The organism is Capnocytophaga gingivalis, from assembly GCF_002302415.1.
GTDB classification, from domain to species: Bacteria; Bacteroidota; Bacteroidia; order Flavobacteriales; family Flavobacteriaceae; genus Capnocytophaga; species Capnocytophaga gingivalis.
Window position 1 is genome coordinate 2382501 of the sequence record NZ_CP022386.1, and the last position, 57671, is coordinate 2440171.

The 57671-nt window shown below is 40.3% G+C and carries 36 protein-coding genes, 4 tRNA genes and 2 pseudogenes (2 of these 42 cut by a window edge); 22 read left to right on the top strand and 20 right to left on the bottom strand.

What is annotated here, in order from left to right; translation table 11 throughout:
• From gldI to hisS, 9 genes are all read left to right on the top strand, one after another.
• A protein-coding gene (gene gldI / locus CGC50_RS11365) for a gliding motility-associated peptidyl-prolyl isomerase GldI (RefSeq protein WP_095910905.1) crosses the window boundary here: on the top strand, nt 1–586 show its 3' portion. The gene continues 5 nt to the left of window position 1, outside the view; the window shows 586 of its 591 coding nt (coding positions 6–591); its start codon lies off the left edge, out of view; the stop codon is at nt 584–586.
• 8 nt (nt 587–594) lie between these two features.
• Complete coding sequence (locus CGC50_RS11370) at nt 595–945, top strand: hypothetical protein (protein WP_095910906.1); 351 nt, start codon at nt 595–597, stop codon at nt 943–945.
• Between the two features lie 38 nt (nt 946–983).
• Complete coding sequence (locus CGC50_RS11375; RefSeq protein WP_002667121.1) at nt 984–2138, top strand: peptidylprolyl isomerase; 1155 nt, start codon at nt 984–986, stop codon at nt 2136–2138.
• 76 nt (nt 2139–2214) lie between these two features.
• Nucleotides 2215–2595, top strand: coding sequence for a VanZ family protein (locus tag CGC50_RS11380; protein ID WP_095910907.1), 381 nt, complete (start codon nt 2215–2217; stop codon nt 2593–2595).
• Between the two features lie 404 nt (nt 2596–2999).
• Nucleotides 3000–11786, top strand: coding sequence for a T9SS type B sorting domain-containing protein (locus tag CGC50_RS11385; protein WP_157909458.1), 8787 nt, complete (start codon nt 3000–3002; stop codon nt 11784–11786).
• Nucleotides 11787–11983: 197 nt separating this feature from the next.
• Nucleotides 11984–23353, top strand: coding sequence for a T9SS type B sorting domain-containing protein (locus CGC50_RS11390; protein WP_095910909.1), 11370 nt, complete (start codon nt 11984–11986; stop codon nt 23351–23353).
• A gap of 224 nt (nt 23354–23577) precedes the next feature.
• A complete protein-coding gene (locus CGC50_RS11395) occupies nt 23578–29832 on the top strand; it encodes a T9SS type B sorting domain-containing protein (protein ID WP_095910910.1) in 6255 nt (2084 codons plus the stop codon).
• Nucleotides 29833–30223: 391 nt separating this feature from the next.
• Nucleotides 30224–32131 carry a cell division protein FtsZ gene (ftsZ, locus tag CGC50_RS11400; protein WP_095910911.1) on the top strand — a complete coding sequence of 636 codons (1908 nt, stop codon included), beginning with the start codon at nt 30224–30226 and terminating at the stop codon, nt 32129–32131.
• Nucleotides 32132–32205: 74 nt separating this feature from the next.
• Nucleotides 32206–33585 carry a histidine--tRNA ligase gene (gene hisS, locus CGC50_RS11405; protein ID WP_198541669.1) on the top strand — a complete coding sequence of 460 codons (1380 nt, stop codon included), beginning with the start codon at nt 32206–32208 and terminating at the stop codon, nt 33583–33585.
• Between the two features lie 163 nt (nt 33586–33748).
• Here the strand turns inward: hisS and CGC50_RS11410 are convergent, their stop codons facing one another.
• Together CGC50_RS11410 and CGC50_RS11415 are read right to left on the bottom strand one after the other, a co-directional pair.
• The gene (locus CGC50_RS11410) at nt 33749–34798 is read right to left on the bottom strand and encodes an NAD(P)/FAD-dependent oxidoreductase (protein WP_095910913.1); all 1050 of its coding nucleotides are present in this window, start codon (nt 34796–34798) and stop codon (nt 33749–33751) included.
• A 171-nt stretch (nt 34799–34969) separates the two neighbouring features.
• Nucleotides 34970–35701 (bottom strand): biotin--[acetyl-CoA-carboxylase] ligase, encoded by a 732-nt coding sequence (locus tag CGC50_RS11415; protein WP_095910914.1) that lies wholly within the window; start codon nt 35699–35701, stop codon nt 34970–34972.
• Between the two features lie 47 nt (nt 35702–35748).
• Between CGC50_RS11415 and rsfS the strand changes: the two genes are divergently transcribed.
• The 3 genes from rsfS to CGC50_RS11430 all read left to right on the top strand — a co-directional run bounded on the left by rsfS (nt 35749) and on the right by CGC50_RS11430 (nt 38791).
• Nucleotides 35749–36105 carry a ribosome silencing factor gene (rsfS, locus tag CGC50_RS11420; RefSeq protein ID WP_002669518.1) on the top strand — a complete coding sequence of 119 codons (357 nt, stop codon included), beginning with the start codon at nt 35749–35751 and terminating at the stop codon, nt 36103–36105.
• Between the two features lie 2 nt (nt 36106–36107).
• Nucleotides 36108–38027 (top strand): ATP-dependent zinc metalloprotease FtsH, encoded by a 1920-nt coding sequence (gene ftsH / locus CGC50_RS11425; RefSeq protein ID WP_002669450.1) that lies wholly within the window; start codon nt 36108–36110, stop codon nt 38025–38027.
• Between the two features lie 239 nt (nt 38028–38266).
• On the top strand, nt 38267–38791 hold the full coding sequence (locus tag CGC50_RS11430) for an outer membrane beta-barrel protein (RefSeq protein ID WP_002669437.1): 525 nt from the start codon (nt 38267–38269) through the stop codon (nt 38789–38791).
• Nucleotides 38792–38868: 77 nt separating this feature from the next.
• On the opposite strand, the gene CGC50_RS11435 is transcribed toward CGC50_RS11430, so the two are convergent.
• A complete protein-coding gene (locus tag CGC50_RS11435; RefSeq protein WP_002669414.1) occupies nt 38869–39780 on the bottom strand; it encodes a DUF3078 domain-containing protein in 912 nt (303 codons plus the stop codon).
• Between the two features lie 296 nt (nt 39781–40076).
• Here CGC50_RS11435 and CGC50_RS13805 point away from each other — a divergent pair, with 296 nt between their 5' ends.
• Complete coding sequence (locus CGC50_RS13805) at nt 40077–40241, top strand: hypothetical protein (RefSeq protein WP_157909459.1); 165 nt, start codon at nt 40077–40079, stop codon at nt 40239–40241.
• Between the two features lie 45 nt (nt 40242–40286).
• On the opposite strand, the pseudogene CGC50_RS14180 reads toward CGC50_RS13805, so the two are convergent.
• Nucleotides 40287–40621 (bottom strand): annotated as a pseudogene (locus tag CGC50_RS14180) (IS982 family transposase); the annotation flags it as partial.
• A gap of 8 nt (nt 40622–40629) precedes the next feature.
• Nucleotides 40630–40862: pseudogene (locus CGC50_RS14390) on the bottom strand (IS982 family transposase); the annotation flags it as partial.
• Between CGC50_RS14390 and CGC50_RS11450 the strand changes: the two are divergent.
• Together CGC50_RS11450 and CGC50_RS11455 are read left to right on the top strand one after the other, a co-directional pair.
• A complete protein-coding gene (locus tag CGC50_RS11450) occupies nt 40846–41163 on the top strand; it encodes a hypothetical protein (RefSeq protein WP_198541607.1) in 318 nt (105 codons plus the stop codon). The pseudogene CGC50_RS14390 and the gene CGC50_RS11450 overlap by 17 nt on opposite strands.
• 112 nt (nt 41164–41275) lie before the next feature.
• Complete coding sequence (locus CGC50_RS11455) at nt 41276–42235, top strand: hypothetical protein (RefSeq protein WP_157909461.1); 960 nt, start codon at nt 41276–41278, stop codon at nt 42233–42235.
• 115 nt (nt 42236–42350) lie between these two features.
• On the opposite strand, the gene CGC50_RS11460 is transcribed toward CGC50_RS11455, so the two are convergent.
• The 9 genes from CGC50_RS11460 to bioA form a co-directional block, all read right to left on the bottom strand.
• Nucleotides 42351–43673 (bottom strand): NAD(P)/FAD-dependent oxidoreductase, encoded by a 1323-nt coding sequence (locus tag CGC50_RS11460; protein WP_095910918.1) that lies wholly within the window; start codon nt 43671–43673, stop codon nt 42351–42353.
• Between the two features lie 96 nt (nt 43674–43769).
• The gene (locus tag CGC50_RS11465; protein ID WP_095910919.1) at nt 43770–44126 is read right to left on the bottom strand and encodes an arsenate reductase family protein; all 357 of its coding nucleotides are present in this window, start codon (nt 44124–44126) and stop codon (nt 43770–43772) included.
• Nucleotides 44126–44893, bottom strand: coding sequence for a DUF3298 and DUF4163 domain-containing protein (locus CGC50_RS11470; protein WP_095910920.1), 768 nt, complete (start codon nt 44891–44893; stop codon nt 44126–44128). The genes CGC50_RS11465 and CGC50_RS11470 overlap by 1 nt, the downstream gene beginning before the upstream one ends.
• Nucleotides 44894–44955: 62 nt before the next feature.
• Nucleotides 44956–45612, bottom strand: coding sequence for a metal-dependent transcriptional regulator (locus tag CGC50_RS11475; RefSeq protein ID WP_095910921.1), 657 nt, complete (start codon nt 45610–45612; stop codon nt 44956–44958).
• Complete coding sequence (pyrF, locus tag CGC50_RS11480) at nt 45609–46448, bottom strand: orotidine-5'-phosphate decarboxylase (protein ID WP_095910922.1); 840 nt, start codon at nt 46446–46448, stop codon at nt 45609–45611. Before pyrF ends, CGC50_RS11475 begins: the two co-directional genes overlap by 4 nt.
• A gap of 18 nt (nt 46449–46466) precedes the next feature.
• Complete coding sequence (locus CGC50_RS11485; protein ID WP_095910923.1) at nt 46467–47036, bottom strand: GDYXXLXY domain-containing protein; 570 nt, start codon at nt 47034–47036, stop codon at nt 46467–46469.
• Complete coding sequence (locus CGC50_RS11490; protein ID WP_095910924.1) at nt 47029–48258, bottom strand: DUF2157 domain-containing protein; 1230 nt, start codon at nt 48256–48258, stop codon at nt 47029–47031. The genes CGC50_RS11485 and CGC50_RS11490 overlap by 8 nt, the downstream gene beginning before the upstream one ends.
• A 4-nt stretch (nt 48259–48262) precedes the next feature.
• The gene (locus tag CGC50_RS11495) at nt 48263–48979 is read right to left on the bottom strand and encodes an SMUG2 DNA glycosylase family protein (RefSeq protein WP_002669473.1); all 717 of its coding nucleotides are present in this window, start codon (nt 48977–48979) and stop codon (nt 48263–48265) included.
• 6 nt (nt 48980–48985) lie between these two features.
• Complete coding sequence (gene bioA, locus CGC50_RS11500) at nt 48986–50275, bottom strand: adenosylmethionine--8-amino-7-oxononanoate transaminase (protein WP_095910925.1); 1290 nt, start codon at nt 50273–50275, stop codon at nt 48986–48988.
• A gap of 346 nt (nt 50276–50621) precedes the next feature.
• On the opposite strand from bioA, the gene pyrH reads away from it, so the two are divergent.
• Both pyrH and CGC50_RS11510 read left to right on the top strand, forming a co-directional pair.
• Nucleotides 50622–51326: a UMP kinase gene (gene pyrH / locus CGC50_RS11505; protein WP_095910926.1), complete on the top strand. Its 705-nt coding sequence runs from the start codon at nt 50622–50624 to the stop codon at nt 51324–51326.
• 93 nt (nt 51327–51419) lie between these two features.
• Nucleotides 51420–52364, top strand: coding sequence for a cation diffusion facilitator family transporter (locus CGC50_RS11510; RefSeq protein WP_002669391.1), 945 nt, complete (start codon nt 51420–51422; stop codon nt 52362–52364).
• A 175-nt stretch (nt 52365–52539) separates the two neighbouring features.
• Here CGC50_RS11510 and tpx read toward each other — a convergent pair whose 3' ends face one another.
• The 4 genes from tpx to CGC50_RS11530 all read right to left on the bottom strand — a co-directional run bounded on the left by tpx (nt 52540) and on the right by CGC50_RS11530 (nt 55269).
• On the bottom strand, nt 52540–53037 hold the full coding sequence (tpx, locus tag CGC50_RS11515) for a thiol peroxidase (RefSeq protein WP_095910927.1): 498 nt from the start codon (nt 53035–53037) through the stop codon (nt 52540–52542).
• Nucleotides 53038–53129: 92 nt separating this feature from the next.
• The gene (locus CGC50_RS11520; RefSeq protein ID WP_198541608.1) at nt 53130–53624 is read right to left on the bottom strand and encodes a thioredoxin family protein; all 495 of its coding nucleotides are present in this window, start codon (nt 53622–53624) and stop codon (nt 53130–53132) included.
• 3 nt (nt 53625–53627) lie between these two features.
• The gene (gene queA, locus CGC50_RS11525; protein ID WP_002669509.1) at nt 53628–54677 is read right to left on the bottom strand and encodes a tRNA preQ1(34) S-adenosylmethionine ribosyltransferase-isomerase QueA; all 1050 of its coding nucleotides are present in this window, start codon (nt 54675–54677) and stop codon (nt 53628–53630) included.
• Nucleotides 54678–54747: 70 nt separating this feature from the next.
• On the bottom strand, nt 54748–55269 hold the full coding sequence (locus CGC50_RS11530; RefSeq protein ID WP_095910929.1) for a shikimate kinase: 522 nt from the start codon (nt 55267–55269) through the stop codon (nt 54748–54750).
• A 134-nt stretch (nt 55270–55403) separates the two neighbouring features.
• On the opposite strand from CGC50_RS11530, the gene CGC50_RS11535 reads away from it, so the two are divergent.
• The 5 genes from CGC50_RS11535 (at nt 55404) to CGC50_RS11555 (ending at nt 56465) form a co-directional block, all read left to right on the top strand.
• Nucleotides 55404–55476, top strand: a tRNA-Lys gene (locus tag CGC50_RS11535).
• A 38-nt stretch (nt 55477–55514) separates the two neighbouring features.
• Nucleotides 55515–55587, top strand: a tRNA-Lys gene (locus CGC50_RS11540).
• 15 nt (nt 55588–55602) lie between these two features.
• Nucleotides 55603–55675: transfer RNA gene (locus CGC50_RS11545), tRNA-Lys, on the top strand.
• Nucleotides 55676–55721: 46 nt separating this feature from the next.
• Nucleotides 55722–55805: transfer RNA gene (locus CGC50_RS11550), tRNA-Leu, on the top strand.
• A gap of 63 nt (nt 55806–55868) precedes the next feature.
• Nucleotides 55869–56465 (top strand): phosphatase PAP2 family protein, encoded by a 597-nt coding sequence (locus tag CGC50_RS11555; protein ID WP_095911364.1) that lies wholly within the window; start codon nt 55869–55871, stop codon nt 56463–56465.
• Here CGC50_RS11555 and CGC50_RS11560 read toward each other — a convergent pair.
• Nucleotides 56416–57204 carry an endonuclease I family protein gene (locus CGC50_RS11560; RefSeq protein WP_232781125.1) on the bottom strand — a complete coding sequence of 263 codons (789 nt, stop codon included), beginning with the start codon at nt 57202–57204 and terminating at the stop codon, nt 56416–56418. The genes CGC50_RS11555 and CGC50_RS11560 overlap by 50 nt on opposite strands.
• A gap of 36 nt (nt 57205–57240) precedes the next feature.
• A protein-coding gene (locus CGC50_RS11565; protein ID WP_095910930.1) for an endonuclease I family protein crosses the window boundary here: on the bottom strand, nt 57241–57671 show its final stretch. It continues 472 nt past the right edge of the window; 431 of the gene's 903 nt are visible here — the last part of the coding sequence; its start codon lies off the right edge, out of view; its stop codon occupies nt 57241–57243.

Consider the following 57671-nt stretch of genomic DNA (forward strand, 5'->3'; position numbering starts at 1 on the left):
AATTATTATTACCTTATTATTTTTAGTTTTGCTCTCCTCTTGTGCCAAGAAGGAAGCTCGTCGTCCTGTGATGGTCAAAACAGATACTTTCCTCAAGGAATCGGCCAAAAAGAATAGAGCACTTTTGGAAGATCAGGAGGCAGTGATGGACTCTATTATTGCTAAGGATACGCTACATACTTATCTGAAGTCTGAGGATGGATTTAAGTATTATTATGTTGCTGAGAATAAGGAAGCTACTTACAAACCTGCTTTCGGAGATATAGTCGATTTCACCTACAGTCTTTCAGATATTTATGGAAAAGAGATCTATTCCAAGGAGGATACCAAGGTAATTACCTATTATGTGGATAAGCAAGAACTTTTTCAGGGACTTCGGCAAGCTATTAAGCTCTTGAAAGAGAATGAGGAAGCAGTTTTTTTCTTCCCTTCTGAAATTGCCTTTGGCTATCATGGAGATAAAGAAAAAATAGGTGTCAATAAGCCCATACGTGCTCAGGTGCATATTCTGAAGATAACCCCAGCTCCTCCACCACCACCTTCTACTTCTGAGTCTGTAGGGCTTATTAAGTGTGATTTTGAGTAAGAAGTATAATGAAAAAAGTGAATACCAATAAATATACAAAGGTAACACTCTCTTTGGAAAGGATTAATGATATCATTAAAGCATTTGTTTCTAATGGGCATCGTTTTCTTGTTCTGTATGATAGTGATCCAGATAAGAGGGATTATGTGCAGACCACTTTGGAGGATGATACTTTACAAGATCGTAGTCCTTATCTGATAGAAGCACGTGTATATCATATCAAAGATACTTTTACTCATTATCGTAAGATATATGCTAAGGTAGTGGATGTATTGCCTTTTTTTGAAGCTTTTTACCAGAATACTCCTTTATCTTATGAAAATTGGGAGGATGTGACTAAAGAATTTTTAGAAAATTAATTTGTTAGTGTAATTTCGTTCATTAAATATAGAATTTTATGAAAAAAGTCAAATTTTGGGCATTGTTATTGCCTTTGTTGTTTGTAGCTTGCAAATCAGCTAAATATCCAGATCTAAAGGATGGCTTGTATGCAGATATTCAAACCAATCACGGTGATATGCTCGTGGAACTTTTCTACAAAGCGACCCCTGGTACTGTAGCCAATTTTGTTTCTTTGGCCGAAGGTACTAATACTTATGTAGCGGATTCTCTTAAGGGAAAACGCTATTATGATGGCACCAAGTCACACCGTGTGATTAAGAACTTTATGCTACAAGCAGGAGATCGTACCGCAACAGGTGAGGGAAGCCCTGGCTATCAGTTTGCTGATGAGTTTGTAGATTCTCTTAAGTTCACTAAGAAGGGGCAGCTTGCTATGGCCAACTCTGGTCCTGCTACCAATGGCAGTCAATTCTTCATTACTGAAGTAGCTACCGACTGGCTTACTTTCCGCCACACTATCTTCGGACAAGTGGTTAAGGGAGAAGAGGTCATCAGTAAGATTACCGATGAACAAACCAGTAAGGAGGATAGCCGTCCTAAAAACCCTGTGATTATTAAAAAAATAGAAATTATCCGTGTAGGAAAGGACGCTCAGAAATGGGATGCACCTAAGGCATTTGATGCTTTTATGAAGGAACAAGATGCCTTAGCTAAAAAACGTGAAGAGGAAGCACAAGAAGCTACCAAGATAAGAATGGAGCAAGCACAGAGAAACCTCTCTTTGATCTCTGAACAAGAAAAACAAGCCAAAGCGCTCCCTTCTGGAATTAAGATACTTTCTCTTAATGAAGGGAAAGGAGTAAAACCTCAGGATGGACAAAAGGTATTAGTCAATTATGCCGGCTATATCCGTGATACAGGGATGCTTTTTGATTCTAATATTAAGGAAGTGGCTCAAGAGAATGGAGTATTTGATCCTCAGCGTGCTCAGGATCCTCAGTATGGATATATGCCTTACCCTTGGGAGTATAGCCAAAAAGTAAGTCTTATAGCTGGTTTCAAGGAAGCCTTACTTTCTATGAAAGTAGGGGACAAGCTACGTGTATTCATTCCTGCAGCCTTGGCCTATGGCGAACAAGGTATTCAGGGACTTATCCCTCCTAACTCTGATTTGGTATTCCAAATAGAAATAGTGGATATAGCTAAGTAATACTACTTATTTTTCTACCTATGAGGCTGTCTCTACTGGGACAGCCTCATAATTATATTTTATATTTTCTTCTTTTATGCCTCTTACTAACAAAAAGATACACAATCTATTACAGATTACCCTATTTTTCTATACACTACTGCTTACCTATATGCTCCTGCGCCCTGCCGATAGTCTTCCCAAGGATATTCATTGGTTTGAGGGGGCTGATAAGGTCGTGCATTTTGGTATCTTTGGTGTATTAGGATTTTTGTTTGAGGCCACTTATCCTCGACAGGATTTTTATAAATATCTGGCTATTTTACTCTTATATGCTATTTTCACAGAGATAGCCCAACAGCTTATGGACAATGGTCGAAGTGGAGATGTCATGGATTTATTGGCAGATACTTTAGGAATTATCATCGCTTATATTGTATTCCGGTATGTAGAGAAATGGCTGAAAAACAAGAAATAAAGATAACCTTTCTTTTTTCTTTCTTCTATACGGCAAATGTATATTTTATTTAAAATATATTTTTTGTCAAAAAAACAGCAGTTTCCAAAAGCTTTTTTTCTTGTATCTTTTCATTTTAGATAATTGTCAAATTCTTTTAAATGATATAGGATGAAAAATGAGAAAAAAAGATATTAAATTTTTATATTTTTTAAAAATCTGAATATCAGTATTTTGAAGAATACTTTTTCTTTTTTTGAGAGGTAAATATCATTGTTTTTGCATGTAGAAATAATAAATGTTGAAAACTTTTGATAAAAAAAAGTAAATATTTGTTGGTGATATTAAAAAATGACCTACCTTTGCGCCCAAACAGTTAATGATATAGTAAAATGACAAAAAGCGTAAAAAAATCAAAGAAGAGAATGAACATATTATTCTTTTTTCTTTCTTTGTTTACTCTTGGAGCCGTTCAGGGACAAACAACCATTATTAGTGGTGCTGTAGCAGAAACTCCGGTTGAGTTTGCCAATAAGGATTACCAGGCGGGCTCATTGGAGGTTTCTATCAATATGCCTTCTGGGAAAACTGCAGTAGATGTGGAAATTACACTCCCTCAAGGGTTTGAATATGTAACAGGTTCTGTGACTAAAAAGTCAGGAGCTCTTTCTATTACTCACGAGGCTTCTTCTCCATTGAACAAACCTGTTTTTAAGATTACTGGAACAGGTACCATTACTTTTTCTATTCAGAAAAAAGTAACCAAGGCTGCTTTGCAACAGTTGAAGAATCAGGGACAAGGGCTCAAGGATACTGTAAAAGCAACAGCAACGAGCTTGACAGATTCTAAAGAATCTAATGTTTATAGCTTGCCTATACCTATTATAACCCCTCAGCTTGCAGAGCCTGTACATAACAATGCTTCTGGTACTAGTGTTAAAAAATTTGTATTGCGTAATACTGGGGATGGGGCGACTAAGGAAATCTTCTTTATAGTAAAATATCCTACAGGGATTACAAGCAATGAAATAAGTTACAATGGTACTGTACTTACTCCTGCAGCTACTTTGCCTTCAGGAGATAAGGTGTATAAGGTTACAGCTTCTACAGTGGCAGGATTCAAAAAAAATGATTTTGCTGAGATTACTGAGAAATATACTGTAAGCTCTTGCGGTAATATGTCTATTGTCTATAAAGGATATTGGGGAGAGAATGCCTCTACACTTTATGAAAGTAATGAAGCAACAAGAGCTGTCAATGTAACCACTGGTACTCCTAAAATTGTATTGGATGAGGATAGTAATCACACTTATTTTGAATGGGGTGATGGGCTTTGTGGTAATAAATTAGGTACATTTACAGTTCAATATATCAATAGTGGTTCAGGAAATGCAACTGCTTATGATATACAAGTAAATATCACCCCTTATCTTGCAGGTAAGAAATTTAGAAATCACAAACCTGCTAATTTCCGTATTGTAGCTACTGATGGGACTGAAATACCTATCAGTTCAATGACCCCTAATGGTAACGAAATAGATGAAAGACAAGTGCCTTTAAAAGATTTAGCAGCTTTGTCTAATACTACTTTAGGAACTAAAGATATAGGACTTAAAGATATAGATAATGATGGTTTTAGAGATGACTTGCCTAAAGATGCTAAACTCAAGATACGCTTTGATATGGTTAAAAATCAAGGAGTAAAGTGTTTGCAAGAAGATGATAGAGCTTTTAGTGTCTCTCCTCATAGTAATATTCAGTATAAGGATGCTTGTGGTGCTGATAAAAAATCAGATGTACATGTAATTACTAATTATACTTTCAGACGTCTGATATTGTCAGTAGTAGATGCTGCCAAATTTCCTGTAGAGCTTCCCAAAGATACTCCAAGATTTGGGTATATCATCTTCGGAAATCATAGTTATATAACATTAGAAAGACTAAAAGGTCAATCATATACAAATAATGATAAGCGCTTTAAGTATGAAATAAAACTTCCTGCAGGAGTAAGTATGCAGAATGTTAAGTTTTATAAAGGGAACGATTATGGATCTGCTACAACTCCTCCTATAGATTTGCCTAATGTAACAGCAGGAGGAACTTTCTCTTATACAACTACAAATACAGAAAAAGGATATGTTACTTTTGATCTGCTTTTAACAAATCCTTGTGTCTCAGGCAATGTAGAAGTAGAATATAAGATTTCTCATTTGGATAAAAATGGTAATGGTTCTTATTGTGAAATACCATTACTATGTAACAAAAAACAGATTAATGCTATTTGTCCAGGGACTTGTAGTAATAATGGACCAAGAATGCTCAACACAAAAACTGAACGTGCTGAAAATTCTTATGGTTGGACAGATTACTTGATGACTACACGAGTAACACGTTCACAAGTTTCAGAGACTGAACGCCAGAGAGCATTATATCTCGATGATATAGAAGTAACTGCAGAAGGGCAACAAGGAAGTTTGCCTAGTGGCAATTTATACTATCATGCAGCTGTAATTAAAGAGGCTCAGCTTCTACCTAAAAAAATTGAAGTGAAAGTAGGTTCAAATCCAGCAGTAACACTTCAAGCCACAGATTCTGGGGTACTGACAAAAGTTTCAGATAGCCAAGGAAATTATTTCCGTTGGAATCTTTCTTCTGCCTTACCATCAGGAACAATTGCTGCTAATGAGAAATTTACGGTAATAGCTACCTATCAAGTAGATAATAGCAATACTGCCAATAATAGGGATAGGGTCAAAGATATACAATCAGCAGGAGAATCTTTCTTCTATATGCTCGCTAATCCCAATGATACTAATGTCAATGGCAAAGGATATCATACTAATGAATTGCATTGTGGGGCTAAACAAACACCTACTTTTTATATAGCAGAAACTTATACTCTTATAGGAACCAATGCTTATACTATAAAATCATGTAATATAATTCCTATAGGAAGTAATATAGCTTATTTGGCAAGACGTTTTAATACTTCTGGTAATTATTTTATGAACGAGTTTCGTCCTGCACGTCTTATAAAAACTGTGAAGTTTAGAATACCTTCTGCTTATAATATAGTAAGAGATGTAGAATATGAGTACAGAAGAAAATATATAAATTGGGCAGAGGGATCCAATAATGTGAAAATGTTGTTGAGTAACTTTACAGTTACAGATGATGGTACTTATAAAACCTATACATATGTGAACCCTTCTAAAGGAAGTCCAGGGTATTTGCACCCAGGAGAACTTTCAGTAGAAAATGGTTATGAAGCAACTATGAGAGCCTTTGTACAAGCTACTTGTGCTTCCAAACCATTCGTAACAGAAACTCAGGCGGGAACAGATAATCAATTAGTATTTGTAGATGTAGAATTTGAAGATTTCTATTATCATTATGCAGCTAATGGAGGTAATAAAATAGCTTCTGAATCTCATTATGAACCTATCAGATATTCAGATAAACCTGCTATCAACCTCGTTACACAAACTCCTGTAAATATTATAGCTAATAAAAAGGAGCAAACGCTTGATTTCAAGCTTACCAATACCAGTGTCTCTGATGCACCTTATGGTTGGGTATCAGTGCCTGATGTGGCAGGAATCACAGTGACAGGACTTCAAGAGATGGATGCTACAGGGACTAATGTCTTGAGAACGATAGCCCCAGAAGCTTCTCTTACAGGAGAAAAGATGTTCTTCCTAAACCAAGGAGGAGGTGATGGAGTGATTGCTAAGAATACTGAAAGACGTTTTCGTTTGAAATACAAGATAACCAACTGTACACAAGCAACCTTGAATTTTGACTTGTATGCAGGTTGGAACTGTAATAGTAATCCTACTCAAGGGTATACTAAGACGTGTAATGATAATAAACTTACCTATACAGTCAAGATTGCCAAGAGCTTAAAACAGATTCAGCCTGATCCTACTAACCCTGGAGAAAATCATCCTGATAAAATAGGTACTATTGAAATGTGTAAAAAGACAAAATACCAATACACAATCAATAGTGGTGACCAAGGGGATCTCTTCGATCTGAAGTTGATCATGATGAAGGGTAATGGTCTTACTTACTCCGATGTAGAGGTGGAATATCCTTTGAATAGTGGGCGAAAATATACAACAACTAGCTCTCCTAAAATTCATGCTACGGAGACTTCAGATAAATATATTTTTGATCTGACAGATATATTGCCTGGAGGTAGCTTGCCAGGGTCTATTACAGAAAACTCTGATGTGAATAAGCGTAATTTTAAGATTAGCTTCAATATACAACCAGGTTGTGACTTTACAGCAGGTTCAGCTTTTGATATAGATATAGAAGCCAATAACCTTTGCGGTACGCCAGCCGATGGGGATAAAACTAAGGTTATCATTGCAGGTATCCAAGGGGTAGATGCTAATAAGTATAAGGTAAACAACTCCTTGACTTTAGTAGGGGGTAATGCCAGTGCTTGTGCTGCCTCTCCTGCAGAGTATAAGGGCAGACATGTGATTATAGACCAAAGCACTCCTAAGAACTTTGTAACGGGGACTAATGGACGTGTAGTAGTGCGTATTCCTGCTGGATTCGAGTATGTAGCAGGTTCTTTTTCTGCGGGAGCTAAGAGTCAGACAACCTTCGCAGACCCTTCTTTGGCAGGAGGTACTAATCCTAAACCTGTAGCAGGGGGCGATACAGAACTGAGTATCCAGATCCCTTCTGGTATGCGTGATAATGATTTCTTTGAATATACTATTAAGGTAAAACAAAAGGCTAATACTCCTATACCTCAGTGTAGTACAGAAAAGAAAATTAAGTATTATACTACCGATTCGGTAACTGGAGTTGCTTGTCCTTCAGGTCCTTTGACTCCTTGTCCTGCTATTACGATAGAGACAACCGCTAACCGTGGGGAAGTGACCATACCTGTGGTGACGGCTGCACTCTCCATAGAGGATGTACAACTTTCTTCCCTTATCCAAAATAATAAGGAGAAGGTGACTGTTTCCTATAAAATAAAGAATGCTGCTACCTCTACCCTTACTTATACAGGAGATGTGAAGGTAGGACTCTTTAATGATACAGACAATAATCATTTGATTGATGAAGCTACTGATGAGAAATTGACTGATTTTACAGATACAATTACATCATTAGCTCCAGGAGCTTCACAAACAGTTACTCATACAATTGAGCTTACTCAGGATAAGCTATGTCGCTTGCTCCTTTCTATCAGAAGTAGCCAAAACCCTTGTTTGTGTAGCGATGCTGTGGTAGTAGTCTCTGCTCCAACCTCTCTTACAGGCTTAGTACAAAATGCTACGGTATGTGAGGGAGAAGAGAAAGTGCTTACTTATAATACACAAGCACCTGCTTATGAGGGGTATACATGGACTGCGGTGACCACAGGAGCCTTGGCTCATTTGTCAGATGCCAATATTGCCGCACCTACCTTTAAGTATGTAGGTACTAAGCTTACAGCAGAACAAGAGTTTACCTACAAACTTACTATAAGACGTGCCAATGGTTGTGAGGCTTCTCAAGAGGTGAAGATTAAGGTAACTCCTGCTACAGCAGCAGGCACAGCACAGCAATTGCTTTTCTGTGGGGCTGATACTGATAAAGTAAGCACTCTTGAGGCTAAGCTTAGAACGGCCTTGTCAGCACCTACCACTACGGTAATTAAGATATATGATTCCGCAACGGCTACTATGGCCAAAGCGGCTACAGATACTATTACTTTTGGTACTACTTATTATTATACACTTACACAAGCAGCTACTTGTGAGAGTCAGAAGGCTACAGTAGTGGCCAAGGGTATCAAGACTCCTACTGTTGCAGAGAAGACAGCAGCTACTTGTACTGATATAAGTGTAGCACAGATTACTAACTATGACAGTAGTTTAACCTATACATTTACGAAAAATGGAACAGCTCAAACAGGTGTTCAGATAGATACTGATGGTACTATCAAAAACTTACCTGTGGGAACTTATAAGGTAACAGCTAGTAGCACTTCTCCAAGTTGTAGCTCCTTGCCATCGCAGGAGTTCCAGATAAAAGATAAGTTGACTTCCGCTAAGCCCATTGTGACAGTAGCTCCTGCTACTTGTGCAGAGGGTAGCAAAGCGAAGATAACGAACTATACAGTAGGTTATACTTACTGGGAAGGAACAAGTCAGCTTACTGTGAATGCAAGTGGTGAGATTACAACACCTCTTACAGCAGGTAACCATACTATTGTAGCTAAGAACGGAACTTGTGAATCCTTAGCTTCAGATCCTTTCACAATGACGGATCAAAAAGCTACACCATCGTCTCCTACAGTAACCACAGTTACAGAGTGTCCTACTTTAGTAAGTACTCAGTTTGATATGGCTACTTTGGTAACAGCTTCTGCTGGTCATACGCTCAAGTGGTACGATGCTGCCAGTGGAGGAACAGCTTTGGCAGCTTCTCCGAAGGTAGAGCGCCAAGTAACTGCGAAAACAGTTACGACTAAGTATGTAAGCCAAGAGAAGGATGGCTGTGAGAGTGCTCGTGTAGCGGTAACCTATACAATAGATGATACTGTGGCTCCATCACTTACTGCGAATGATATAGTACTGGATTGTACAGCGGCCAACTTTGATACTTTGGTAACTACTTGGCTTACAACAACAGCTGCGACAGCTATAGATGCATGTACAACCCCAGTGGTAACGAACAACTATAGCAAGCCTGCATACTTGTGTGGAGCAGGGGAGATAGAGGTGACCTTTACGGCTAAGGATAGCTTTGGCAATCAAACACAGAAGAAAGCAAAAATCCGCTTTATTGTGGCCAAGGATGATGACTATACAGCAACTCCAGTGACACCAAGCGCTACAGAACAAGTAGTGAAAGATGGTAGTGGTACTCCATACAATGTATTGAGTAATGATAAGTTGTATGGTAATGGAGCTACTACAAGCAATGTAACGATAAGTGAGGTTACACCTAATGCGAATGTGAAGATAGATACTACAACTGGTCAGGTGAAAGTACAACCTAATACTCCAGCAGGTACTTATACAGTAACTTATCGTATTTGTGATAAGAATACTCCAACAGCTTGTTCTAATGTAGCGACAGTAACGGTGAAAGTTACTTCAAGCATAGATGCTGTTAATGATCCAGATCAGACGATACCTACAACAGGTGGAACAGTGGATATCTTAAGTAATGATAAGCTCAATGGCAATCCTGTTACTAAGGATCAGGTGAATATCTCTATTGATAGCAATGGAGGTCTTACAGGAGTAGCTATAGATTCTACAACAGGGAAATTAGTAGTTCCTAATGGTACTACTCCAGGCACTTATACAGTAACCTATAAGATTTGTGATAAGGTAAATCCAACGGTTTGTGATACAGCAACTGTTAAGATTACAGTACCTGCAATTACCCCAAGTATTATTGCTAATGATGATCCAGATCAGACGATACCTACAACAGGTGGAACAGTGGATATCTTGAGTAATGATAAGCTCAATGGCAATCCAGTTACTAAGGATCAGGTGAATATCTCTATTGATAGCGATGGAGGTCTTACAGGAGTAGCTATAGATCCTACAACAGGGAAATTAGTAGTTCCTAATGGTACTACTCCAGGCACTTATACAGTAACCTATAAGATTTGTGATAAGGCAAATCCAACGGTTTGTGATACAGCAACTGTTAAGATTACAGTACCTGCTACTCCAACTATCAAGGCAAATGATGATCCAGATACAAATATACCTCGTACAGGAGGAAGTATAGATATCTTAAGTAATGATAAGCTCAATGGAGGGCAAGCGACTAAGGATAATGTCCATATTACAATTGAAGATAATGGAGGACTTACCACAGTTATGATTGATCCTACTACGGGCAAGTTGGTTGTGCCGAACAACTCAACCCCAGGCACTTATACGGTAACCTATAAGATTTGTGACAAGGCAAATCCAATGGTTTGTGATACCGCTAAGGTGAAGATTATCATAGCCCCAGGAACAATTCATAATATAGAAGCGGTGGATGATGGAGTATGGGAAGTAGGTACTCAGGGCGAGTTCCTTACCCCAAGTGTTCTGAACAACGACCGTATAGGTAGCAAAACAGGCTTGAATGCTTCAGATGTACTTATCGAAAGGACACAAGGTCAGCCAGCACCGGATAGCCACTTGGTAATGAATGATGATGGTCGTATTACAGTAAAATCAGGAATAGCAATAGGTACTTATATCTATTACTATACGATTATCGACAGGGCAAATAATAACCAGACTTCGAGTGCGAAGGCGATTATCAAAGTGGTAAGCTTTGTAGCACAACAGGACGAATATAGTCTGACCAATACCAAGGATAGGGAGCAGAAGACTCCAAGTGTGATCACCAATGATGAGATGGATGGTAAGAAGCCACCGGTGATAGGTACGGATGTTACCTTGACTCCAGGAACTCCAAGTCACCCTAACTTGCATATGAATCCTGATGGAACGATAACCATTTCGCCTAATACACCGGATGGGGTTTATACCTATGATTATACGATATGTAGGGTAAGCAATCCAACAGATTGTAAGACAACCCAAGCGATTATCAACCTACATCCTTCATTGGTAGCCAATGACGATGATTATACTGCCCATCCTGTCAATGTGATACATGATGCAGCTGTGGTTGGCAATGTATTGGAGAATGATACACTGGGAGGAGCATCTATCACGGATCCTACTCAGGTGACCATTACTTTGGTGGATAACGGCGGTCTTGTAGGAGTATCCTTTGCACCTAATGGGGAAGTTACAGTACCACAAGGAGCCCCAGCGGGTACTTATAAGGTAAGGTATAACCTATGTATGTCACAACAATCCTCTGTATGTGATGATGCAGTAGTGACTATAGTGGTATCCAAGGAAGATCCTATCGAGATATACAATGGAATCTCTACCAATGGCGATGGTAAGAATGATGGCTTTAGGATAGAAGGTATTGAGAATTATCGAAAGAATACCTTGAAGATATTCAACCGATGGGGAGTTTTGGTATACCAGAAGGAAGGCTATACCAATGCGGATCCATTCACAGGTTATTCTAACGGACGCTCTACGATAGAGAGTGGTAAGAAGCTACCACAAGGTACTTACTACTATATCTTAGAGTACGAAAACAGCAATAACCAGACTCAGACTAAGAGTGGTTGGTTGTATCTCAAAAGAGACTAAAAACTAAATCAAAACTCAATAGAAGAGAGGTATTCCTAAGAAGGGGATGCCTCTCTTTTTTATTAAAAAAGAGCTTTTTTAGGATAAATAAATGTAAATTGTTAATAACTTTTAAGGGTGAAAAAAAGGTAGAAAATTGTGAGAGTGAAAAAAATGTAATACTTTTGCCACCGAATTATTCTATAAAAAACTAAAGAATGATAAGAGGACTTAAAAAAGCACAAAAAGGATTTTTCTTTTTGTGGATTCTTGTATTGTTTTTTTCCATAGGGAAGCTTCAGGCGCAGAGTTGCGATCCGAATATTCTCAAAGCTTTGGAGCAAACACGCATTACGACCTTTGAGCAAGTAACCCAAGGGGAAGTGGGCGAATTTGTTGTGCGCTATCCTTTGGCAGGCACAACCTATACCCTTACTGATCAGTCAGGGGCTGTGTATAGTAAAACCTATACAGGAACGCCACCAGAGATTACTTTACATATTTCTGTAGGGAATGTGACTACTCCACGTAGTTTTTCTCTCAAGGCTCAGAATGGTGCATGTTCTTATTCCACTGGATTTAACTATACTATTACTCCTCAGACAACTCCCGCTATATCCGTACGTGTGGAGCATGAGTGGTGTAATGATGCTGGGGGTATTTATTTTGAAATGATAGGAGCCAATACGAATGATTATGACTTCTATATGAAAAAAAGTACAGAGGCAAGCTATGATTTTTCGGCAATTAAGCGCTTGGCATATTCAGGGGCACAAACCTTGAAGGCTGGTACTTACGATCTCGTGGCTGTCCTTAAAACAGATCATAATCAAAAGATAGAACGCAGAAATATAAAAGTAGAAAAGCAGGTAGAACCTATTGTTTTCACGGCTCAATACATACCTTCTCTATGTCCTACAGTACTTCCTAAGGTAAAAGTAAATGTCACCAGCGGGAAATATCCTCTTTATTTCAGTCTTTATGACAAGACATTCCATCATGTTATAAAGCCAAAACAGACTTCTAATATTTTTACAGATGTACCCCCAGGTGAATATCGTGTATTGGTAGAAAACTTTTGTGCTGTAGGAGGTGGAGCGCAGACTCCTCAGCCTGTTGTGGTAGAAAATTATCTTTTTTCGCTGCAAGCAATACAACGTTTTTTCCCATTTGAACATTCTTGTAATTATGCTTCTTTTAGGGAAATTGAATTTACATCTGATAATATACAACATATATGGGAAATGGATGCTTTTCCTTATCCTTTTACCATAAAATTGAATTTTACTTCTCCTGCTTCTCGTACATATACAGTATCCAAAACTATTTCTAATCGTACAGATTTAGAAAATGCTTTTTATATATCCAATGGAGCAGGTAATAAAACACTTTATTGGAAAGAAAGTATTTATCAGAATATTCCATTAGAGTACGGAAATTGGACAATGCAGGCTCAGCTTATAGCTTGTGGTACTACAAAGACACTTCCTATAGTGACCAAGCCTCTCTTAGATCCTATGGAAAATGTAGTGACACAATTGAGTACTGAGGCTACTTGTAACCCCAATAAGATATTAGTGGGGATGAGAAACATTGGAGAAAGTAGAGATTATCCAGTATATATGGTGCTTGAAGAGTATCCTAATACTTTCAATCCTGATGCAGCAGGTTTTTATAAAATAGCTACTACCAATCCTAAGTTGGCTAATAAGTATGTTAAAAAATTCGACACCTTAGTAAATCACTACGAATTGGTACCTGCAGGCAACCTAAGAGCAGGAGACAAATTCCGTTTTAGAGCAGTTTCTGTAGATTGTAGCAAGGACAGACTCTTGGATGAACTTACTATTCCAACCTCTGCTATCTTAACTTCTGAAACCTATTTTTGGCAAACAGCCAGTTGTAAGTCTACTCCTACAGGAAGTAGATTCGCTAATATTATTATTGCTAACAAACAGTATACTAATAATATTAAAGAAGTCAAACTTACTGCTTTTAGTGGAGATAACACACTATTACCCGTTACCTTACCTTATATTTTTACTAATAGAAATACCTCAGGAATCCAACAGGAATGGCAAGTAAATGACATGCCTGTAGGCACCTATACATATCAGTATACCGATATATGTGGTAATACCTATACCGCTACAGGAGAACTTATTGAGGATAAGTATACAATCACTTGGGAAGAAGGGTGTACTCCCAAAGTGAAAGGAACCCTACAGTCCACTCCTAAGTATAGAACATTCTATCAGGTAGAACGCTTTAATGAAGCCACAGGACAATGGGTGACAGCTGCTTCTAATGGTAATCCTTTACCTATCTTAGGAAATCATGGCGCTTCTGAAGCAGTCGTAACGACCAACACCCAAGGGAAGTTTAGAGTAATTCGCAAAATAGTGAATGCAAATGGCTTAGCAGATTGTATTCAAGTCATTTCAGAAAAGGAATACAAAGGAAACTTACAACAACCTAAAATAGTAAATTTCCGTTGTGTAGGTAACAAATACCATGTAGCGCTTGTGCCTAAGGGAGGTACTCCTCCTTATATCTATACGTTGGTATCTCAACAAAAAACAGGAGAAACCAATCCAACGATTCTCAATAGACCTGGAGATGATGAAAACTTCTTCTTGGATATAGATGGAGCCGATACCAATACCCGTTATGTATTCAAAGTAACAGACGCATGTAATAGAGCTGAAACAGTTGACTGGATTGTCTCTAATTACCAACCTCTACAGATAGAAGCCGACAAGACTTCTTATTGTAATGGTCAGAAAGCAACACTCTCTGTTCCTTATTTAGGATCTAAGATTGTTGTCAAGTGGTATCGTGCAGATAATCCAACGGCGCTTTTGCATACAGGAACATCCTATACCATAAATAGCTTAACAAATGACGATTTTGATAACAAATACATTGTAAAATTAGAATCAACTCATTCCGCAAATGTAAACACTTGTATTTCAGCTAATCCTATCGAATACACCTTTGTACGTCCAGCAAATGTACCTGCTCCTGTAGCGATACAAAAACATGATATAGAAAAATGTATTTCAGCAGATCCTATTGACAATACATCCTATACTACAGTGTTTGATTTGAATGACTTATTTACAGATACTAACTCTAATCCTTTGTATATAAAGAAAATAGAGGATAAAAATGGAGTTATTCCAGTACCTGCTAATGGAAAAGTAAATATCAATACCAGCACCTTTGTAGGTAAGACAAATACTTTTGTATATTCTATATTGTCCTCTTGTGGAGAGGTGCTAACAAAAGTAGAAGCAACCTTGAAGGTGAAGAAGCCTTTATTACTTCAGGGGGTTGTAACAAATATCAATCTTTGTCAGCCAACAGCAACTTATCAGGATATAGAAAATTTAATGTTCAGTGCATATGGAAATGGCTATAACCAAATAAGAAATAGTGGAGCTACTTTCGCCTGGTATGAAACTCTTGCCAATGCAGAGGCTCAAACTAATAAAAAGATCAATACAGCTTCTATAGGAACGATTGCAGAAGGAAGTAGCAAGAACTTGTATCTGCGCCTTACAAAAGAGGGCTATTGTCCAAGTAGTGTGTATACTATCAAGGTAAATAAAGTAGCTACAGCCGCTCCTGCTGCTAAAACATTAGGAAATATTTGTGCCCTTACAGTAGGAGAGCTTAAGAGACTTATTGATTCCGCTAATCCTTCTCAGATAATAATAAAACAAGGGGGACAAGCCTTGGATGATCGTCATAATATCTTGAGCACTACAGGTATTACTTATAGTAAGCGATTGGGAGAATGTGAAACAGCCCAAGCTCCTGTGACTTTTACTCTTAGTGGTGGGCAGACACAAGCGCAGGCACAGGTTTTAATGATGTGTACTCTTGTGAATAATTATGGTTATTCATATGCTTTAGGATCAGAAGTTAAGAATGCTCTCAAAGCTATCTATCCTAATGCTATGGCTAATGGCATTAAGATCTATAATAGTACAGGAAGTGAATATACAGATACTGATTTTGTATTTACTTCTAACAGACATACTTTTACTGTCAAAGAAAATAATAAATGTGTTTCTCAGCCTTATAGTTTTTCTATTGTAGAAAAAGCAAAGGCATCAGCACCTTCTGCTACTGTTTCTCTCTGTGAGGATAGTACAATAGCGGATCTTAAGGCTAAGATCTCAGGAAATAATATCAAGATATACAAAGGAGATACTCCACAGGCTGATTCGGCTCCAATTGACTGGGATCAGATCACTGCATACCAATATACCTTAGAGGAAACTGGTAAGTGCCCAAGTAATAAGGCCGCTATTATCTTGAACAAGTCAGCCAATGCGACACCTGCTCCAGCTAAGACCGTTTCCTTCTGTTCCGTAAATCCTAAGGTAGCGGATCTACGTGCAGCTATAGGAGATAGCTCGGCTAAGATCTATCTGAAGGATGGCAATCGTTATGATGAGCAGCCCGATGCAGCAGCTCTTAATACGACTTTGACCTATTACTATACTATTCAGCATACAGGTAAGTGTATCAGTCCAAAAGCAGTTGTCTCTTTTGGGATAAGTGCAGCAACTCTAAAAGGCGATTACAATAAGATCACCACTTGCCCGACCACAGTAGCTCAGCTTAAGGCGGAGATAAAAGCAGGGGAGCCCGGACGCCGTACAGAAGAACTTAAGGTATACGAAGGTACTGCTGATCCACCTACTTCTGCACCTTTGGCCGACAATACCCCAATTACAGCAGAGCACTATAGCTATACCTATACCCAGACAGGAAGATGTGAATCTCCTATTCGTATTGCCGATATTATCAAGCCTGCAGTACCTACTCCGCAGCCTACCCAAACTATTTGTGGGGGAACTGCTACTGTGGCTGCCTTGCAGCCTCAGGGGACTACCATTCGTTGGTATAATGTAGTGACAGGAGGTTCTCCACTATCTACCACTACAGCTCTTGCCAATGGAGACTACTATGTAGCTCAAACCAATGCGGGAGGTGCTTGTGAAAGCTCAAGGGTAAAGGTGACAGTGACACTTGTTAATCTTGCAAAACCGACAATTACAGTAACAGCCGCTACTTGTACCTCACCAAGCAAGGCGAAGATAACCAATTACCAAACAGGGGCTACCTATTGGGAAGGAGCTATACAGCTCACAGTAAATGCAAGTGGAGAGATTACTACACCTCTTGCAGTAGGGACACATAGTATTATTGCTAAACAAGATACTTGTAGCTCCACAGCATCTGATAGCTTTACAATCGCTGCTCAAGTAGCAGCACCAGCTGCACCAACAGTAGTGGAGAAAACAGCTGCGAGCTGTACCGCTGTAAGTGTGGCTAAGGTAAGCAATTACGCAAATAATATTACCTATGCTATCACAAACAATGCAGGTACTTCAGTAACAGGAGCTTCAGTAGTAGCAGATGGAACTATCAATGGTCTTACCGCTGCGGGCACCTATAAGATAAAAGCGACTAAGAACGGCTGTGCTTCTTCAGAGGCGAGCTTTACAATCGCTGCTCAAGTAGCAGCACCTGCTGCACCAGCAGTAACCTCCCGTACAGAGTGTCCTACTTCGGTAAGTACGCAGTTTGACATGGCTACTTTGGTGACTCCAGCTACAGGTCATACCCTTAAGTGGTACGATGCAGCTACTGGAGGAACAGCCTTGGCTGCTTCTCCTAAGGTAGAGCGCCAAGTAATAGCGAAGGTGGTTACTACTAAGTATGTAAGCCAAGAAAAGGACGGCTGTGAGAGTGCACGTATAGCTGTAACTTATACAATAGATGATACTCAGGCACCAACACTTACTGTATCTGATATAGTATTAGACTGTTCAGCCGCCAATTTTGATACTTTGGTAGCTAATTGGCTTGCTACAGCAGCGGCTACAGATACTTGTACAACTCCTGTGATAACCAATAACTATACTAAGCCTACCGATGTATGTGGGGCAGGGGAGATCGTGGTGACCTTTACGGCTAAGGATAGCTTTGGCAATCAAACCCAGAAAACAGGTAAGATCCGCTTTATCGTAGCCAAAGATGATGACTATACCTCTACTCCTGTGACACCAAGTTCAAGTGTGCAAGTAGTGAAGGATGGTAGTGGTACTCCTTATATTATATTGACAAATGACAAACTTTATGGTAATGGAGCTACTACAAGCAATGTTACCATAAGTGAAGTAACTCCTAATGTGAATGTGAAGATTGATACCGCTACTGGTCAAGTGAAGGTACAACCGAACACTCCAGCGGGTACTTATACAGTAACCTACCGTATCTGTGATAAGAACATTTCTACAGCTTGCTCTAATATAGCGACTGTAAAGGTTAAAGTTACTTCTACTATTGATGCAGTGGATGATCCAGAGGTAAGTGTACCACGTACAGGCGGAACAGTATCAATCTTGACTAATGACACATTGAACGGTAACCCAGCTACCACAAGCAATGTAACGATAACCGTAACCAATGACGGTGGTCTTACTGGTCTTACTGTGGATGGTACAGGTAAGTTGGTAGTACCGAACAATACTACGCCAAATACTTATACTGTAACATATAAGATCTGTGACAAGGCCAATTCGAATGTATGTGATTCAGCAACCGCAAAGATCAAAGTTCCAGCCGTAATAGATGCAGTAGACGATCCAGAGGTAAGCGTACCACGTACAGGCGGAACAGTATCAATCTTGACCAATGACACATTGAACGGTAACCCAGCTACCACAAGCAATGTAACGATAACCGTAACCAATGACGACGGTCTTACCGGTCTTACTGTGGATGGTACAGGTAAGTTGGTAGTACCGAACAATACTACTCCAGGTACATATACTATTACGTATAAGATCTGTGACAAAGCCAATTCGAATGTATGTGATACAGCAACCGCTAAGATCAAAGTTCCATCCGTAATAGATGCAGTAGATGATCCAGAGGTAAGCGTACCACGTACAGGTGGAACAGTATCAATCTTGACCAATGACACATTGAACGGTAATCCAGCTACCACAAGCAATGTAACGATAACCGTAACCAATGACGGAGGTCTTACCGGTCTTACTGTGGATGGTACAGGTAAGTTGGTAGTACCGAACAATACTACGCCAAATACTTATACTGTAACATATAAGATCTGTGATAAGGCTAATTCGAATGTATGTGATTCAGCAACCGCTAAGATCAAAGTTCCATCCGTAATAGATGCAGTAGATGATCCAGAGGTAAGCGTACCACGTACAGGTGGAACAGTATCAATCTTGACCAATGACACATTGAACGGTAATCCAGCTACCACAAGCAATGTAACGATAACCGTAACCAATGACGGAGGTCTTACCGGTCTTACTGTGGATGGTACAGGTAAGTTGGTAGTACCGAACAATACTACGCCAAATACTTATACTGTAACATATAAGATCTGTGATAAGGCTAATTCGAATGTATGTGATTCAGCAACCGCTAAGATCAAAGTTCCATCCGTAATAGATGCAGTAGATGATCCAGAGGTAAGTGTACCACGTACAGGCGGAACAGTATCTATCTTGACCAATGACACATTGAACGGTAACCCAGCTACCACAAGCAATGTAACGATAACCGTAACCAATGACGGTGGTCTTACCGGTCTTACTGTGGATGGTACAGGTAAGTTGGTAGTACCGAACAATACTACTCCAGGTACATATACTATTACGTATAAGATCTGTGATAAGGCTAATTTGAATGTATGTGATTCAGCAACCGCTAAGATCAAAGTTCCATCCGTAATAGATGCAGTAGATGATCCAGAGGTAAGTGTACCACGTACAGGCGGAACAGTATCAATCTTGACCAATGACACATTGAACGGTAACCCAGCTACTACAAGCAATGTAACGATAACTGTAACCAATGACGGTGGTCTTACCGGTCTTACTGTGGATAGTACAGGTAAGTTGGTAGTACCGAACAATACTACCCCAGGTACATATACTATTACGTATAAGATCTGTGACAAGGCCAATTCGAATGTATGTGATTCAGCAACCGCTAAGATCAAAGTTCCATCCGTAATAGATGCAGTAGATGATCCAGAGGTAAGCGTACCACGTACAGGTGGAACAGTATCAATCTTGACTAATGACACATTGAACGGTAATCCAGCTACCACAAGCAATGTAACGATAACCGTAACCAATGACGGAGGTCTTACCGGTCTTACTGTGGATGGTACAGGTAAGTTGGTAGTACCGAACAATACTACCCCAGGTACATATACTATTACGTATAAGATCTGTGATAAATTAGATGCTAATGTATGTGATTCAGCAACCGCAAAGATCAAAGTTCCATCCGTAATAGATGCAGTGGATGATCCAGAGGTAAGCGTACCACGTACAGGTGGAACAGTATCAATCTTGACTAATGACACATTGAACGGTAACCCGGCTACCACAAACAATGTAACGATAACCGTAACCAATGACGGAGGTCTTACCGGTCTTACTGTGGATAGTACAGGTAAGTTGGTAGTACCGAACAATACTACCCCAGGTACATATACTATTACGTATAAGATCTGTGATAAATTAGATGCTAATGTATGTGATTCAGCAACCGCAAAGATCAAAGTTCCATCCGTAATAGATGCAGTAGATGATCCAGAGGTAAGCGTACCACGTACAGGTGGAACAGTATCAATCTTGACCAATGACACATTGAACGGTAATCCAGCTACCACAAGCAATGTAACGATAACCGTAACCAATGACGGAGGTCTTACCGGTCTTACTGTGGATGGTACAGGTAAGTTGGTAGTACCGAACAATACTACGCCAAATACTTATACTGTAACATATAAGATCTGTGATAAGGCTAATTCGAATGTATGTGATTCAGCAACCGCTAAGATCAAAGTTCCATCCGTAATAGATGCAGTAGATGATCCAGAGGTAAGTGTACCACGTACAGGCGGAACAGTATCTATCTTGACCAATGACACATTGAACGGTAACCCAGCTACCACAAGCAATGTAACGATAACCGTAACCAATGACGGTGGTCTTACCGGTCTTACTGTGGATGGTACAGGTAAGTTGGTAGTACCGAACAATACTACTCCAGGTACATATACTATTACGTATAAGATCTGTGATAAGGCTAATTTGAATGTATGTGATTCAGCAACCGCTAAGATCAAAGTTCCATCCGTAATAGATGCAGTAGATGATCCAGAGGTAAGTGTACCACGTACAGGCGGAACAGTATCTATCTTGACCAATGACACATTGAACGGTAACCCAGCTACCACAAGCAATGTAACGATAACCGTAACCAATGACGGTGGTCTTACCGGTCTTACTGTGGATGGTACAGGTAAGTTGGTAGTACCGAACAATACTACTCCAGGTACATATACTATTACGTATAAGATCTGTGATAAGGCTAATTCGAATGTATGTGATTCAGCAACCGCTAAGATCAAAGTTCCATCTGTAATAGATGCAGTGGATGATCCAGAGGTAAGCGTACCACGTACAGGCGGAACAGTATCAATCTTGACCAATGACACATTGAACGGTAACCCAGCTACTACAAGCAATGTAACGATAACTGTAACCAATGACGGTGGTCTTACCGGTCTTACTGTGGATAGTACAGGTAAGTTGGTAGTACCGAACAATACTACCCCAGGTACATATACTATTACATATAAGATCTGTGATAAAGCTAACTTAGGAGTTTGCGATACAGCAGTAGTGAAGATCAAAGTAACTGGCACTACTTCGACTATCGATGCGGTAGATGATGGTGAAAAGACCCTTCCACGTACAGGTGGTATAGTAGAGGTGTTGACCAATGATACGCTCAACAGTTCCCCTGCTACTAAGGATAATGTAACAGTAGCAATCGACAACAATGGTGGTCTTACCGGTCTTACAGTAAATGGAGATGGTAAGTTGGTAGTACCGAATAATACTACGCCAAATACTTATACTGTAACATATAAGATCTGTGATAAAGCTAACCTAGGAGTTTGCGATACAGCAGTAGTGAAGATTACTATAGTAACAGGCCCTGTTATTGATGCAGTAAATGATCCTGATGTGACTATGCCTCGTACAGGAGGTAATATAAACATCCTAAGCAATGATACGCTCAATGGTAACCCTGCTACTAAGGATAATGTAAGAATTACTATTGAAGACAATGATGGATTGACAGTCTTGATGATAGATCCAGATACAGGATTCTTAGTAGTACCTAATAACGCTCCTGTAGGTGTCTATATGGTAACTTATAAGATCTGTGCAAAGGCCAATGCAGGACTTTGTGATACCGCTAAGGTGAGAATTACGATAACAGGAGGGGCTCCTCGCTATATAGAGGCGATAGACGATGGTGTATGGGAAGTAGGTACACAAGGTGAGTTCCTTACCCCAAGTATCTTGGATAATGACCGCTTAGGTAGCAAGGTAGGTCTGGTATCCTCTGATGTACTTATTGAGAGAACACAAGGACAACCAGCTCCTGACAATCACTTGGTGATGAATGATGACGGACGTATTACTGTTAGAAGAGGAATAGCAATAGGTACCTATATCTATTACTATACAATTATAGATAGAGCTAATAGTAATCAGACTTCCAGTGCGAAGGCTATTATCAAAGTAGTGAACTTTGTGGCTCAACAGGATGAGTTCGAGATCACCAATACCAAAAATACACCTAAGAATACTCCAAGTGTTATCACTAATGATGAGATAGATGGTAGAAAATCACCGGTTATTGGTACGGATGTTACCTTGACCCCAGGCACTCCAAGTCATCCTAACTTGCAGATGAATCCTGATGGTACAATAACCATAGCTCCTAATACTCCTGATGGTACTTATACCTATGAGTATACTATCTGTAGAGTAAGTGCCCCTGGTGATTGTAAGACAGCTAAAGCAATTATTGAGCTCCATCCAGCACTTGAGGCTAATGATGATGACTACTCAGCGCATCCTGTCAATCCAGCACAACAGCCTATAGTAGTGGGCAATGTGTTAGACAATGATACTCTTGCAGGAGCTAAGATAACCGATCCTACCAAGGTAGCTATTACTTTGATAGATAATGACGGTCTTAGTGGAGTAAGTTTTGCTCCTAACGGCGAGATTACAGTACCTCAGGGAGCTAACGAAGGTACCTATAGAGTAAGGTATAACCTATGTATGGCTCAACAGCTATCTGTATGTGATGATGCAGTGGTAACCATAGTAATAACCAAGGACAAACCGCTAACCATATATAATGGAGTTTCTTCCAATAGTGATGGTAAGAATGACGGCTTCACAATAGAAGGTATTGAGGCTTATCCTAAGAATACCTTAAAGATATTCAACCGTTGGGGAGTCTTGGTATATGAAAAAGAAGGTTATACCAACGCAGAACCATTTGATGGATATTCTAATGGACGCTCTACAGTAGAGCAAGGTAAGCGACTCCCACAAGGTACTTACTATTATATCTTAGATTACCAAGATAGTGTAGGTCAAACTCATAACTACAGTGGCTGGCTATACCTTAAGAAGGAATAATAACATAAAATGATTTAAAAAAAGAAGAGGTATCCCTCCCGTGGGATACCTCTTCTTTTTGCCTAAAGCAGAGTAATAATCGCTAATATGTCGAAAATCATTAACTTACAGAGCTTGAATTTTTAAGAAAAATACATATTAATAGTGGATAACTTTTTAGAATAAAAAGTTAAAAAACTATTGTATAGGTCAATAAATTATACTACCTTTGCCATCTTAAAAAAATGAAAAAAATCTATAATAAAATGGAAATAAAAAAAGAGATTATTTCGTATGTAAAATACTTATTTACAGCTGCTTTCTTTTTATTTTTTGTAGGCTCACAGGCGAATACCTATGATATAAATATAGGCGATAAGGCAGAAGGAAGCCGAGGAAAGGTACAAGCAGCGGCGGATGAAGAGACGCTGAACTTACAATCATCCAATAACTCTCTCAACTGTATCCCTACCGGTCAGCTGCGTATCCAAATACAAAAACCAAAAGCAGGTCAGACCTACAAGGTACAGCTTACGGCCTTCCCTACAGGGTATACAGGCCCTACAGAGTTTACCATTACCGCTGGTGATAAGGATGGGGCAATCACCTTTGTAAAGTTTACCGACTATGATATGCCTGCGGGGAATTACAAGGGGAAAATAATTGCTCCTGTTATTCCTAATACGCAAGAAGTACCTGCAACTATTGGAAAGCTGGTCAAGGACTTTCCTGCACCTAATAGAAACAATAACGATTTTGGTAGTGATCAAGTGTATAGAGAGATATTGGATGCATCCGGAGAAAAAGACTGTAATTATGCGGCTATCCGTTTTGGTGGGAATACCAATTCTCCCTTCTATAAATACTTTACAAAACCAGAACTTATAGCCTTATATGAATATACCGCTTACTCGGATTATGATTTGCAAAATGTCTATGGAGGAAATAGGGATCACCCTAATATACAGTGGAGAGATCTGTTTTCTGTGCCAGCAGGAAAAAGCTCTTCTCAGAAAGTAGTATATTATGATATGGGAGCTCATGGGCGTACTTATAAGGATATGAAGGAAGATCTTAACAAGAGACCTAAATTTTATTTCCGAATCAAAGGACATAATGGTTGTAATAATCAAGATGCACCTATGGAGTCAGGGGATATGCGCTTTATGGGAGCAAGCCTTACTTTCGGAGGTACTTGTACAGCTCCACAAATGACCGTAAGAGCATTTAATCATATGTTCTGTGATCCTGCTACTTATGTGGTAAAAGAAAAAGTTACGGGTATACAAGTGGCTACAGGAACTATCAAACTGGATGAAACAAAAAGTCTATCCACTTTGGATAATCGACAACCTTTTGATAGAACAAAAGTATATGAAGTAACGGTTACTTCTCGAGATGGACAAACATATACTGAATCAGGTAGTTTTAATAATTTTTATAATGCTTTAGTTCCTAATGCTGGCTTTACAATTGCCACAAGATGCTATGGAAGTTCTAATAGTACAAAAGGCTATATAGAGGTGTTGTTTAGAAATTGGCAAGGTACTGGAGCAATTCTTCCTATGGAAGGCTATAAGGTGACTTTATTACAAGCACCTGCTGGATATACAGAAGAAGAAGGGAAAATAAAGCTAAATGAAACAGTGACAATTTCTTTGAAAAATAAAAATAATGTCACTACTAATATTTTAGCGACAACAGAACAAGATGTTCTGACGAAATATTTTACACTCCCAGAAGGACAGTATAAAATAAAGGTAGAAGATCCTTGTGGAAGAGTTACTTATGTGCGCAATTCGAGGGCACCTATCACTCAAGAGGTTTTTAATCTTACTTATCCTACGGATTATCAAGAAAAGGCTCTTACCCCTGAGACAGAAACAGAATGTGCTAAAGTGAAGGTGTATCCTTTTAGAGGAAATCCTGCTTTTGATTGGCTAAAATATAAAAATGCAAACAAAGCTATATATGTGTACCTATTCAAGCGTCCTAATGGTATCAACGCAGGGGATGTGACAGTAAGTAGTAATCTAAGTGAATCATTAGGGGGAACTAATTATATTAAAGCGGTGTATAATCCTAGTGATCCTACTTCTGTAAATCAGTATTTCTCCCTGCCAAGAAACCAAAATTCTGATGGGAAGTATACTTTTGTATATGGAGGAAGGATAAATGCAGCGAATAATAGTGATGCCTTAGATGTTATACAATATATCGCAAGCAACGGGACAAGGGGTTGTGCTCGTACTTTTGAGGTAAAGGTAGACGATGTCTTACTGAACTTTGACCCCAATACTTATATAGGATACCGTTGTGATAACAATACAGGTAAGATTGTCGTGAAAGCCATCAATGGAGTCAGTGGTTCTGGTAATTATACCTATGAGCTATATGATACCAAAGAGGGAAATCTTATAGATACTAAAACTGAGGCTAAGGGTACAGAAGTGACTTTTACGAACTTAGGTACTTTTGCTCCAGGACAGAATACACGCTGGGTGAAAATTATAGATTCTGCTTGTACAGCGGCTCCTGTATGGCGCGAATTGCCCATAGCTAATGCTTCTCAAGCCAATCTCTTACTCAAGAACCCACTCAGGGCTTCTTATTGCCAAGGCGAAAGTGTCTCTATAGAGCTTCGTCCTATTGGTGCGGCTAAGTATGTATGGACATTGCCTGATGGTTCTTCTCAAGAAACTACAGAACCTAAGCTGGAGATCGCCTCTCTACAAGCGGCTCATTCAGGAACCTATGCTGTTAAGGCAGAGGGGCTTACTTGTGGAGCTAATACACTTACTTTTAGCTATAATATAAATGTCTTACAAAAACCAACAGGGGGGCAAACGTATACTCTCTGTCAAGGGGCTAAGATCTCAGATCTGAAAACTCAGGTGGATACCAATACCAATCTTGTCAAAGTATATAAGAATAATACATTGGTAACGGATGATAATGAGCTACTTACTTCTACAGATACGTATACAGTAAGTCGCTTCAGTACCACTTGTGAGACAGATAAGGTGGGAGTAACAGTATCGCTTACTCAACTGGCAAAACCTATAATGACTACAGAGGCTGCTACTTGTACTGCCCCAAGCAAAGCGAAGATTACCAACTACCAAGCAGGTCTTACCTATTGGGACGGAAGCACACAGCTTACAGTAGCTGCCGATGGATTGATTACCACTCCACTTACAGCAGGAAATCATACAGTTACAGCTAAGAATGCAGCCGGTTGTACCTCTGGGGCTTCGGATACTTTCACTGTTACTGCTCAGCTACCATCGCCTACCGCTTCGGATGTGTTCTCGATAACAGAACAACCTCAGGACGGAGTGACTTGTCAAGGCACAAATTATACCCTTACTTCCAAAGTAGAATTGAAGGCGCCTTATACAGGAAATATTACCTATCGATGGGAGTTTTCCACTAATAATGGGGGAAGTTGGTCATTTCTTGGTGCTCAAGGAACACTTACCAGTGGAGGTACAGCAACAATAGTTCACAGTATAGCATCTGGAAGTACAAATAAGTATAGGGTAAAATATACTTACCAAGTACCTTCTTGTGGTAATACAGTGACTGTTTTGTCCGATATAGCGACCTTATCAATCAGAACACTCTGGATTAGTGCACACCCTCAGGCAAGCACTTCCTATTGTAAGGGGGCAACACCAACGGCTCTTTCTGTAAACACCAATGGGACAGATACAGGTATTACTTACCAATGGTATAAGAATACTTCCAATAACCCTTCAGGAGCGACCCTTATAACAGGGGCTACACAGCAAACTTATACTCCAGCTACCAATACTGTAGGAACTACTTACTATTTCGTAGAGGTAAAAGGACAAGGCTGTCAACGAGCTGTAAGGAGCGCCCTTGCTCAAGTAAAGGTGATACAAACTCAGGATCCAACAGTCTCAGAAAAGTCTGCTGCCAGCTGTGCCGCCGTAAGTGTAGCTCAGGTAAGCAATCATGTCGCTGGAACTGTTTATACCATTACTGACAGCGTAGGAACTACTGTATCTGGTGCTTCTGTGGCAGCTGATGGAACTATCAATGGTCTTACCTCTGCAGGTACCTATAAGATAAAAGCGACTAAGGATGGCTGTTCTTCATCAGAGGTGAGCTTCACCATCACAGCTCAAGTGGCTACACCATCGTCTCCTACAGTAACTAATCTTACCGATTGCCCAACTCTGGCAAGTACTCAGTTTGATATGGCTACTTTGGTAACAGCTTCTGCTGGTCATACGCTCAAGTGGTACGATGCTGCCAGTGGAGGAACAGCTTTGGCTGCTTCTCCGAAGGTAGAGCGCCAAGTAACTGCAAAAACAGTTACGACTAAGTATGTAAGCCAAGAGAAGGATGGCTGTGAGAGTGCTCGTGTAGCAGTAACCTATACAGTAGATGATACTGTGGCTCCATCACTTACTGCGGATGATATAGTATTGGATTGTACAGCGGCCAACTTTGATACTTTGGTAACTACTTGGCTTACAACAACAGCTGCGACAGCTACAGATGTATGTACAACCCCAGTGGTAACGAACAACTATAGCAAGCCTACAGACTTGTGTGGAGCAGGGGAGATAGAGGTGACCTTTACGGCTAAGGATAGCTTTGGCAATCAAACACAGAAGAAAGCAAAAATCCGCTTTATCGTGGCCAAGGATGATGACTATACAGCAACTCCAGTGACACCAAGCGCTACAGAACAAGTAGTGAAAGATAGTAGTGGTACTCCATACAATGTATTGAATAATGATAAGCTGTATGGTAATGGAGCTACTACAAGCAATGTAACGATAAGCGAAGTTACGCCTAATGCGAATGTGAAGATAGATACTACAACTGGTCAGGTGAAAGTACAACCTAATACTCCAGTGGGTACTTATACAGTAACTTATCGTATTTGTGATAAGAATACTCCAACAGCTTGTTCTAATGTAGCGACAGTAACGGTGAAGGTGGAAGCTCCTGCTCCGACTATCAAGGCTAATGATGATCCAGATACGAATATACCTCGTACAGGAGGAAGTATAGATATCTTAAGTAATGATAAGCTCAATGGCAATCCAGTTACTAAGGATCAGGTGAATATCTCTATTGATAGCGATGGAGGTCTTACAGGAGTAGCTATAGATCCTACAACAGGGAAATTAGTAGTTCCTAATGGTACTACTCCAGGCACTTATACGGTAACCTATAAGATTTGTGATAAGGCAAATCCAACGGTTTGTGATACCGCTAAGGTGAAGATTATCATAGCCCCAGGAACAATTCATAATATAGAAGCGGTGGATGATGGAGTATGGGAAGTAGGTACTCAGGGTGAGTTCCTTACCCCAAGTGTTCTGAACAACGACCGTATAGGTAGCAAAACAGGCTTAAATGCTTCAGATGTGCTTATTGAAAGGACACAAGGTCAGCCAGCACCGGATAGCCACTTGGTAATGAATGCTGATGGCCGTATTACTGTAAAAGAAGGCATAGCGATAGGTACTTATATCTATTACTATACGATTATCGACAGGGCAAATAATAATCAGACTTCGAGTGCGAAGGCGATTATCAAAGTGGTAAGCTTTGTAGCACAACAGGACGAATATAGTCTGACCAATACCAAGGATAGGGAGCAGAAGACTCCAAGTGTCATTACCAATGATGAGATGGATGGTAAGAAGCCACCGGTGATAGGTACGGATGTTACCTTGACTCCAGGAACTCCAAGTCACCCTAACTTGCATATGAATCCTGATGGAACGATAACCATTGCGCCTAATACACCGGATGGGGTTTATACCTATGATTATACGATATGTAGGGTAAGCAATCCAACAGATTGTAAGACAACCCAAGCGATTATCAACCTACATCCTTCATTGGTAGCCAATGACGATGATTATACGACCCATCCTGTCAATGTGATACATGATGCAGCTGTGGTTGGCAATGTATTGGAGAATGATACACTGGGAGGGGCATCTATCACAGATCCTACTCAGGTGACCATTACTTTGGTGGATAACGGCGGTCTTGTAGGAGTATCCTTTGCATCTAATGGGGAAGTTACAGTACCACAAGGAGCCCCAGCGGGCACTTATAAGGTAAGGTATAACCTATGTATGGCTCAACAACTATCTGTATGTGATGATGCAGTAGTGACTATAGTGGTATCCGAGGAAGATCCTATCGAGATATACAATGGAATCTCTACCAATGGTGATGGTAAGAATGATGGCTTTAGGATAGAAGGTATTGAGAATTATCGAAAGAATACCTTGAAGATATTCAACCGATGGGGAGTTTTGGTATACCAGAAGGAAGGCTATACCAATGCGGATCCATTCACAGGTTATTCTAACGGACGCTCTACGATAGAGAGTGGTAAGAAGCTACCACAAGGTACTTACTACTATATCTTAGAGTACGAAAACAGCAATAACCAGACTCAAACCAAGAGTGGTTGGTTGTATCTCAAAAGAGACTAAAAGTACTAAATAGATCAGATGAGGTATCCTTTTGTAGGATACCTCATCTCATTTCTTTATAGGGGTGTTTCTTAATAAAACAAGGAAACTAAGGGGGTGATTTTAAAATACTGTCAAATAAACTCGTGTAATTAAACAAATATTAACACTTAATTTTAACACAATAAAAGTTATGAACAATTTTCATTTTTTTGTGGATAAGTGAGAAAAAAACAATAATTTTGCACCGAGTCATTTTGTCAATGGGCAAAAGTATATATACAGAATAATATTTGTTATACTCATTTGCAAATCAGGTATATATAGGTCAGCACACTCAGTGTATGAGCTATAATATACATCACTTTGCAAGGCGGTATAGGCGCAATTATAAAAAAACAGCAAAAAAATTATGGGGATAGAATTCGATAATCTGACATTTGATCTTCCAAAGAATGCGGAAAACCTAATCAAAGTAATTGGTGTAGGCGGCGGCGGTGGCAATGCCGTAAACTACATGTATAAGCAAAATATCAAAGGGGTCGACTATATCATATGCAATACGGATCGACAAGCACTTGATAAGAGCCCCATAGTGAACAAAATCCACTTAGGGATTGAACTGACTGAGGGACTCGGTGCAGGATCCAATCCTGAAGTAGGAGAACAGTCTGCCATGGAAAGTATCGAGGAGATAAAAGCTATGTTGGGTACCAATACCAAAATGGCTTTCATCACCGCAGGTATGGGTGGCGGTACTGGAACAGGAGCGGCGCCTATTATCGCTAAGATTTGTCGAGATATGGGGATACTCACTGTAGGTATCGTAACCAGTCCTTTTAAGTTCGAAGGGGAAATCCGCTTGGCTCAAGCGCAAAAAGGAATCGAAAATCTCCGCAAACAGCTGGATTCTCTCATTGTTATTAATAATAACAAGCTCAGAGATACTTATGGCAACTTGGGAATAAAGACTGGTTTTGCTAAGGCTGATGAGGTGCTTACCATTGCAGCCAAAGGAATTGCCGAGGTGATTACCAAGGATTTCGAAGTGAATATTGACCTAAGGGATGCACATACAGTGCTCTCCAATAGTGGTACTGCTATCATGGGTACAGGTTACGGAACAGGTGACAATCGTGCTATGGATGCTGTAAAAAGTGCCTTAGAATCTCCTTTGCTTAATGATAATAGAATCACTGGTGCTAAGAATGTCCTCCTACTTATCCTCTATGGAAAAGAGGAGATCACCATGGATGAAGTGGCTGAAATCAATGAGTATATCCAGAAGGAGGCAGGTAACAGTCAGGAATTGGCTGCCGGTTACAAGACTAATATTATCATGGGTATGGGCGAAGAAGAAGCCCTCGAGGACAAGGTTATGGTTACAGTCGTAGCCACTGGTTTCTCTACCGAACAACAACATGAGATTATTGATGTAGAACCTAAGAAAATAGTCCATTCCTTGGATGAAAATACACCTTTTGTTCAGGAACTGGATACTACTTCTTCTTTTACCGATATTTCTTTTGAAAATTCTCTAAAGAGAAAGCAACAAGCTCAGAGTGAAAGTGTGACTTCCTTTACTACACCTCAGGCTACAGTCTCTCAGCCAATTAGAAGTGAAGTAGGGATCACTCTCCATGCTCCTGAAAAAAAAACTAATTCTATAACCATTGATGACTCTCTATATAGAGTGCCTGTGCAGTATGAGGTAGTAGAGCGCTTTGTTGCAGCTCCTCAGGAAGAGTTTGTAATATATCAAGAAAAAAAAACAACGCCTAAGCCTCAGCCAGTACAACCTTTGCAGGTGGAAAGAGAGGTAATTGTAATGGAACCTCAACGCCCTCAGGCATCTGTTACAAAACAAAAAGCAATAATGTCAGCTATGGCAGAAGAGGATGCCAAGATAGTACACAATCTCAATGATTATCTGGAGGTGGAAGAAATGCTTATTCAAGCCCATTCTCCACAGCCAGAGGAAAAAATCGACGAGGAGTTCAGAGCCGAAATACGTGTGAAAGAAACTACTTTGCCTAAGGAGCAGCCTAAGGAAGAAAACCAAAATGCTTACCTCGCAGCTCTGAAAGAAAATGCGGCTAACAGAAGAACAACTTTCAAAAATATGAGCCATCAGTTCTCTAATCAGAATAATTATAGATTGGAGGATTTGGAGAATACTCCTGCATATATGAGGAAAAATGTTGATATTTCGTCCTCCTCTCAGGCTCCTGCTGTCTCACGTAGTACCATTAGCTTAGACTCTAACAATGTAACTCAGATTCGTGAGAACAATAGCTTCTTACATGACAATGTAGATTAATGTTATAAAAGTTAAATTTCAGTATCAGACAAAAAACAGTTAATGCAAATTAGCTGTTTTTTGTTACAATAACTATTACAATGCAAAAACCAAGCATACCCAAGGGAACGCGTGACTTCTCTCCTTCGGAGGTGGCCAAGCGCAATTATATTGTACAAACAATCCGAAAGAATTTCGAACAATTTGGATTCCAACCTATAGAGACTCCCTGTTTTGAAAAAACAGAAACGCTTATGGGCAAATATGGAGAGGAAGGAGATCGATTGATTTTTAGAATTTTAGATGCAGGAGATTTCCTCTCAGAAGTCCCTGCCGAGGTATATCAGTCAGCCAATAGTGCTAAGCTCGCGTCTTATATAAGTGGAAAGGCACTTCGTTATGATCTTACGGTACCTTTTGCTCGCTATGTAGTACAGCATCAGAACGAGATAAGTTTCCCTTTCAAGCGTTATCAGATTCAGCCCGTATGGCGTGCAGATCGCCCTCAGAAAGGGCGCTATCGTGAGTTCTATCAGTGCGATGCTGATGTGGTAGGCGCAAGGGGGCTTTGGCAGGAAGTGGAGTTCGTACAGCTCTATGATAGGGTCTTTACCGACCTACAAGTGAAAGGGGTTACTGTCAAGATGAACCACCGAAAGATTCTCTCTGGCTTTGCCGAAATTATTGGAGCTCCAGACAAGTTGATTGACTTCACAGTAGCCTTGGACAAGCTCGATAAGATAGGCAAGGAGAAAGTCGAAGAGGAAATGATCCAAAGAGGAATTACTCCTGAGGCTATTGCCAAGATACAGCCTGTATTCTCTCTTGAGGGGGATTTCTCTCAGAAAATAGCACAACTCAAGGACATTCTTTCTACTTCTCCTACAGGACTGGAGGGAATAGCTGACTTAGAGTTTATCTATACTCAGACTCAGCTATTGGGTTTACAAACGGCTGCTCTGGAGTTGGAGGTAACACTCGCTCGCGGTCTGAACTATTATACTGGGGCTATTTTCGAGGTAGCCGCACCCAAAGAGGTTGCTTTAGGATCTATAGGCGGTGGAGGGCGCTATGACGAACTCACTGAGATTTTTGGTCTTAAGGGCATGAGTGGGATAGGTATTTCTTTTGGTTTGGATAGGATATACCTTGTCTTAGAACAATTGGATTTGTTCCCCAAGACTTTGGATAATACGCTCGATGTGCTTTGTATCAATTTTGGAGAAAAAGAGGCGTTGGCGTCTTTCAAGGTAATACAACAATTACGCGCAAAAGGTTATAGGGCAGAACTCTATCCAGAATCTACTAAGCTTAAGAAACAATTGTCCTATGCCGATAGTAGGCAAGTAAGGTATGTGATACTTATAGGCGAAGAGGAACTAAGTAATGCAAAGGCTGTACTGAAGAATATGCTTACAGGCGAGCAAACTTCCTACCCTATAGAGGAAATTGTAAAAGCAATCGGTGAAGAATAAAACAGGGATAACCCTTATAGAATGCAATAAACTGTGTCTACTCTGTAGATGCAATTTATTGCATTTTACATCTTCTATCATATAGGACACAATTTACCCTGTCTTATTCCAATAAAAAAGAGTGAACAGAGTAACTGCTCACGGCTTACCGTTCACTGCTCACTTAAATAGATTGAATGACTGCTTTTTCAGCTTCTTTACGGGAGCCATCAAAGCCATCAACACCTGCTACAGTGGTGTATTTCAGTACATACTTCTTGGTAGGGTAGAGGCGGTTATAGACCCCTTGGCACATCAGGGTAGCTTCATGGAAACCACATAGGATTAGCTTGAGTTTTCCTGGGTAGGTATTTACATCGCCTATGGCATAGACCCCTTCTATATTTGTTTGGTAATCAAGAGCATTATTTACCTTGATGGCATTTCTTTCTATCTCCAATCCCCAATCTGCGATAGGCCCTAGCTTAGGAGTAAGTCCAAAGAGGGGAATAAAGTAGTCGGTAGGGAGTTCCTCTTGTACGCCTTCTTTTTCAAGGACTACCGCTGAGAGTTTTTCCTCTCCCTTTAGGCCTACCACCTCACAGGGGGTGATAAGGTTGATCTTGCCTGCTGCTTTGAGTTCTTTGACTTTTTCTACCGAATCCAAGGCTGCACGGAACTCATTGCGGCGATGCACTAAGGTCACCGACTGTGCGATGTTGGATAGGTAGATACTCCAGTCAAGGGCAGAATCTCCTCCTCCAGCAATCACTACTCGTTTACCCGCAAAGCGTTCAGGATTCTTTACAAAATATTCTACTCCCTTATCCTCATAATCAGCCAGATTGCTGATCTCGGGCTTGCGTGGCTCGAAGGTTCCTAAGCCTCCTGCGATAGCCACCGCTTTACCTTTTACTTGGGTACCCTTGTCGGTGGTGACGATAAAGGTATCATCGGCTTGTTTTTCTAAGGTTACAGCTGTCTCCGATAGGGTAAACTCAGGTTGGAACTGTTTGATCTGTTCCATGAGGTTGTCTATCAGTTCTCCAGCCCCTACACTGGGGTAGCCAGGAATATCAAAGATAGGCTTCTTTGGATAAAGCTCTGTAAGCTGCCCCCCTGGCTGTGGTAGGGTGTCTATTAGGTGGCACTTAAGGCGCAAAAGACCTGCTTCAAATACGGCAAAAAGTCCCGTAGGCCCTGCCCCTATGATGATAATATCTGTTTCTTCCATGAAAGTTGATTTGATGGTGCAAAAATACAAATTTTAATTGTTAATGGTTAATGGCCTTTTGTTAATTTCTAATCACTTTTCATTTTTCTACTCTTCACTGGAACTGGTAACCACTGAGGGTAACAAAGACAATCATTACTATACAGAAGATCCATTTCATAAGATAAGAGGTTAGTAGAGTAATTTGATTTCTTTAAGGGAGAAGGAGCTCATTAGGGCATCTTCCTGTTCTACTTGGAGTTGCCCATTATGACTTACGCCCCTGATGTAGCCCATAAAGCGTTCTCCATTGGGATATTCGAAGGTGGAGGGCTTGTCCTTGCGGAACAGGTGGGTGTGGTATTCGTCCAACATGGTCTCAAAGCGAGTAGGGGAGAGGCTCTTGAGTGATACCTCCAACTCTTGGCATATAAGAAGCAATACTTCTTCTAAGTCAAAAGGGTGTCCCATGATTTTTTGTAAAGAGGATACATTGGGCAAATCGTTAAAAAATACTTGGTTTACATTCACTCCTATGCCTATAATAGAGGAGCTAATTTGCTCTTTGTGTAGGGTATTTTCTATAAGGATTCCACAGATTTTCTTCTTTGATGACAAAATGTCATTTGCCCACTTGACAGCCAAGTCAGGAATATATAGTTTTTTTAAGGTACGAAAAATAGCTAAAGATACTTCCATATTCAGCAGGAAATGGTATTCAGAAGAGAGGTTCTCAAACTTTTTCAAAATACTGAATGTTAGGTTTTTACCTGGTTCTGAAATCCATTTAGCTCCTTGTTGTCCTCTCCCTTGTGTCTGTGAGAGAGCCCATATACAGCTCAGGTCTTTTACTTGTTTTTCTTTTAAGAGATTTTTTAGATATGTATTGGTAGAATTTGTGGCATTAAGTTTGATAATTTCCATAAAATGTTATACCTTTGTCGCTTTGCAAAAGTAATTAAAAAAATTGAATGTCAGAAAAAAATAACACAGAACAAATGTTGTCTTCCATACTGGAAGGAATACTAAAAGTAAAGGGTCAGGATATCACTATTTTAGACCTTAGATCCATTGAGAATGCAGTATGTAGCTACTTTGTCATCTGCACAGGGGGCTCCAATACTCAAGTGTCGGCCATCTCTGGAGCAGTACAGAGACAAACTCCTCAGAAACCATGGCATGTAGAAGGCGAACAGAATGCTGAGTGGATTCTCTTGGACTATGTGGATATAGTGGTGCATGTCTTCCAAAAACCTATACGCGAATACTATGATATAGAAGGCCTATGGGGTGATGCTAAAATTACTCATATAAAAACGAATGAATAGTTATGAACGAAAACAAACCCTCTCGCTTTTCGGCCTTTTGGTTCTATGCGGGACTTGCTATTATTTTATTCTTTATCCTTAACCCGCTCTCTTCTTCTGGGTTATGGAAACAACCAGAGGAAATCCCTCAGACAGAATTCGAAAAATTCTTACAGGATGGAGATATCTCCAAAGTGGTGGTGGTCAATAAGCACCAAGCTCGTATCTACCTATTCCCTGAAGCTTTAGAAAAGCCAGATCATAAGTCGGTACGCCCCGAGAGTTCTCTCTTCAAGGGGGGAGCAGAGTCCGAGGTGCCTCAGTACAAAATGGAAGTAGGGGTATTGGAGAATTTTGAAAATAGGTTCAATAAGATTGTTGCTGAGAACAACCTCTCCAATACACAGCTTATCTATAAGACAGAACAGAATTTCTTAGGGGATATTCTTATCACAGTAGTATTGCCTTTGGTGCTCTTTGTCGGATTGTGGATTTTCCTCATGCGTCGCGCAGGTGGCGGTATGGGTGGCGGTCAGTTTTTCAATATAGGACGCTCTCGTGCTCGCCTCTTTGATGGAGAAAAGGATAAGAAGATTACTTTCCAGGATGTAGCTGGTTTAGAAGGAGCTAAAGAGGAAGTACAAGAAATCGTGGATTTCTTGAAAAATCCAGAAAAATATACCTCCTTAGGGGGGAAAATCCCTAAAGGGGCTCTCTTGGTAGGTCCTCCAGGAACAGGGAAAACACTTCTTGCCAAGGCGGTAGCAGGTGAGGCTAAGGTGCCTTTCTTCTCGCTCTCTGGATCTGACTTTGTCGAAATGTTCGTCGGAGTAGGGGCTTCTCGTGTGAGGGATCTTTTCCGTCAGGCTAAGGAAAAATCGCCTTCTATCATTTTTATTGATGAGATTGATGCCATAGGTAGAGCTCGTGGGAAAAACAATCTTACCAACGCTAATGATGAAAGAGAAAATACACTCAATCAGCTGCTTACCGAAATGGATGGCTTTGGTACTACAACCAATGTGATTGTTCTTGCCGCTACCAACCGTGCAGATATCTTGGATAAGGCACTGCTCAGAGCTGGGCGTTTCGACCGACAGATATATGTAGACTTGCCCGACCTGAACGAGCGTAAGGAGATTTTCAAGGTACATTTACGCCCAATCAAGATTACCGAGAACTTGGATTTGGACTTCTTAGCCCGACAGACTCCTGGCTTCTCTGGGGCAGATATCGCCAATGTATGTAATGAGGCGGCACTGATCGCTGCTCGCCGTGGCAAGACCTCGGTGGACAAACAGGATTTCTTGGATGCTGTCGATAGAATCATTGGAGGTTTGGAGAAGAAGAATAAGATTATTACTCCAGAGGAGAAGAAGGCAATCGCTTATCACGAAGCAGGTCATGCGACAGTAAGCTGGCTTTTGGAGCACGCAGCTCCTTTGGTTAAGGTAACTATTGTCCCTCGTGGTCGCTCCTTAGGAGCCGCTTGGTACTTACCTGAAGAGCGACAGATCGTCCGTACAGATCAGATTCAGGATGAGATGTGTGCTGCCTTGGGCGGACGCGCGGCCGAGCAGATTATCTTCGGGAAAATATCCACTGGCGCTCTCAGTGACTTAGAGAAGGTGACTAAGCAGGCTCGCGCTATGGTTACAGTATATGGCCTTAATGAAAAGATTGGTAACTTGACTTATTATGACCCTACAGGCGAAGAATATGGATTTACCAAGCCTTATAGTGAGAAAACAGCTCAGGTAATCGATGAGGAAATAAACCGTATCATAGAAGAACAATACCAGCGTGCTATCTCTATCCTACAGGAAAATAGGGAGAAACTTACTATTTTGGCTGAATTGCTCTTGGAAAGGGAAGTTATCTTTAAGGAGGACTTGGAAAATATCTTCGGAAAGCGTCCTCATGAAGAAAAAGAAACTTATTAATATAGGTCACTACTCAAAACGAGTAATTACACGAATTAGAGTTTTACTTGCTTAGTGTTGCGTAAGGACTCTATTTGTGATGTCTTAGTGAATATGGCTGTCTATTTTAGGATAGATAGCCATATTTTTTTATAGAAATTATTTCTTAATAACAGTTGTATTCTTGTTAATTATCGAAGATAAGGACGGTAATATAAAAAAATATGCTACCTTTGCCCGACGCTTAAAAAAGAAAAGAAATGAGAAAATTATTAATCTTGGCTAGTCTTATACTAGCTATTGGTAGTGCATCTGCACAACAAGCTTCCTTGGACAGAGGAGGTGTACAACTCAATGGTGGTTTCGGTTTCACAGGATGGGGTATCCCTGTCTACTTAGGGTTGGATTTTGGGGTAGCTCCTCAGATAACCGTAGGGGGAGAACTCTTCTACCGTACCGACAAAATAGCGGGTGTACGCTATAACAACTTTGGGGTACTTGCCAACGGAAATTATCACTTCGATAAGTTATTCCGCTTACCTTCTCAGGTAGATGTGTATGCTGGGGTGAGCCTTGGTTTTTATTCTTGGAATAATGATTATAGTGGATATAATCGTTACTGGGTATCTGACTACGATTCAGGCTTAGGCTTACGTGTACAGACAGGAGGACGTTATTTCTTTACAGATAACTTCGGAGTGAATGCCGAACTCTTCGTAGAGAATAATGCCGGTAATTCTATTACTTCTGGAGGTTTCAAAGCAGGAGTTACTTATCAGTTTTAAAGAACTTTTTTCATTGTATAAAAAATCCTTCCTTGCCGAGCAAGGAAGGATTTTTTTATTTATATAGGATGCTTCTCTTAGAACTTGTAAGTAAGTCCAGCTCCGAAGGCTTCTCTGATCTGGAAAGCTTTCACGGCATCATCGTCATAGATAGCTTGGAATACTAAGCTGGCAGAGATGTAGTCGTTTACTTTCATCATTAGGTTGAAAGTGTAATCTATATCCACATTTCCTGGTTTGTCAAGGTAGTTGCTATATAGGTTAAGTGTGTTCTCAAGGGTCATATTATCCATGAGGTCGAACTTAGCATAGGCATTGACAGCTGCACCAAATTCATAACGCAAGGTCTTTCCTTTTTCTACCCCAAAGTGGTCTGCTGTTTCAGTAAACTTCTTAGCAGTGAAGATAAGGCGAGAAGTAGCAGGGGCAATGTTCACTTTTAGGTTGTCGCTCTTTTTCCACAACATACCAGGACCGAAAGAGAAGTACCCTGGTGCCATAAAGCGGGTGTACTCTGTACGGGTTTGGTTTCCTTGGGCATCTGTACCATATTTGTACCCTTTGTCCAATTGTGTTTGGAAGTTAGCGAAGAAAGAGTAGTACCATTGTGAGTCTTCTTTGGTCTGTGCTCCTAATAGGGAGGTGATGGCAAAGCGGTCATTCGTTTTCTTAGAGAAAGCATCACCATCTACACGGGTAAGACCATAGTCAATAAGGAGCTTGTTATCCCATGTCCAAAGACCTTTTTTGTAGTTGGCATCATAGGAGAGGTTTAGGTTTCCTCCATAGTTATTGGTTCCTCCTCCTGTCCAATCATGGTTGAAAGCTGCTTGGTTGAACAATAGGGAGATAATACCTGCACGTGTCCATGTTTTTTCTGCAGGGGTGTCAGTCGAGGTAGAAACAGGAGCTTCTGTGCTGGTTGTTTCTTCCTGTGCATAAGTGGCAAGGCTCAAGAGGGCTATTGCCGAAAACATAATTTTCTTCATCGTTTGATAATTTAGATAATTTTAATGATATTATGTACTAAATACGGGCGCAAAGGTACTTATATTTTTTGAATATGCAAGAACTATCCTCTAATTTTAAGTAAAAAACTTCTACCTTATAATTTCAGAGGAGCTTTCTATAATAGGGCTCCAATCTGTACCTAAAGAGCAATTGATATAGCTTATTAGGGCAGGGGATTTGCATATTCCTAACTCACAAACCCTAAAAGAGCGGTCTGCTGAGATTGGTAGGATTTACTAAGGTCGTTGTCCCAAAGGATTACTCATAGCCCTACATGCCTAAAGCAACTAAAGCATGGTTGATATATGCTAAAGCAGTGGCTACTTGTGAGTCCGTACTTCCTACACCTATCAAATGTACTTTAATAGGATTGGTAGGGTTGAGCAAAGCGATATTGGTAGAATCTATCCGCGCTACCTATTTCGATTTATTTTTATAATTAGAATAAGAAGAAGTGATACAGTGATATTAATAATTCAACTTGCTAGTTATTGATTATTTTAAATAACTGTAATCCAAAAATATACATTGTAACCTTTATTAAAAAATCTTTTAAAGTAACAGAATGTATTGTTCTAGGAAACATTTTTTTAATATCACTTATAGCTACTTCTACACGCTTTCTCATATCTAATTTCTGTCTACTTTGTTTTTTTGAGTCGGGTCTTTTGCTATTCTTTTTTCGTTGTGTTTTTAATTCAACACTTTTATTTTCAAGTAGATAATCTTCCATTTGATAATCTGTATAAGCACTATCCCCATAAAGTTTTGCCTCTGGTGGAAAATCTCTGTAATCTTATCTAGGGCTTTCACATCTGCCATTAACTATGTAAGCGCCTATTAAAACTACTTTCTTCTAACATATTGGGGAATAGGTTATATTGTTTAACAAATTTAATAGCCGAACGATAGTTCCCATAGAAATTTGTAGCAGCTATAAATGCCGTTGTAATAATCTCACTATCAGACACTTTTCTGCGAATATCTTCAGAATGATTAATTTCTTTAAAATATCATCGATAATACAAAAAATTGATGTAATTTTGCCTTTACAAAGCATTGGAGTTGTTTTTTATTTTTTGAACTTTTCAACTAGAAAGTTGAATTATACTAGGTATGTAGCTGCTGCTGCGATATTCCAGTTAGTAGTAATTGACATTATTATAGATTTATTGCTTATCTACCTCACACGAGGAAGAAATTTGGTTGGCAAAATCAAAAAAATCTCTAAAATGGTGCAAAATGGGAAAGCTATGCTTAAAAAGTTAGATGATGCAGGTGTAGAGCTTATCCCTCCTTGTAGACTTGTCTTTACATTGTTCAAGCATAAAAGGTACTTATTTGGGAAAAATAAAAGCTAAGAGTTATCTTTTTGGAGATATCATTGATAAGTGAAAATATCTACCATTTACGTTAATTGAAAAATTTGATTCCCCCTATTTCTAAAGTTGAATTATTTAAATCTTAAACATAATGAAAAAAGCAATATTAACACTATTTTTATTACTCAGCTTACAAAGCTGTTCACAAAAAACTATGATAACACAAAATCCAAACATCACTGCCAACAATCTTGTAGAAGAGATTGCAAAACAAGTTAGTCATTATAATTATGAACCTATCTACGAAGTATATTTTGAGTTTGGTCATTGTTACATTGAATTGTATATAAATGATATCTTAGCCTATAAAAACTATGGAGAAGGAGGGTCTAGTAGTTTTACAATAAATCCATATCTTTTGAATTTTTCAAATCAAACGATAAAACTAAGGATGTATGCTACAGAAGAATTTGGAGAATTTTTGAACAATTCAGCTGTTAAATTAGGAATAGGTAGCTATGACAACCAACAAAATGAATTCTCAATAGAAAAACGACAAAGTAATTTATTCATATATCAGACTCCAGAGGATGAGAATGGTTTTTTCAAATATGCTGGTAAAGAATATTTTGAGCAAACAGTAACCTTTACGCTCCCCGAAGTGCCTTATAAAATAGAAGGTTGGAAAGATAGTCAAGATTTGAGAAATTTTGACAAGAAGCTCTTGGAACAAAAAGTGTTACAAGCTTATCAAATGATTCAAAAATCATTTAAAGAGCGAGATTTAGATGGAATTGCTCAGTTTTCATTTAATGGAATGAAAGACCTAGCCATTGCCCAATATTTTGATGAAGAAGAAGTGCAAGAGGGGTGGGAGAAACATATTTCTATTGCAGGAGCAGACAATTTAGAGTTCTATCCATTGGAAAATTATGAGTTAGTTTTTTATGGAGAGGGTAGATTAGTAGGCTTAAAAAGCAAAAAGAAAGATAGTTTTCAAGGAGCTTCTGCATTAATGTGTAAGTTTAAAAGAGGAGGAAAATGGATAGAGGCTAAATTAGATTATCTTTTACATATCCCAAAAGGTAAAACTGAATTTGAAATTTATTAAATAATTCAACTTGCTAGTTATTTAAAATAATCAATAACTAGCAAGTTGAATTATTTATATACTATCGAAAGGAAAATAAGAAAGAGGCTTTCGCAAGAAGGCCTCTTTCTTAGGATTATGGGTTGGGTTGTGATTTCTTTTCTTGCTCTTTTTCGTAGGCGGACTTATAGGGGCGGATAATCAGGCGCACCCCTTTGTTGTACTGGAAGTATTGCACAATCCAGTTGGCCAAGGCAACCATCTTGTTGCGGAACCCTACCAAGAAGGCCAGGTGCACTACCATCCACAGAATCCAGGCAAACCAGCCGGAGAAGCGCATACCAGCGACTTCTACCACGGCCTTATTGCGCCCTACAGTGGCCATAGATCCTTTGTCAAAATAGCTAAAAGGGGTCATGGATTTGTTGCTGATCTTTCGCTTGAGATTCTTTCCTAAGAGTTTCCCTTGCTGGATCGCTGGTTGTGCGACCATGGGGTGCCCCTTAGGGTATTTGTCGCTGATCATACAAGCTATATCGCCTATGGCAAAGATGTTCTCACAGCCTTTTACTTCATTGAATTCATTGACTATATAGCGACCAAACTGGAGACTCTCCTGGGGAAGTCCCTCTATGGTACTTCCTTTTACCCCTGCTGTCCAGATAAGGGTACGGGTCTCGAAATGGTGGGTGTTGGTCACTACATTGGAGCCATCATAGTCTTTTACAAAGGTATTGAACCAGATAGTAACTCCCATTTTCTCTAAGTATTCTTTGGCTTTTTGGCTGGATTTTTCTCCCATCCCTACCAACAAGCGAGGATCCGCCTGAATCAGGTGTACATTCATTTTGCGAATGTCCAAATCAGGATAGTCTGTCGGGAGGATATGGCTCTTGAGTTCAGCAAAGGCTCCGGCAAGTTCTACTCCAGTAGGACCTCCCCCTACGATGACAAAATTCATCAGACTATTGCGCTCTTCTAAGTCATTGGTCAGAATAGCGGCTTCCAAGTTCTGAATGATAAGGCTACGCATATCAATTGCTTCAGGGACAGTCTTCATGGGCATGGCATATTTCTCAATATTGGCATTTCCATAGAAGTTGGTCTGAGAACCAGTGGCAATTACCAAATAATCATAGGAGAGCTCACCTAAGTCGGTTTCTATATTTTTCTTATCGGGATTGATTTTCTTTACCTCTGCTATGCGAAAATGGAATTGATTCTCTTTCTTGAAGATAGAGCGTACAGAATGCGCTATAGAATCGGGTTCCAAACCTGCAGTAGCTACTTGGTAGAGTAGTGGTTGGAAGGTATGGTAATTGGTCTTATTGATCAGTACCACCTGCATCTGGGAGAAGTTCAATTGTTTTACTATATTGATACCTCCAAATCCTGCCCCAATGACAACAATGCGGGGTAGGTTTACAGTGGGAATATTCAACTGTGAGATAGTATTCATAATTTTTCTAAGGGATTAATTTATTAGGTACACAAACGAACATCAAGGAACCCTTGAGTTCCTTGTCTATAAAGTTCGGTAAAGAGATGGAAAAAATTATAAATGTTTGCGTGTTTCCTTTATAATTTTGGTAGCATTGCCCAAGACAATATGATCGTCAATAACCACGATAGGTCGTTTTAAAAAAGTATAGTGCTCTAGGATAAGGTCTTTGTAATCCTTTTCAGTGAGTTCTTTTTGGTTTAGGTTCCTTTCTTTGTAGAGTTTGGCTCTTTTGTTGAAGAGGAGCTCGTACTTACCTGTAAAGTTTTTTAGAAAGTCTAAATCATTTTCACAGATAGGTTCTTCTTTTACATCTTGGAAGATAAAGTCTTCTAAGGTACGCAATTCATGAAGAATGCGTTGGCAAGTATCACAGGAACTTAAGTAATATATTTTCTTGGTAGGTGTCATTATTTCTTGTCGTCTTTTAGGTTAAAAGATAGCCAAGGAATCACTTCATTCAGAGGTATTTTCACTTCCATAATCCCTGTACTATAGGGCGCTATCTCGTACGGATTGTATAGTAGGATAAGGTTATCCTTGTCAAATCCAATATTCTTGGGGAGGGCGAAGATATCATTTTGGAATACGAACCCTCCATCTTTCAATTCTTGGTTCTCTGAAAGATTGAATGTTTTTCTAAAATATTTTTCGGCCAGATCTAATATTTTCCTTTTGTCTGTGAAGAGGTCTTCTTGGGTATATACTTCTCCAGTAGGCTTGAAGTTCCAGTAAGTAATCCAATCAATAGGGTGAGCACCTCCTAAGTATTCTGAACCAGAGCGCTGAAGTGATACCAAGGAGTGGTTCTGGAAAGTAATGGTATCTACAATCTGGATCTGATAGGGGGTGATTCCTTCAAACTGTTGCTTATCGGACTTGTATTGGGAGAGGAAGAGGTTTCCTGCTTCTTCTACATCCATTAGGGTGTCCTTAGCTATAAGCTTTCTGATGAGTTGTCGCTGTAGGGAGTCATTGAATATCTTGGCAAAGTCTCTGGGGCTTTTGCATAGCAGGTAGTTGATGGAGACTTCAGCACAATCCTCTCCATCACAATCATCAAGTATAATCTCCTGATTGACAAATCGGTACTTTCCTGATGGGAAACACAAGAAGTAAACTCCAACGGCAATAGCAGCCACTATAAGGAGGATCAGATATAATTTTTTTCGTAACATTTTATCTTGAATAGGACGGCAAAAGTAGTTTTTTTTTGGGAAATAAAAAAGAAAAATAGGACTTATTTGTTTTTTTTAACATAGATATTCTCTGCTACCATAGCCGAGATGTTAATTGTTTTGTTATCTAACTGAATTTCAATGGAATTGTCGAAAGGGTGTATCTCTGTTACTTGTATGTTTTTCCCGATAGAAATCTCCATTTTGTTCAGGTATTGTAGGAATTCCTTGGAGGTATTCTTCACACCAATACATTGCCCCGATTCTCCTTTCTTCAGTAGGCTGAGAAGTTCACTTTTGAATATGGGCATATTGCCTCTTTTGTCAGGAATAGGGTCTCCATGCGGATCTTTCTCAGGGTAGAGCAGGAGCTTGTCCAACTCTTCTATGAGCTTATCAGACTGTATATGTTCTAATTGTTCGGCAACCTCATGCACTTCATCCCAGGAAAAATGGAGCTTTTCTACCAAAAACACTTCCCAAAGGCGATGCTTGCGAATGATAAAAAGAGCGTTTTTTTCTCCTTCTTCGGTTAGGGAAACTCCTTGGTATTTCTTGTGATCCACCCAGCCTTTCTCATGTAGCTTCTTGAGCATATCCGTCACCGAGGAGGCTTTGGTCTGCATAGCTTCGGCTATGGCATTGGTGGTTACTTCCTCTTGGAGCTCTTGGCTGAGGTGATAGATGATTTTTAGATAATTTTCTTCAGAAAAAGTCATAGATTTGGATATTTTTGTTGTAGGATAGTGGCCATTTCCTCCTGTAGGTTATGGGCTGCCTCAGCTGCCTTCTGGGCAAAATCGTCTCCCTGTGAGGCATAGATTACTGCACGAGAAGCATTGATAATCAACCCTACCTCATCATTGAGCCCATACTTACATACCTCTTGTAGGTTGCCTCCTTGGGCACCTACTCCAGGTACAAGTAGGAAGGCTCGAGGAACGATGTGGCGAATGTCGGCTAAGTACTCTGCCTTGGTAGCTCCCACCACATACATGAGGTTCTGGGCATTATGCCACTGTTGCGAACGGGTGAGTACCTGCTGGTATAGTGGAGTGCCTTCGGTAGTAAGTGTTTGGAAATCAAAAGCCCCCTTATTGGAGGTCAAAGCCAAAAGGATGGTTGCTTTGTTCTCGAAAGCAAGAAAAGGCTCTACAGAGTCCTGCCCCATATAGGGGGCTACCGTCACACTATCGAATTGTAAGTCTTCGAAAAAGGCCTTGGCATACATCGTAGCGGTATTGCCTATATCACCTCGCTTGGCATCAGCAATGGTAAAGAGCTTAGGGTGTTGTTCGTTGAGGTACTCAATGGTTTTTCTCAGTGACAGCCAGCCCTTTTCCCCATAGGCTTCATAGAAGGCAATATTGGGCTTGTAGGCGATAGTATAGGGGTAGGTAGCATCAATAATTGCCTTGTTGAAGGCGAAAATAGGGTCTTCTTCCTTGAGGAGAAAAGGAGGAATTTTATTCAAATCCACATCCAATCCTACACAGAGAAAGGATCTTTTGCTGAATATTTCTTGCTTGAGTGTGTCTAAAGAGAATTTTTTCATAGAAAGACAGGTGTTTTCTTAATGGGATTTATCTTTTCCTAATGTGTTAATATATTTTTCTATAGGCATTCCCTTCACTTGTATTCCCTTGAGAATGGCCTGTCCTTGGTAGATTACTACCTCAGCATAGGCTTCGCTAAGGAGTCGCTCTGCGATAGGGGCTTTGTTCTCATTCATATAGTAGCGATTGGGAAGGTCTATCCATAAGTTGCGTGGCATATTTGTATAGCTATATTCGTAGAAAAGGTCTGTCTTTTGAGAAAGATAACTATTGGTGCTTGTAGGTTTTTCCTTGGTTATCTTTCCATAAAAAGCCATACCAGAATTGTCTTTTTCTACAGTGACATAAAGTTCTTTTATGTCTTTGAGATTTTGCAATTCTATAGGTAGATCTACTTTGTTATTGTGATATCTGATATTTACATAGCGCCCACGAAAAGCATCATAAGGGTCAAGGGGCTCAATCTGGAAGAGGAAGGTCTCTCCCTTGAGAAGGATAAATTCTCTCTCTAAAATCATTTTCAGAGGAAAAGCCAACTGTGCTAATACCATGAAGGTAAAGGCTATGATAAGGTGTTTCTTACGCATTTTTCTTTTGTTTTAGGATGAGATAATTAACCACAAAAAAGCTAATCCCTAAGAGGATAAAGACAATTCCTTTGAGTACAAAGGATAGGGAAGAGTCGAAAAAGCGGTAGACTACTTGGGCGGAAATCACTACAAGTCCGAAATTGACCAGTAGGGTACGCTCGCTCTTGAAGCCTTTCCACAGATAGTAGCTCCCAAGGGCAAGAATAGCTAAGTCATATAGGTAAGCTATTTGTGTGAAAGCAAGCAATATATATAGGATAGGGTAGAATAGGATAAGGTCAAAGGTTTGCTCTTTTTTATCTAACGAATAGTACTTGATAAGTAATGGTAAATACACAAAGGCAAACAAAAGTATAGTGGAGACTATTGTCTTAGGAGGGTGGTTTACATAGAATATTTCCTTGACAAAGAAACAAATAGCCAACCCACAAATGGCTGATACCTTGTAGGCATTGTAATAAATATAGGATTGTAGGTATTTTCCTATGATAAGATAGGCACCAGCGAGCATGACCAAACAGAAAGCATAGTCGTTATTGAAGTCAATGTTGTCCAAGAAAGAACAAACAATACATGCTACAAAGGCCGCTCCTGCCCAGTGGAAGATTCCTGTAATGTAGCTGGAGGCTTTCTCTCTTATATGCCAGAGGTAAAAGGGAAGTGCTAAGGCAAAGGCTAAGAGGGCAATAAAGAAGGTAGTCCACTCTTTGTCGGAGCCTAATGTAGCCAGTACACAACAGCCAATGTAATAGAGAACGGCGGTAGCCCGCGAACGCATCAGGTAGAGGGTCGGAAGGGCTAAGAGTAGCCATAGGGATAGAAAGTTGGCAAAGGAACTCTCCGGCAGGTTGTATACCTGATGTATCATGGCAATAGCGGCTCCTACAGAGAGACTGGTAAAGATGGCTACAGCTTCGGCATGCCACAAGTGGATACCTTTCTTAAAGAGGAGGTAGCCACATGCTGCCTGTCCTGCCAGTAAGGGAAGGAAGGAAATGAAAGTTTTTGTCCAGCGCGGGAGTTCGTCCCAGTTATGAGCTAAAAGGACAATCACTCCCAACCCTATCAGTAAGGCGCCTAAAGAGCCAAAGATAAGCAATAGTCTATGTGAGGACGAACTCCTTGCTCGCTCCTGAGCATAGTTGCGAATACGCTCAGCAACTTCAGCGGAGATGACCTCGGCGGAGACTAATTCGTCTAATTCATTTAGGATTTTCATATAATCAGGTTTTTAATAAGGTGATAAACTTGTCTATATAGAGTTGTTTTTCCTTGGATTTATATTGTTCTATATAGCGAGGGTGTTCCAAAACTACCATTTTCTCAAACAGAGAGGCTTCTTTGTTGAGTTTTTCTAAAAAAGTAGCATTTTTCTTGCCTAAGACATATACTTTTTGGGTATCAAGCCCCAAGGCTATATGTTTCTTGAGGGTCTCTATCATATACTCTCGTGTGAGGGTAAAGAGCTCAGAGTCATCGTAATAGTTGGCATTGAGCCAATTCCCTTGTGCATTTCGGCGAACAATGGCCAACGGAAAGGGAGAGTTGATGTAATAATCTTTGTAAAAAGCCTCCACTCCACCATATTGAGCTATCATATCATAGACGAATACTGAGGAGACCTCGTGAGTACGTGCCGACTGCATGCGAATGCCACAATCACTCTCCAAGTGCTTGGTGTCAGTGAAGGGTACCCCTGTAACCCCCGCCCCGTGCCGGCTGGGATTGATTCCAATGATAAACTTGCGCGGTGCCTCATCATGATAGAACCTATTATAAAAAGCAGTCATCACCTCTAGGGTTTCTGGATTGTCTAAATAGGGATTCAGCACTGCAAAACCCTCAGGAAGGCTGCCTGTGTACTGTAAGCCTTTGTTGAAAGCGATGATACGTTGTCCTATGCTAAGGGGTGGGGATATTTTAGTAGGTACTTGCTTCATAGGCTGTTATAACAATCCTTTTTTACTAAGATGGGTGATACTTTCTTCTACTACTTCATACACTCTATCGAGCTGTTTGTCAGTCATGATGTAAGGGGGTAATATATAAATGGTATGGTATACAGGGCGTAGGATTACACCATGGTCGATGTAAAACCGATAGAGTTCGTTACGAATAGTTCCATAATACTCTCCTGTATCGGGTACTTTCAGATCCATAGCAAAGATAACCCCCAGCGTGCGAGTACGTGCTACCTTAGGATGTTTGTCCATTTTGGCAGCAAAGGCTACATGCTTGGCATGGATACGCTTGAGGTTGTCCTGCATTTCTTCTTCTGCAAGAATCTTAAGGCTCTCCAAGGCTATCGCACAGCCCGTAGGATTGGCCATAAAGGTATGTCCGTGGAAGAGCGCTTTGCTGATATCATCACTATAGAAAGCCTGATAAATAGCCTCAGTGGTGGTGGTTACTGAAAGCGGAATAGTTCCCCCTGTGAGTGCTTTTGAGAGACAAATCATATCGGGCATTTCCTTCAGGTAATCACAAGCAAAGTTTTTCCCTGTTTTCCCAAAGCCTGTCATCACTTCATCGGCTATGGTCAGTACCTGATGCTCACGACAGATTTGGATAAGCTCATCCAATACCTCTGGGGCATACATACGCATACCTGCGGCTCCCATCACTAAGGGTTCAAAGATAAAACCTGCACACTTCTCCTGAGAGAGTATTTCCAAGAGGCGCTTCTTGCAAGCCTCTTCTTTGCCTTTCTCAGGAATAGGGATACGCACTACGTCCAAGAGCTGCCCCTGAAAAGCAGTGGTATATAGGGAAATACCCGATACAGCCATCGCTGCAAAAGTATCCCCATGGAAAGCTTCTTCAAAGGCGATAAAGGTGGTACGTTTCTCTCCTTGGTTATAGTAATACTGTAGGGCAATCTTTACAGCTACTTCTACAGCAGTGGAACCATTGTCGGAGAAGAAGACCTTGCTCTGGTTCTTAGGTAAGATCTTCAAAAGAGCTTCTGCCAAGTCACAAGCAGGCTGGTGGGTAAAGCCCCCGAAAAGCACATGCTCTAAAGAGGTGAGCTGCTCATAGGCCTTCTTGGCCAAGCGTTCGTTGCTATGCCCGTAGGGGTTGACCCACCATGAGGCAATAGCATCTATATAAGTATTGCCATTCTCATCCCACAGTAGGGCATCTTTTCCCTTGGTAATAGCAATAGGGGTGTCGCTGGTTTTGTGTTGGGTATAGGCGTGCCAAAGATATTGTTGGTCTTTTTCAGAAAGTGTCATCTTTTTTAGGCAAAGGTAAGAATTTATTGGAAAATGGAAGTGTTTTTTGTGATTTATTTTTTTGAACTCTCTAATGTATTTTTCTTCTTCAAAAAATCAAGGTACTCAGTACCACCCAAGGCGATGCTACTTTCTTCCATAGTTTCTAATGATTTTTAGTTGATAAGTCGATGAGCTGATTAGCCAATTAACACATTTGTCAATTGGCTAATTAGCAAATTGGCTTATATTTTTTTGGTTATCTTACAAAGATGTTGTACCTTTGTCCAATCAAATTCAAGGAATGAAGAAGGGTAGTTAGCGATAACCCTATAGTTCTATAACCCTTAATGAAAAAAGTAACCAAATGAAATATAAAAGAATCCTCCTTAAGTTAAGTGGAGAAGCCCTTATGGGCAACCGTCAGCATGGGATAGATCCTGCACGATTGAAGGAATATGCCATAGAAATCAAACAAGTGGTAGCACAAGGAGCTGAAATAGCAGTGGTCATAGGTGGAGGGAATATCTTCCGAGGAGTAGCCGGTGCTAGTAATGGTATGGATAGAGTACAAGGCGACTATATGGGGATGCTCGCAACGGTGATCAACTCCTTAGCGCTACAAAGTGCCTTGGAGGACGAGGGGGTGCTTACTCGCTTACAGACAGCCATTACCATGGAGGCTATCGCTGAGCCATTTATCCGCCGTAGAGCAGTACGCCACTTGGAGAAAGGTCGTGTGGTTATCTTTGGGGCTGGTACAGGAAATCCTTACTTTACTACCGATTCGGCAGCAGTACTCCGCGCCATAGAAATCAATGCCGATGTGATCCTAAAGGGTACCCGTGTAGATGGTATCTATACTGCTGATCCAGAGAAAGATCCAGACGCTACTAAGTATGATCATATTACTTTCACAGAAGCTATAGACAAGAATCTTAAGGTAATGGATATGACTGCCTTTACACTTAGTCAAGAAAACCACTTACCTATCATCGTTTTTGATATGAACAAAAAAGGCAATTTAGCAAAAGTAGTGGCAGGAGAAGCCGTCGGAACCATCGTTAATTAATGAAGAATCAAGAGTGAAAAGCGAAGAATGTAGCCAAGCAAATGAACTCGAATAGCTACTGACCTCTGCTCACTGCTCACTGATTACTATACAATGGAACATCATGAACATGACCATCATGGTCACCACCATCATCATGTACCTGATCTGAAACGTATCAATCAGGCCTTTTATGTAGGTATAGGAGCCAATGCCCTCTATACCCTGATAGAGTTTGTCATAGGAATTAGAATCAACTCCTTAGCCTTACTCTCCGATGCCAGCCATAACCTGAGTGATGTGGCAACTCTTATCATTTCTCTATTGGGAATGAAGTTAGCTCAGAGTGGTGCTACCAAGCTCTATACCTATGGATATAAGAAGGCTTCTATCTTGGCCTCGTTTGTCAATGCAGTAATTCTCTGCTTGATTGTTATTAAGATAGGGGTGGAGAGTATTGAACGCTTTTCCCACCCTCCTCAGATGCAGGGCGTTATGATTATTATCACGGCACTGATAGGGATACTGATCAATGGGCTTTCTGCTTTCCTTTTTTATAAAGGACAGAAGGACGATATTAATATTAAGGGGGCTTTCTTACATTTATTGGTAGATGCTTTAGTTTCCTTTGGAGTTATTGTCTCTGGAGCTATAATCTCCTTTACAGGCTGGAATATAATAGACCCAATCATTAGTTTTGTTATTGCTTTTGTGATCCTTTTCTCTACATGGTCTCTTCTGAAGGAAAGTATCAAGCTGATTTTGGATGGAGTTCCTCACCAGCTTTCCAATGAGCATATACAGGAGGTGCTGCTCAAGCACCCTAAGATATCCTCCGTACATCATGTGCACATATGGGCACTTAGTAGCTCGGAGAATGCCCTAACAGCCCACTTGGTGGTAGAAGAAGGGGTGTCCTTGGAGGATTTTATGGAGATAAAGAAACAGCTCAAGCATACCCTTTTTCATGAAGGGATACAGCATACTACTCTGGAGATAGATGCTAGCACTTTCTGCTGTGGAGATACTACCTGTAGTTGCTACCAGCATAAAGATTAAAATAGAGGGAGCTTAATGAGCTCCCTCTATTTTTAATTATAGTCAAACAGAAATGGTTTGCGAAAAATTAGCGTGAGCAGGTGTAGGGGCGAATGGCAATTCGCCCTTGAAAAAGAGCAAATAAAGAATTAATCTCTTGTTCTATTTATTCGCAACCTAAATATGATTGACTATATTATTTCAAGGCTTCTAAAGCAGCTTTGTAATCAGGTTCGTCGGTGATTTCCTCTACCTGTTCGGTATAGATAACTCTATACTCTTCATCCAATACAATGACAACACGAGAGAGTAAGCCCTTTAGTGGAGTATCCAAAAGTTCTACAGGATATTTTTTGGAAAAATCTCCACGGAAATCAGAAAGTACTTCTACATTGGTAAGCCCTTCTGCGCCACAGAAGCGAGCCATAGCAAAAGGTAGGTCTTTTGAGATACAAAGCACTTTTGTGTTGCTAAGCTTGCCTGCTTCCTCATTGAAGCGTCTTACAGAAGCAGCACATACTCCAGTGTCTACACTGGGGAATATGTTAAGCACTATACGTTGTCCTTGGTAATCGGAAAGAGATTTTTCTTTTAGATCTTTCCCTACAGCAACAAAATTGGCTGCTATACTGCCTACTTTAGGCAGTTCTCCTGCAGTAGTAGCAGGTTCATTATGAAATGTTATTTTTGCCATAAAAATAATTTTTTATTAGGGTACAAAGGTACATATTTATTGTAAAATAAAATACTTTTTTATCTTAAAATAAACGTTAAAAATCAGAGTGATTAGTTGAGGCGTCCTTGTAAGAATTTTTTTACCTTGATACGGTCATAGCCTTTACTTTCTTCCATGTCTTCTGTCTTTCGGGTAGCAAGAAGATTTCCATGTTTGTCAAGAATTAAAAAAGCAGGATATCCGTATTTTTCTCCTGGGTTTCCATACTTGGCAAAGGCTTTTTCATTCTTATTTTCAGGAGAATAATTCAGATGATAGTAAATGTATTTCTTATCTAAAATCTTCTTCAATTCTTTGTCAGTGGTAACCAAATGATTGAACCGTAGGCACCATACACACCAATTACCCCCAATCTGGATTAGGAGTTTTTTGTTTTGTTTCTGGCACTCGACAAGCAGTTCTTCTATTTTGGCAAGCCCATCTTCCTCTGTATTATAGGGTTTGGGTAGTGCTGCCTTTTCTTTGGCTACTTCTTCTGCTTGGGTCTGCCCCCAGATAAAGGGTTGCCCTATACACAAAAGGGCTATAAGAAATAATTGTTTCATCAATTATATAATAAGCATTGCATCTCCGTAGGAGAAGAATTTGTATTTTTCTTTGACAGCTTCCTCGTATGCATCCATGATGAGTTCGTGTCCAGCAAAGGCGGAAACCATCATTAGTAGGGTGGATTTAGGGGTGTGGAAGTTGGTAATCATTGCATTGGCAACACCAAAATCATAAGGAGGGAAGATGAACTTATTCGTCCACCCAATGAAAGGATTCAGAGTGTTGTGTGAGGATACGGAACTCTCCATGGCACGCATCACTGTTGTTCCTACAGCACATACACGCTTGCCCGCTTCCTTAGCTTTGTTCACTACCTGGCAAGCCTCCTGAGGGATAATAATCTCCTCACTGTCCATCTTGTGCTTGGAGAGGTCTTCTACCTCTACAGGGTTGAAGGTACCCAGACCTATATGTAAGGTAAGTTCAGCAAAGTTGATTCCCTTGATCTCAAGACGCTTCATCAGCTGTTTCGAGAAGTGTAGTCCAGCAGTAGGTGCTGCTACAGCTCCTTCGTATTTGGCATAGATAGTCTGGTAGCGCTCCTCATCTTCGGGCTCTACAGGACGAGAGATATACTTAGGGAGTGGGGTATGCCCCAGTTCTAAGAGTTTGTTGCGGAAGCCCTCGTAGGATCCATCGAAGAGAAAGCGAAGTGTACGCCCACGAGAAGTAGTATTGTCAATCACCTCAGCTACCAATTCTTCCTCAGGATCGAAAAACAGCTTGTTTCCAATACGTATTTTTCGCGCAGGGTCTACTAGGACATCCCATAAGCGTTGTTCTTTGTTAAGTTCGCGAAGGAGGAAAACCTCAATCTTAGCATTGGTTTTTTCCTTATGTCCGTATAGGCGGGCAGGGAATACTTTGGTATTGTTCAGTACAAATACATCTCCATCATCGAAATATTCGATTACGTCCTTGAACAGACGGTGTTCTATTTCTCCTGTTTTACGGTGAACGACCATAAGGCGTGCTTCATCACGATTCTCACTGGGGTATTCGGCAAGGAGTTCCTTAGGTAGGTTGAAGTTAAAGCTAGATAATTTCATCGTTATAGGTCAATAACATTAAGCCTGCAAAGGTACGATATTTAACAGAGGTTGTCAAGTGTTTTGTGAATTATTTTATTTTTTGACGGATTTTCTCCTCAATCTCTTCTACAGAAAGTCCTAGGCAGGGTATCACAAAGGCTGCTTGTGTGTAGAAAGCTGCCCGTTCGAAGAGGTGAATATTGACAAATTCTTCCAAATTTTCCTTGGCAATTCCTCTGATAAGCGGGCGCTGTTCCTGTTGCAGGGACAGTCGTGCCACGAGCTCCTTGGCAGGCAGTTGTAAGTAGAAGCTATAGGGAGTCGCCTCTCGAACCAGCTCCATCGCCTTGCCATAGCAGGGAGTGCCTCCGCCTAAGGCGACCACCATAGGGTAGGGGAGGGCAAGTAGTCTCTTGAGGTGTTCTTGCTCTTGTCGCCTGAAGTAGATTTCTCCTTTCTCTTGGAAGATTTCTGGGATACTTTTTCCCTCTTGCTCGGCTATAAAAACATCCAAATCCTGAAAAGGAAGCGAAAGAGAGGTCGCTATATGGGCTCCTATGGTCGATTTTCCACAACCCATGTATCCTAAAAGAATAATTTTTTTACTCATAAATATCAGTGTAATAGCGTGTTGCGATATGTGCAAAAATAAAATGCAAAAATAATCATTTTTTTGCTTGTTTATATCGAAAAAATCCGTAATTTTGCACCCGCATTAAAATCCTTATTTAGGAGATAGTTTAGGACTTGGTAGCTCAGTTGGTAGAGCACAACACTTTTAATGTTGGGGTCCTGGGTTCGAGCCCCAGCCAGGTCACATTTTTTCATTTTGAGAGATTTTAAATTTTACGCGGCGACTTGGTAGCTCAGTTGGTAGAGCACAACACTTTTAATGTTGGGGTCCTGGGTTCGAGCCCCAGCCAGGTCACACAGAAGATTTTATGACTCGGTAGCTCAGTTGGCAGAGCACGACACTCTTAATGTTGGGGTCGTGGGTTCGAGGCCCACCCGGGTCACTATATTTTAGTTGTTGTAGCTAAAAGTAATATTGGGTTTTATTTTGCCTACGTGGAGAAATTGGTAGACTCGCCATCTTGAGGGGGTGGTGCTCGTTAGGGCGTGCTGGTTCGAATCCAGTCGTAGGCACGGAAGTCCTTGAGCTTTAGCTCAGGGATTTTTTGTTATACTCACCTTATAATTCTCTTGCCCTTGAAGGATCTCTTACAACAGGATTATCAACTACTGGTAGCCATTAATCAGACAGGGTCTATCCCTTGGGATGCTTTCTGGTTAGCTATTACTAATGCTTGGCATTGGGTGCCTTTCTTTGCACTTATCCTATGGGCTAATTTCTATTTCTTTGAGAAAAAAAAAGCATGGCGTATCTTTGGTTATGCTATAGGAACTCTTCTCTTTACAGTACTCATTACCAATACTACTAAGGAACTGGTAGCTCGCTTACGCCCACTACATACCCCAGAGTTGATCCCTCAGCTCCGTATCCTCCTGACAGAAAGGGGGTATAGCTTCTTCTCAGGACATACTAGCAATAGTTTTGCCTTGACCACTTTTTTGTATCTTGTCTTTAGAAAACGTATGAAGGTGGCTTTTTGGCTCTTTCTATGGCCTATTCCCTATGCTTATAGCCGATTGTACTTAGGGGTACATTTCCCTACAGATATATTAGTGGGGCTTTTGGTGGGAATCACCACGGCTCATATAGGCTACTGGCTCTATAGGAAAAATGAGCAAAGACTTATCTCCAAAGATTCTCCACAGTATACCCCTCAACCTCTCCAAAAATAAGAGTGGCTAAGTAGGGATTGTCGATAAAAGGATTCCGATTGCCCTGCGCTGCTTCTATCTCATTGTTGCGCTGTATTTCTAAAACTGATATAGGATCTTCAGCATTCCACTTGAGTAAGAGAGAAATCCCTCCCACACTTACTTGCTCACAAGGTAGATTATATCTCAGATTCATGTACAGCACCATACGTGCCACATCACCACGATAGTCATCGGACGGATACCATGCTTTCCTTTGAAAAACCCTGCCTGCTTGTCCTTTTCCCGCACCAAAAGGTAGGTTCCCTCGTGAGGAATTTTTACTCCTATCGGCATATTGTAGGTGGTGTAAGTCTCCCAAGGGTTCTTCTGTACTATGACTAAGTCTCTTGATGTAGCTTTGTGGGTAGATGTGTTCGGTATTGATAGTGCCTTCTGGATTTCCTCTTTTCTGAACAAATTCCTTTGAGCGACTCTCTCCTGTATACATAAGCAAAAGGTTGCCTGTTTTCTTTGGGTCTGCATTAGCTTTCTCCAGAAAGGGATGTCGCTTGCTATAGGGAAGAATGTGGGTGTGTTTTACAATAGTAAGCACTGCCAATTCTTCCTTGAGAGCTTCTCCTCTTTTAGAAAAATCGACATTTTGGTAGTAATATTTGAGCTTTTTGGGAACTATAATAGGCTCATAGGAGGAAAGGGTGTGCTGCCCATAGGAGAGCACATTCAGGAAGGTAAGTAGAATCAGTGGTATTAGTCTCATAAGAAAAAGGGAGCTATAAAAAGCCCCCTCATTAAGTTATTTCCAAGTGTTTTCAGCAGGATTGCCACCCCATATTTTGGTAGCCAAATAAGGATTGTCTATAAAAGGATTGCGGTTGCCCTGAGCTTCTTCTATGACATTGTTGCGCTGTTGCTCCAGTGCAGATACAGGATCTTCGGCATTCCATCGGAGCATCAGCTTTACTCCATCGGTGCTTATCCTATCCCAAGGTAAGTTGTAGTGTAGATTCATATACATTACCATACGAGCTACATCTCCTTTGAACTCATCCGAAGGATACCAGCCACCTCCTACCTTGCGAGCACGCCCACTTCCTTGGGTAAAAGGAAGGTTTCCACGAGTGCTGTTGACATTTTTGTCACAAGCACGTAAGTGATGTAGGTCTCCTTTTTGTTGTCCTGCATTGGAGAGTTTACTTTGAGGAAAGACATGCTCTGTATTTACAG

Bases quoted from the DNA above. Each gene is read 5' to 3' on its own strand.
- CGC50_RS11370 (WP_095910906.1), top strand. From the start codon at position 595: ATGAAAAAAGTGAATACCAATAAATATACAAAGGTAACACTCTCTTTG.
- CGC50_RS11375 (WP_002667121.1), top strand. From the start codon at position 984: ATGAAAAAAGTCAAATTTTGGGCATTGTTATTGCCTTTGTTGTTTGTA.
- CGC50_RS11380 (WP_095910907.1), top strand. From the start codon at position 2,215: ATGCCTCTTACTAACAAAAAGATACACAATCTATTACAGATTACCCTA.
- CGC50_RS11385 (WP_157909458.1), top strand. From the start codon at position 3,000: ATGAACATATTATTCTTTTTTCTTTCTTTGTTTACTCTTGGAGCCGTT.
- CGC50_RS11390 (WP_095910909.1), top strand. From the start codon at position 11,984: ATGATAAGAGGACTTAAAAAAGCACAAAAAGGATTTTTCTTTTTGTGG.
- CGC50_RS11395 (WP_095910910.1), top strand. From the start codon at position 23,578: ATGAAAAAAATCTATAATAAAATGGAAATAAAAAAAGAGATTATTTCG.
- ftsZ (WP_095910911.1), top strand. From the start codon at position 30,224: ATGGGGATAGAATTCGATAATCTGACATTTGATCTTCCAAAGAATGCG.
- CGC50_RS11410 (WP_095910913.1), bottom strand. From the start codon at position 34,798: ATGGAAGAAACAGATATTATCATCATAGGGGCAGGGCCTACGGGACTT.
- CGC50_RS11415 (WP_095910914.1), bottom strand. From the start codon at position 35,701: ATGGAAATTATCAAACTTAATGCCACAAATTCTACCAATACATATCTA.
- rsfS (WP_002669518.1), top strand. From the start codon at position 35,749: ATGTCAGAAAAAAATAACACAGAACAAATGTTGTCTTCCATACTGGAA.
- ftsH (WP_002669450.1), top strand. From the start codon at position 36,108: ATGAACGAAAACAAACCCTCTCGCTTTTCGGCCTTTTGGTTCTATGCG.
- CGC50_RS11430 (WP_002669437.1), top strand. From the start codon at position 38,267: ATGAGAAAATTATTAATCTTGGCTAGTCTTATACTAGCTATTGGTAGT.
- CGC50_RS11435 (WP_002669414.1), bottom strand. From the start codon at position 39,780: ATGAAGAAAATTATGTTTTCGGCAATAGCCCTCTTGAGCCTTGCCACT.
- CGC50_RS13805 (WP_157909459.1), top strand. From the start codon at position 40,077: ATGCCTAAAGCAACTAAAGCATGGTTGATATATGCTAAAGCAGTGGCT.
- CGC50_RS11455 (WP_157909461.1), top strand. From the start codon at position 41,276: ATGAAAAAAGCAATATTAACACTATTTTTATTACTCAGCTTACAAAGC.
- CGC50_RS11460 (WP_095910918.1), bottom strand. From the start codon at position 43,673: ATGAATACTATCTCACAGTTGAATATTCCCACTGTAAACCTACCCCGC.
- CGC50_RS11465 (WP_095910919.1), bottom strand. From the start codon at position 44,126: ATGACACCTACCAAGAAAATATATTACTTAAGTTCCTGTGATACTTGC.
- CGC50_RS11470 (WP_095910920.1), bottom strand. From the start codon at position 44,893: ATGTTACGAAAAAAATTATATCTGATCCTCCTTATAGTGGCTGCTATT.
- CGC50_RS11475 (WP_095910921.1), bottom strand. From the start codon at position 45,612: ATGACTTTTTCTGAAGAAAATTATCTAAAAATCATCTATCACCTCAGC.
- pyrF (WP_095910922.1), bottom strand. From the start codon at position 46,448: ATGAAAAAATTCTCTTTAGACACACTCAAGCAAGAAATATTCAGCAAA.
- CGC50_RS11485 (WP_095910923.1), bottom strand. From the start codon at position 47,036: ATGCGTAAGAAACACCTTATCATAGCCTTTACCTTCATGGTATTAGCA.
- CGC50_RS11490 (WP_095910924.1), bottom strand. From the start codon at position 48,258: ATGAAAATCCTAAATGAATTAGACGAATTAGTCTCCGCCGAGGTCATC.
- CGC50_RS11495 (WP_002669473.1), bottom strand. From the start codon at position 48,979: ATGAAGCAAGTACCTACTAAAATATCCCCACCCCTTAGCATAGGACAA.
- bioA (WP_095910925.1), bottom strand. From the start codon at position 50,275: ATGACACTTTCTGAAAAAGACCAACAATATCTTTGGCACGCCTATACC.
- pyrH (WP_095910926.1), top strand. From the start codon at position 50,622: ATGAAATATAAAAGAATCCTCCTTAAGTTAAGTGGAGAAGCCCTTATG.
- CGC50_RS11510 (WP_002669391.1), top strand. From the start codon at position 51,420: ATGGAACATCATGAACATGACCATCATGGTCACCACCATCATCATGTA.
- tpx (WP_095910927.1), bottom strand. From the start codon at position 53,037: ATGGCAAAAATAACATTTCATAATGAACCTGCTACTACTGCAGGAGAA.
- CGC50_RS11520 (WP_198541608.1), bottom strand. From the start codon at position 53,624: ATGAAACAATTATTTCTTATAGCCCTTTTGTGTATAGGGCAACCCTTT.
- queA (WP_002669509.1), bottom strand. From the start codon at position 54,677: ATGAAATTATCTAGCTTTAACTTCAACCTACCTAAGGAACTCCTTGCC.
- CGC50_RS11530 (WP_095910929.1), bottom strand. From the start codon at position 55,269: ATGAGTAAAAAAATTATTCTTTTAGGATACATGGGTTGTGGAAAATCG.
- CGC50_RS11560 (WP_232781125.1), bottom strand. From the start codon at position 57,204: ATGAGACTAATACCACTGATTCTACTTACCTTCCTGAATGTGCTCTCC.